Source organism: Ramlibacter sp. (genome assembly GCF_050250995.1).
In the GTDB taxonomy this organism is placed as follows: Bacteria; Pseudomonadota; Gammaproteobacteria; order Burkholderiales; family Burkholderiaceae_C; genus Ramlibacter.
Genome location: NZ_JBFWNP010000001.1, coordinates 110,478 through 165,719, shown reverse-complemented (window position 1 = coordinate 165,719; position 55,242 = coordinate 110,478). Strand labels below are relative to the sequence as shown.

The 55,242-nt window shown below is 69.2% G+C and carries 54 protein-coding genes (2 of these 54 running past the window's edge); 36 read left to right on the top strand and 18 right to left on the bottom strand.

Going from position 1 to position 55,242, the window contains the following annotated elements:
- The 7 genes in view from AB7E83_RS00825 to AB7E83_RS00795 are tightly spaced (at most 25 nt apart) and all read left to right on the top strand, a layout consistent with a single transcriptional unit that may run on beyond the window.
- Positions 1–467, top strand: the final stretch of a protein-coding gene (locus AB7E83_RS00825; RefSeq protein WP_428564121.1) for a sugar ABC transporter ATP-binding protein. Its footprint begins 1,048 nt before the window's first position; 467 of the gene's 1,515 nt are visible here — the last part of the coding sequence; its start codon lies off the left edge, out of view; the stop codon is at positions 465–467.
- The gene (locus AB7E83_RS00820; RefSeq protein WP_428564118.1) at positions 464–1,444 is read left to right on the top strand and encodes an ABC transporter permease; all 981 of its coding nucleotides are present in this window, start codon (positions 464–466) and stop codon (positions 1,442–1,444) included. The genes AB7E83_RS00825 and AB7E83_RS00820 overlap by 4 nt, the downstream gene beginning before the upstream one ends.
- On the top strand, positions 1,441–2,445 hold the full coding sequence (locus tag AB7E83_RS00815; RefSeq protein ID WP_428564115.1) for an ABC transporter permease subunit: 1,005 nt from the start codon (positions 1,441–1,443) through the stop codon (positions 2,443–2,445). Before AB7E83_RS00820 ends, AB7E83_RS00815 begins: the two co-directional genes overlap by 4 nt.
- A gap of 13 nt (positions 2,446–2,458) precedes the next feature.
- Positions 2,459–3,775 (top strand): histidinol dehydrogenase, encoded by a 1,317-nt coding sequence (gene hisD, locus AB7E83_RS00810; RefSeq protein WP_428564112.1) that lies wholly within the window; start codon positions 2,459–2,461, stop codon positions 3,773–3,775.
- 2 nt (positions 3,776–3,777) lie between these two features.
- Positions 3,778–4,563, top strand: a complete 786-nt coding sequence (locus tag AB7E83_RS00805; RefSeq protein ID WP_428564109.1) for an SDR family NAD(P)-dependent oxidoreductase — start codon at positions 3,778–3,780, stop codon at positions 4,561–4,563.
- Positions 4,564–4,578: 15 nt separating this feature from the next.
- Positions 4,579–5,484: a VOC family protein gene (locus tag AB7E83_RS00800; RefSeq protein WP_428564106.1), complete on the top strand. Its 906-nt coding sequence runs from the start codon at positions 4,579–4,581 to the stop codon at positions 5,482–5,484.
- A gap of 25 nt (positions 5,485–5,509) precedes the next feature.
- Complete coding sequence (locus AB7E83_RS00795; RefSeq protein ID WP_428564103.1) at positions 5,510–7,075, top strand: bifunctional 3-(3-hydroxy-phenyl)propionate/3-hydroxycinnamic acid hydroxylase; 1,566 nt, start codon at positions 5,510–5,512, stop codon at positions 7,073–7,075.
- A gap of 120 nt (positions 7,076–7,195) precedes the next feature.
- Here the strand turns inward: AB7E83_RS00795 and AB7E83_RS00790 are convergent, their stop codons facing one another.
- The 5 genes from AB7E83_RS00790 to AB7E83_RS00770 all read right to left on the bottom strand — a co-directional run bounded on the left by AB7E83_RS00790 (position 7,196) and on the right by AB7E83_RS00770 (position 11,285).
- Positions 7,196–7,489, bottom strand: a complete 294-nt coding sequence (locus AB7E83_RS00790; protein ID WP_428564100.1) for a type II toxin-antitoxin system RelE/ParE family toxin — start codon at positions 7,487–7,489, stop codon at positions 7,196–7,198.
- Complete coding sequence (gene relB, locus AB7E83_RS00785) at positions 7,486–7,944, bottom strand: type II toxin-antitoxin system RelB family antitoxin (RefSeq protein ID WP_428564097.1); 459 nt, start codon at positions 7,942–7,944, stop codon at positions 7,486–7,488. The genes AB7E83_RS00790 and relB overlap by 4 nt, the downstream gene beginning before the upstream one ends.
- A gap of 68 nt (positions 7,945–8,012) precedes the next feature.
- The gene (locus tag AB7E83_RS00780) at positions 8,013–9,179 is read right to left on the bottom strand and encodes an acyl-CoA dehydrogenase family protein (RefSeq protein WP_428564094.1); all 1,167 of its coding nucleotides are present in this window, start codon (positions 9,177–9,179) and stop codon (positions 8,013–8,015) included.
- A gap of 13 nt (positions 9,180–9,192) precedes the next feature.
- Entirely contained in the window at positions 9,193–9,987 is a 795-nt protein-coding gene (locus tag AB7E83_RS00775) for an SDR family NAD(P)-dependent oxidoreductase (RefSeq protein ID WP_428564091.1), read from the bottom strand.
- Between the two features lie 26 nt (positions 9,988–10,013).
- On the bottom strand, positions 10,014–11,285 hold the full coding sequence (locus AB7E83_RS00770) for a CaiB/BaiF CoA transferase family protein (RefSeq protein WP_428564088.1): 1,272 nt from the start codon (positions 11,283–11,285) through the stop codon (positions 10,014–10,016).
- Positions 11,286–11,401: 116 nt separating this feature from the next.
- Here AB7E83_RS00770 and AB7E83_RS00765 point away from each other — a divergent pair, with 116 nt between their 5' ends.
- From AB7E83_RS00765 to AB7E83_RS00755, 3 genes are all read left to right on the top strand, one after another.
- On the top strand, positions 11,402–12,334 hold the full coding sequence (locus tag AB7E83_RS00765) for a LysR family transcriptional regulator (protein ID WP_428564085.1): 933 nt from the start codon (positions 11,402–11,404) through the stop codon (positions 12,332–12,334).
- Positions 12,335–12,431: 97 nt separating this feature from the next.
- Positions 12,432–13,340, top strand: coding sequence for an HpcH/HpaI aldolase/citrate lyase family protein (locus AB7E83_RS00760; protein WP_428564082.1), 909 nt, complete (start codon positions 12,432–12,434; stop codon positions 13,338–13,340).
- A gap of 2 nt (positions 13,341–13,342) precedes the next feature.
- The gene (locus tag AB7E83_RS00755; RefSeq protein ID WP_428564079.1) at positions 13,343–14,746 is read left to right on the top strand and encodes an MmgE/PrpD family protein; all 1,404 of its coding nucleotides are present in this window, start codon (positions 13,343–13,345) and stop codon (positions 14,744–14,746) included.
- Positions 14,747–14,760: 14 nt separating this feature from the next.
- Here the strand turns inward: AB7E83_RS00755 and AB7E83_RS00750 are convergent, their stop codons facing one another.
- Positions 14,761–15,309 carry a DUF2889 domain-containing protein gene (locus AB7E83_RS00750; RefSeq protein WP_428564076.1) on the bottom strand — a complete coding sequence of 183 codons (549 nt, stop codon included), beginning with the start codon at positions 15,307–15,309 and terminating at the stop codon, positions 14,761–14,763.
- A 50-nt stretch (positions 15,310–15,359) separates the two neighbouring features.
- The gene (locus tag AB7E83_RS00745; protein WP_428564073.1) at positions 15,360–16,139 is read right to left on the bottom strand and encodes an enoyl-CoA hydratase/isomerase family protein; all 780 of its coding nucleotides are present in this window, start codon (positions 16,137–16,139) and stop codon (positions 15,360–15,362) included.
- 168 nt (positions 16,140–16,307) lie between these two features.
- Here AB7E83_RS00745 and AB7E83_RS00740 point away from each other — a divergent pair, with 168 nt between their 5' ends.
- The 8 genes from AB7E83_RS00740 (at position 16,308) to AB7E83_RS00705 (ending at position 23,502) form a co-directional block, all read left to right on the top strand.
- Positions 16,308–17,309 (top strand): Bug family tripartite tricarboxylate transporter substrate binding protein, encoded by a 1,002-nt coding sequence (locus AB7E83_RS00740; protein ID WP_428564070.1) that lies wholly within the window; start codon positions 16,308–16,310, stop codon positions 17,307–17,309.
- A 21-nt stretch (positions 17,310–17,330) separates the two neighbouring features.
- Positions 17,331–18,305: a Bug family tripartite tricarboxylate transporter substrate binding protein gene (locus AB7E83_RS00735; RefSeq protein WP_428564067.1), complete on the top strand. Its 975-nt coding sequence runs from the start codon at positions 17,331–17,333 to the stop codon at positions 18,303–18,305.
- 7 nt (positions 18,306–18,312) lie between these two features.
- Entirely contained in the window at positions 18,313–19,479 is a 1,167-nt protein-coding gene (locus tag AB7E83_RS00730; protein WP_428564064.1) for an iron-containing alcohol dehydrogenase family protein, read from the top strand.
- A 39-nt stretch (positions 19,480–19,518) separates the two neighbouring features.
- On the top strand, positions 19,519–19,809 hold the full coding sequence (locus AB7E83_RS00725) for a DUF1330 domain-containing protein (protein WP_428564061.1): 291 nt from the start codon (positions 19,519–19,521) through the stop codon (positions 19,807–19,809).
- Complete coding sequence (locus AB7E83_RS00720; RefSeq protein WP_428564058.1) at positions 19,806–20,567, top strand: enoyl-CoA hydratase/isomerase family protein; 762 nt, start codon at positions 19,806–19,808, stop codon at positions 20,565–20,567. The genes AB7E83_RS00725 and AB7E83_RS00720 overlap by 4 nt, the downstream gene beginning before the upstream one ends.
- Before the next feature lie 134 nt (positions 20,568–20,701).
- The gene (locus AB7E83_RS00715; protein WP_428564055.1) at positions 20,702–21,283 is read left to right on the top strand and encodes a helix-turn-helix domain-containing protein; all 582 of its coding nucleotides are present in this window, start codon (positions 20,702–20,704) and stop codon (positions 21,281–21,283) included.
- 10 nt (positions 21,284–21,293) lie between these two features.
- Complete coding sequence (locus tag AB7E83_RS00710; RefSeq protein WP_428564052.1) at positions 21,294–22,226, top strand: IclR family transcriptional regulator; 933 nt, start codon at positions 21,294–21,296, stop codon at positions 22,224–22,226.
- Positions 22,227–22,317: 91 nt separating this feature from the next.
- Positions 22,318–23,502, top strand: coding sequence for an alpha/beta hydrolase family protein (locus tag AB7E83_RS00705; RefSeq protein WP_428564049.1), 1,185 nt, complete (start codon positions 22,318–22,320; stop codon positions 23,500–23,502).
- 4 nt (positions 23,503–23,506) lie between these two features.
- Here the strand turns inward: AB7E83_RS00705 and AB7E83_RS00700 are convergent, their stop codons facing one another.
- The 5 genes from AB7E83_RS00700 to AB7E83_RS00680 form a co-directional block, all read right to left on the bottom strand.
- Positions 23,507–23,857, bottom strand: a complete 351-nt coding sequence (locus tag AB7E83_RS00700) for a type II toxin-antitoxin system RelE/ParE family toxin (RefSeq protein WP_428564046.1) — start codon at positions 23,855–23,857, stop codon at positions 23,507–23,509.
- A complete protein-coding gene (locus AB7E83_RS00695) occupies positions 23,854–24,123 on the bottom strand; it encodes a ribbon-helix-helix domain-containing protein (protein ID WP_428564722.1) in 270 nt (89 codons plus the stop codon). The genes AB7E83_RS00700 and AB7E83_RS00695 overlap by 4 nt, the downstream gene beginning before the upstream one ends.
- Before the next feature lie 82 nt (positions 24,124–24,205).
- Positions 24,206–25,021 (bottom strand): extracellular solute-binding protein, encoded by an 816-nt coding sequence (locus AB7E83_RS00690; protein ID WP_428564043.1) that lies wholly within the window; start codon positions 25,019–25,021, stop codon positions 24,206–24,208.
- A gap of 72 nt (positions 25,022–25,093) precedes the next feature.
- Positions 25,094–26,122 (bottom strand): cyclase family protein, encoded by a 1,029-nt coding sequence (locus tag AB7E83_RS00685; RefSeq protein ID WP_428564040.1) that lies wholly within the window; start codon positions 26,120–26,122, stop codon positions 25,094–25,096.
- 86 nt (positions 26,123–26,208) lie between these two features.
- Positions 26,209–27,432 carry a citrate synthase family protein gene (locus AB7E83_RS00680; RefSeq protein ID WP_428564038.1) on the bottom strand — a complete coding sequence of 408 codons (1,224 nt, stop codon included), beginning with the start codon at positions 27,430–27,432 and terminating at the stop codon, positions 26,209–26,211.
- A gap of 110 nt (positions 27,433–27,542) precedes the next feature.
- On the opposite strand from AB7E83_RS00680, the gene AB7E83_RS00675 reads away from it, so the two are divergent.
- Genes AB7E83_RS00675 through AB7E83_RS00665 form a run of 3 tightly spaced genes read left to right on the top strand, consistent with a single transcriptional unit; the run spans position 27,543 to position 30,228 of the window.
- Entirely contained in the window at positions 27,543–28,937 is a 1,395-nt protein-coding gene (locus tag AB7E83_RS00675; protein WP_428564036.1) for an acyclic terpene utilization AtuA family protein, read from the top strand.
- On the top strand, positions 28,924–29,229 hold the full coding sequence (locus tag AB7E83_RS00670; RefSeq protein WP_428564033.1) for a DUF4387 domain-containing protein: 306 nt from the start codon (positions 28,924–28,926) through the stop codon (positions 29,227–29,229). The genes AB7E83_RS00675 and AB7E83_RS00670 overlap by 14 nt, the downstream gene beginning before the upstream one ends.
- A 21-nt stretch (positions 29,230–29,250) precedes the next feature.
- Positions 29,251–30,228, top strand: a complete 978-nt coding sequence (locus AB7E83_RS00665) for a Bug family tripartite tricarboxylate transporter substrate binding protein (protein ID WP_428564030.1) — start codon at positions 29,251–29,253, stop codon at positions 30,226–30,228.
- A gap of 76 nt (positions 30,229–30,304) precedes the next feature.
- On the opposite strand, the gene AB7E83_RS00660 is transcribed toward AB7E83_RS00665, so the two are convergent.
- Positions 30,305–31,480, bottom strand: a complete 1,176-nt coding sequence (locus AB7E83_RS00660) for a CaiB/BaiF CoA transferase family protein (RefSeq protein WP_428564027.1) — start codon at positions 31,478–31,480, stop codon at positions 30,305–30,307.
- Entirely contained in the window at positions 31,473–32,429 is a 957-nt protein-coding gene (locus tag AB7E83_RS00655; RefSeq protein ID WP_428564024.1) for a Bug family tripartite tricarboxylate transporter substrate binding protein, read from the bottom strand. The genes AB7E83_RS00660 and AB7E83_RS00655 overlap by 8 nt, the downstream gene beginning before the upstream one ends.
- Positions 32,430–32,667: 238 nt before the next feature.
- On the opposite strand from AB7E83_RS00655, the gene AB7E83_RS00650 reads away from it, so the two are divergent.
- The 8 genes from AB7E83_RS00650 (at position 32,668) to AB7E83_RS00615 (ending at position 41,465) form a co-directional block, all read left to right on the top strand.
- A complete protein-coding gene (locus AB7E83_RS00650; RefSeq protein ID WP_428564021.1) occupies positions 32,668–34,389 on the top strand; it encodes an N-acyl-D-amino-acid deacylase family protein in 1,722 nt (573 codons plus the stop codon).
- 103 nt (positions 34,390–34,492) lie between these two features.
- Complete coding sequence (locus tag AB7E83_RS00645; protein ID WP_428564018.1) at positions 34,493–35,161, top strand: GntR family transcriptional regulator; 669 nt, start codon at positions 34,493–34,495, stop codon at positions 35,159–35,161.
- Positions 35,158–36,372, top strand: a complete 1,215-nt coding sequence (locus AB7E83_RS00640; protein WP_428564015.1) for a CaiB/BaiF CoA transferase family protein — start codon at positions 35,158–35,160, stop codon at positions 36,370–36,372. Before AB7E83_RS00645 ends, AB7E83_RS00640 begins: the two co-directional genes overlap by 4 nt.
- A gap of 1 nt (position 36,373) precedes the next feature.
- Positions 36,374–37,159 carry a citryl-CoA lyase gene (locus tag AB7E83_RS00635; protein ID WP_428564012.1) on the top strand — a complete coding sequence of 262 codons (786 nt, stop codon included), beginning with the start codon at positions 36,374–36,376 and terminating at the stop codon, positions 37,157–37,159.
- A 13-nt stretch (positions 37,160–37,172) separates the two neighbouring features.
- Positions 37,173–38,174 carry a Bug family tripartite tricarboxylate transporter substrate binding protein gene (locus AB7E83_RS00630; RefSeq protein WP_428564009.1) on the top strand — a complete coding sequence of 334 codons (1,002 nt, stop codon included), beginning with the start codon at positions 37,173–37,175 and terminating at the stop codon, positions 38,172–38,174.
- Between the two features lie 28 nt (positions 38,175–38,202).
- Positions 38,203–39,045, top strand: a complete 843-nt coding sequence (locus tag AB7E83_RS00625; RefSeq protein ID WP_428564006.1) for an alpha/beta fold hydrolase — start codon at positions 38,203–38,205, stop codon at positions 39,043–39,045.
- Between the two features lie 11 nt (positions 39,046–39,056).
- The gene (locus AB7E83_RS00620; protein ID WP_428564003.1) at positions 39,057–40,034 is read left to right on the top strand and encodes a Bug family tripartite tricarboxylate transporter substrate binding protein; all 978 of its coding nucleotides are present in this window, start codon (positions 39,057–39,059) and stop codon (positions 40,032–40,034) included.
- A gap of 3 nt (positions 40,035–40,037) precedes the next feature.
- Positions 40,038–41,465, top strand: coding sequence for a CoA transferase (locus tag AB7E83_RS00615; RefSeq protein WP_428564000.1), 1,428 nt, complete (start codon positions 40,038–40,040; stop codon positions 41,463–41,465).
- An 84-nt stretch (positions 41,466–41,549) separates the two neighbouring features.
- On the opposite strand, the gene AB7E83_RS00610 is transcribed toward AB7E83_RS00615, so the two are convergent.
- On the bottom strand, positions 41,550–42,131 hold the full coding sequence (locus AB7E83_RS00610; RefSeq protein ID WP_428563997.1) for an ORF6N domain-containing protein: 582 nt from the start codon (positions 42,129–42,131) through the stop codon (positions 41,550–41,552).
- Positions 42,132–42,471: 340 nt separating this feature from the next.
- Here AB7E83_RS00610 and AB7E83_RS00605 point away from each other — a divergent pair, with 340 nt between their 5' ends.
- The 3 genes from AB7E83_RS00605 to AB7E83_RS00595 are packed head-to-tail and all read left to right on the top strand — an operon-like array spanning position 42,472 to position 45,755.
- Positions 42,472–43,446: a Bug family tripartite tricarboxylate transporter substrate binding protein gene (locus AB7E83_RS00605; protein WP_428563994.1), complete on the top strand. Its 975-nt coding sequence runs from the start codon at positions 42,472–42,474 to the stop codon at positions 43,444–43,446.
- Positions 43,447–43,464: 18 nt separating this feature from the next.
- Positions 43,465–44,604: a CaiB/BaiF CoA transferase family protein gene (locus AB7E83_RS00600; RefSeq protein WP_428563991.1), complete on the top strand. Its 1,140-nt coding sequence runs from the start codon at positions 43,465–43,467 to the stop codon at positions 44,602–44,604.
- A gap of 11 nt (positions 44,605–44,615) precedes the next feature.
- Positions 44,616–45,755 carry an NAD-dependent epimerase/dehydratase family protein gene (locus AB7E83_RS00595; RefSeq protein ID WP_428563988.1) on the top strand — a complete coding sequence of 380 codons (1,140 nt, stop codon included), beginning with the start codon at positions 44,616–44,618 and terminating at the stop codon, positions 45,753–45,755.
- Positions 45,756–45,816: 61 nt separating this feature from the next.
- Here AB7E83_RS00595 and AB7E83_RS00590 read toward each other — a convergent pair whose 3' ends face one another.
- On the bottom strand, positions 45,817–46,764 hold the full coding sequence (locus tag AB7E83_RS00590) for an EamA/RhaT family transporter (RefSeq protein ID WP_428563985.1): 948 nt from the start codon (positions 46,762–46,764) through the stop codon (positions 45,817–45,819).
- Positions 46,761–48,707 (bottom strand): aconitase family protein, encoded by a 1,947-nt coding sequence (locus tag AB7E83_RS00585; protein WP_428563982.1) that lies wholly within the window; start codon positions 48,705–48,707, stop codon positions 46,761–46,763. Before AB7E83_RS00585 ends, AB7E83_RS00590 begins: the two co-directional genes overlap by 4 nt.
- 158 nt (positions 48,708–48,865) lie before the next feature.
- On the opposite strand from AB7E83_RS00585, the gene leuC reads away from it, so the two are divergent.
- The 4 genes from leuC (at position 48,866) to AB7E83_RS00565 (ending at position 54,948) form a co-directional block, all read left to right on the top strand.
- Positions 48,866–50,278 carry a 3-isopropylmalate dehydratase large subunit gene (gene leuC, locus AB7E83_RS00580; RefSeq protein WP_428563979.1) on the top strand — a complete coding sequence of 471 codons (1,413 nt, stop codon included), beginning with the start codon at positions 48,866–48,868 and terminating at the stop codon, positions 50,276–50,278.
- 16 nt (positions 50,279–50,294) lie between these two features.
- Positions 50,295–50,942 (top strand): 3-isopropylmalate dehydratase small subunit, encoded by a 648-nt coding sequence (gene leuD, locus AB7E83_RS00575; protein ID WP_428563976.1) that lies wholly within the window; start codon positions 50,295–50,297, stop codon positions 50,940–50,942.
- A 102-nt stretch (positions 50,943–51,044) separates the two neighbouring features.
- The gene (locus AB7E83_RS00570; RefSeq protein WP_428563973.1) at positions 51,045–51,941 is read left to right on the top strand and encodes an HpcH/HpaI aldolase/citrate lyase family protein; all 897 of its coding nucleotides are present in this window, start codon (positions 51,045–51,047) and stop codon (positions 51,939–51,941) included.
- 16 nt (positions 51,942–51,957) lie between these two features.
- Positions 51,958–54,948, top strand: a complete 2,991-nt coding sequence (locus AB7E83_RS00565; RefSeq protein WP_428564719.1) for a helix-turn-helix transcriptional regulator — start codon at positions 51,958–51,960, stop codon at positions 54,946–54,948.
- A 9-nt stretch (positions 54,949–54,957) separates the two neighbouring features.
- On the opposite strand, the gene AB7E83_RS00560 is transcribed toward AB7E83_RS00565, so the two are convergent.
- Positions 54,958–55,242, bottom strand: partial view of an acetolactate synthase large subunit gene (locus tag AB7E83_RS00560; protein WP_428563970.1) — the final stretch only. It continues 1,350 nt past the right edge of the window; 285 of the gene's 1,635 nt are visible here — the last part of the coding sequence; the start codon falls outside the window, past its right edge — the gene reads right to left on this strand; the stop codon is at positions 54,958–54,960.

Here is a 55,242-nt window from a genome sequence, read left to right as displayed (position 1 = left end):
TCAGCGTGGAAGAGAACATGGTGGCCACTCGCCTGCGGCGCTACGCGCGCGGAGGCGTGCTGCAGCGGCAGGCGCTTCGCCGCAAGGCGCTCGAACTCGCGGAGCGAGTTCGCGTCGATGCACGGCGCCTTCGTTCGCGCACTGGCGATCTCAGCGGCGGCAACCAGCAGAAGATCGCCTTCGGGCGCTGCATCGATCGGGGCGAACCCGGCGCCATCGTGATGGTGGAGCCGACCCGCGGCATCGACGTCGGCGCGCGCGAGGACATCTACGCGCTGATGCAGCGGCTCGCGGGCGCAGGCCACGCGCTGCTCGTGGCGTCCACCGACCTGGAGGAAGTGCTGGCGATCGGCGACTCCGTGGTCACGATGTTCCGCGGGCGCGTGGTGGGTCGATACGCGCGCGGCGAGATCGACTTGGCCGGATTGGTGGCCGACATCACCCACCCGGCAGGAGCGGCCGCATGAAATCGACCACCGGCGCGCTCTCGATGCCGCGCGAATCGCGCCCGTCCCTCGGCGCATTGGCGAAGCGCCTCGCCTGGCCCGTGCTCGTGCGCGGCATCGCCCTGCTGGCGCTGTTCGCATGGGCCCTGGCCACGCCGGGCTTCTTCTCGAAGACGAGCCTGCTCGCGCTGCTCACCACCGTCGCCTTCATCGGCTGCGTGGCCGTGGGCATGACGTTCATCACCCTGACCGGGAACATCATGTCGTTCAGCCTCGGCGTCACGCTGTCGGCCGCGACCATGGTGTTCGTCGCCGCCCTGCCGTCCGGCGTGCTGCCGGCCATCGCGCTGACGCTCCTGTTCGGCGGCGCGGTGAGCGGCCTGCAAGGCTGGATCGTCGGCTACTTCCGCGCCAACCCCATCATCGTCAGCATGGCGGCGATGGCGCTGATCACCGGCGCGGCGACGTGGCTGTCCGAAGGCCGCGGGCTGTATCTGGAGGGCGGCGCGTCGGACTGGCTGAAGGGCTCGGTCGGTCCGGTGCCGGGGCCGCTGGCGGCGCTGCTGGCACTGACCGCCGCCGGCCAGTTTGTTCTCTCGTTCACCCGCCTCGGCCGCCAGATCTACCTGATCGGCTCGAACCCGCGCGCCGCGCGTGCCGCGGGCATCGAGCCCTGGCCGACGATCGTGTTCGCGTACGTCACCGCGGGCGTGTTCACGGCTATCGCCGCGGTGCTGATTGCCGCGCGCTACGGTTCGGGCGACATGCAGCACGGCATCGGCTACGACTACCACGCCATCAGCGCCATCGTGCTGGGCGGCACGGCGATCCAGGGCGGCCGCGGCTCCGTCGTGCATACGCTCGTCGGCGCCCTGCTGCTGGCGAGCGTGCAGGGCCTGCTGCTGCTGCACGGCTTCAGCACCGCGATGCAGCATCTGCTGACCGGTCTGCTGGTGCTGTTCGCCATCTTGCTGCAGTACCGGGGAGGCACGCGATGACGAGGATGTCGACATGGCTCGCACGGCCGGCCGTGCGCCCCCTGCTGCTGTTGCTGGTGGTCGTGGCGGGACTGCTGCTGGCCGACGGCGCACAGGGCCGCGTCTGGAGCGCCGCGACGGCGTACAGCGTGCTCCAGCAGTTCGCGACGCTCGGTCCGCTCGCGCTCGCGCTCGGCCTGACGATGATGGCGCGCGAGTTCGACCTGTCGATCGGCGGAACGCTCAGCCTCGCCGGTTGCGTCGCCGTGCTGGCGGGCACGACGAGCCCGCTCCTCGGGTTGATGCTGGCGGTGGCGCTCGGCGCGACGGCGGGTCTCGTCCAATCGGGCCTGATGTTGCGCGTGGGCCTGGGCTCGATCAGCGTCACGCTCGGCGGCCTGCTCGTGCTCTCCGGCCTCGCCTACGTCGTCACCAACAACGAAACGATCTCCTATGCGCGCAGCGACGTCGTCGCCGCCGTCAACGACCGCGTCGGCGGTGTGTTCTCCTGGCGCAGCCTGCTCGCGCTCGCGGTGTTTGCCCTCGCCGAGTTCGTCGTGTCGTGGACACGCATCGGCCGCGACCTGCTCGCGGTGGGCAGCGACCGCCGTGCCTCGGCGACCGCGGGCGTGCCGGTGACCGCGATCCTGTGCGGCACTTTCGCCGTGGCCGGCATGCTCGCCGCAGGCAGCGGCGCCCTGCTGAGTTTCAGCCTCGCCGCGGCGTCGCCGCTCGCCCTGGCCGACACGCTTGCGCCCGCAGCCGCCGCTGCAATCGTGGGCGGCGTGTCGCTGCAAGGCGGCCGCGGCCGCCCGCTGGGTATCGCCGCCGGTGCGCTCGTGCTTTGCGTCCTGCGCTCGGGCCTGACCGCGATGGGCGTCGCGCCTTGCGTGCACGACATTGCCACCGGCGCCGTGCTGCTGGCCGTCGCGTTCGCCGACAGCGACGACCTCCGCATGCGCTGGCACCTGCTGTGGCGCCGCGCGCAGCCGCGCCGCCCGATCACTCCCTCGAACACCTAAGGAAAACCTCTCCATGATCCGATACCTGAAGAAGGGCCGCGACGTCGAAGCCCTGGCCGCCGCGGACGCGAAGGTGCGCAGCACCGTCGAAGACATCCTGCGGGCCGTCGGCGAGCGCGGCGACGACGCCGTGCGCGAGTACTCCTCCCGCTTCGACAACTGGTCGCCCGCGGACTTCCGCCTGACGGACGAGCAGATCCAGGCCGCCATCGCGACCCTGAGCCCGCAGGAACTCGCGGACATCCGTTTCGCGCAGGCGCAGATCCGGGGCTTCGCGCAGAAGCAGCGCGACACGATGGTCGAGCTCGAGGTCGAGACGCTGCCGGGTGTGGTCCTCGGCCACAAGCACATCCCGGTGAATGCCGTGGGCTGCTACATCCCCGGCGGCAAGTACCCCCTGATCGCCTCCGCGCACATGAGCGTGCTCACGGCGAAGGTCGCGGGCGTGAAGCGCGTGGTCGCAACGGCGCCTCCGTTCCTGGGCGCACCGCATCCGGCGATCGTCGCCGCCATGCATCTCGCGGGAGCGGACGAGATCCTGGTCCTGGGCGGCGTGCAGGCCGTGGCTGCGATGGCGCTGGGCACCGGCACCATCGCGCCGGTGGACATGATCGTCGGCCCCGGCAACATGTACGTGGCCGAAGCCAAGCGGCAGCTGTTCGGCCGCGTTGGCATCGACCTCCTCGCCGGTCCGACGGAAACGCTGGTCATCGCCGACGATTCGGTGGATGCCGAGCTGTGCGCGGTGGACCTCCTGGGCCAGGCCGAGCACGGCCCGACGACACCCGCCGTGCTCCTCACGAATTCGGAAGCGCTCGCGCGCGCGACGCTCGCCGAAGTCGAACGCCAGCTGTCCATCCTGCCCACGGCCGACATCGCGCGCGTCGCGTGGGCCGAGAACGGCGAGGTCATCGTCTGCGACACGCCCGACGAGATGGTTGCGAAGGCGGACGAGCTGGCTTCCGAGCACGTGCAGGTCATGACGCGCGATCCGGATCTCTTTCTTCGGCGCATGACCAACTACGGCGCCTTGTTCCTCGGGCCGCGCACTAACGTGTCCTTCGGCGACAAGGTGATCGGCACCAACCACACGCTGCCGACGAACAAGGCGGCGCGCTACACGGGCGGTCTCTGGGTGGGCAAGTTCATCAAGACCTGCACCTACCAGCGCGTGCTGACCGACGAGGCATCGGCCACGATCGGCGCATATTGCTCGCGCCTGTGCCACATGGAGAACTTCGCCGGACACGGCGAGCAGGCCAACATCCGCGTGCGCCGCTACGGCAAGCGCCCCGAAGTGGCCTGGTACGAGCCGGTGGCCGCGGGCTGACGATGCGCGAGACGAAACTCGGCGCCGACATGCCCCGCACGCCGTCCTGGCGCCTCGATGGCCGTCGTGCGCTCGTGACCGGCGCGGGCCGCGGCATCGGCATGGCGGCCGCGGTGGCGCTCGCGGAAGCGGGCGCCGACGTCACGCTGGTGGCGAGGTCCGCGCCCGAAGTGCAGGGGGTCGCCACCGCGCTGCGCGCGGCCGGTCATCGCGCGTCGGCGGCCACGCTCGACGTCACCGATGCCGAGTCCGTTGCGCGCTTCGTGCGCGAGACCGGACCGTATCCGATACTCGTCAACAACGCGGGGACGAACCGGCCCGCGCCGCTCACGGACACGCCGGACGGCGACATCGACGTGATGCTCGACCTCAACGTGCGCGCGGCGCTGGTCGTCGCGCGCGAGGTGGTGCGCGGACTCGTCGCGGCGGGGCAGGGCGGATCGATCATCCAGATCTCGTCGCAGATGGGGCACGTCGGCGCGGCGCGGCGCACGGTGTACTGTGCGAGCAAGCACGCGCTGGAAGGCATGACCAAGGCCCTCGCCTGCGAGGTGGGCCCGCATGGCATTCGGGTCAACAGCGTGTGCCCGACGTTCATCGCGACCGACATGACGCGGGCGCAGCTGGAGCGGCAGGATTTCCGCGCGGAGGTGCTCGCGAAGATTCCGCTCGGCCGGCTGGGCGAGTTGTGCGACATCATGGGGCCGGTGGTGTTTCTCGCGAGCGACGCGGCGGCCCTGATGACCGGCGCGTCGCTGCTGGTGGATGGCGGCTGGACGGCCGCCTGAGGACGAGGAGATTCCATGGATTCCGATCTGCTGGCGGTGCACTCGGTCGACCGGTTCGAGCTTGCCGTTCCCGATCTCGCGCAGGCCGAGCGCTTCTATGCCGCTTTCGGCCTCGAGGTCGCACGACAACCGGATGCGCTGGTGATCGGCGCGGCAGGCGCCGACCACGCGGTGATGCGCGTGACGCGGGGTGAACGCAAGAAGCTGCTCGCGGTGCGCTTCGGTGTCCACCCGGGGCAACTCGCCCGTTTCGCGGAGCATCTGCGGGCGCGTGGCATCGCTTCCGCGACGAATTCTCCGCGCACGCTGAGCTTTCGCGATCCGGACGGTCTCGCGATCGAGTTGGTCGAGACGCGCAAGACCTCTCCCGACGCCCCGATGTCGCCGCAGCCGCGCGGTCCGGCGCCCAAGCGCAGCGCCGCCGCGGCGGTGCGGCCGGCGGGGCTGTCGCATCTGCTGCTGTTCACCGCGGACGTCGGGCGTGCCATCGATTTCTACCGCGACGCGCTGGGCCTGCGGTTGTCCGACCGCGCGGGCAGCAACATCGCTTTTCTCCACACGCCGCATGGCAGCGATCACCATCTCGTCGCCTTCGTGACGTCCGACGGTCCGGGGCTGCATCACAGCAGCTGGCGCGTGCGCTCGCTCGACGAGGTGGGCCACGGTGCGATGCAGATGGCGGCCCAAGGCTTCGATCAGGGCTGGGGCGTGGGCCGCCACGTCCTCGGCTCGAACTATTTCTACTATGTCCGCGACCCGTGGGGTGGCTGGGCCGAGTACTCGTGGGACATGGATTTCATCGCGGCCGGCGCCGAGTGGCCAGCGGGGGATCACGAGGACGAGGACGCGTTCTACATCTGGGGCCCGCCCCCGCCGGCGGGCTTCGCCGACAACACGGAACTGACGGCACCGGCGGTCTGAGACCGCAAGACGAAGGAGACGAGCAATGCAAGGGGAAGAAATGCACGACGTGATCCAGCTGGGGCGCGGCCCCGTCGGCATGGTGTCGGCGGCGCTGCTGGCGCAGGCGGGGCACCGCGTCGCGATGGTCGAGAAGCACGAGGGGCTGTACGGCCATCCGCGCGCGGGCCACATCGACCACGAAATCGCGCGCGTGCTCGCGTCGATCGACAGCGCCGAGGACGTGCTCGCCGACGCCGAGGCGCCGATGGACTACGTCTGGAAGAACGCGCAGGGTGAGAAACTGATCGAATTCGCGTGGGGCGCGCAGGGCGTGAGCGGCTACAACGCCGACTACATGATGTTCATGCCGCTGATCGATGCGGCCCTGGCGCGGCGGCTCGAGAACGATCCCAGGGTCGAACGGCTGTACGGATGGCAGGCCATGGAGGTGATCCAGCACGCGGACCACGTCGAAGTGGTGCTGCGGCGTACGCGCCCCGCGGGCGGGCCGGCGGGCCTCGAACTCACCGGCGAAGAGCGGCGCATCTTCGGGCGCTACGTCATCGCCTCCGACGGCGCCAACAGTCCGGTGCGCCGCCAGCTCGGCATCGAACAGGACGACCTCGGCTTCAACGAGCGCTGGCTGGTGGTCGACGCGCGGCGCAAGCGCGAGCTGCGCCGCTTCGATCCCGATTGCGGGCAGATCTGCGACCCGCGGCGACCGGTGACCATCCTGCCCCTGGGCAAGCGCCATCGCCGCTGGGAGTGGTACATGTTCGAGAACGAGCGTCCCGAGGATTTCTCGCGTCCCGAGAAGGCGTGGGAACTGCTGGCGGAGCAGGGCGTGACGCCCGACGACGTGGAGATCGTGCGCCAGTTGCCGTATGTCTTCAGCGCCCATCACGCGCGCCGCTGGAGCGACGGCCGCATCTTCCTCATGGGCGATGCGGCGCATACCATGCCGCCCTTCATGGGCCAGGGGATGTGTTCGGGCATTCGTGATGCGGCCAACCTCGGCTGGAAGCTCGACCTCGTGCTTCGCGGCATTGCCGCCCCGTCGCTGCTCGATGCCTACCAGCAGGAGCGTTCGCCGCATGTGCGCGACTGGACGCTGATCTCGATCGAGTCGGGCAAGTTGCCGTGCACGGTCGACCCGGTGGCCGCGCAAGAGCGCGACCAGCGCTTCCGCGACGGCTGGCTGCCGCCGATGCCCGACTTTCCGAAGCTGACCGAAGGCGTTCTTCACCGCGGCGCCGACGGGAGCCTGCGCTCCCCGGTCGGCGACCTCGGCGTGCAGGGCCGCGTGCAGTGGCGGGGGCGCTTCGACCGGCTCGACACCTTCCTGCCACGCGGCAGATTCACGATGATCTCCATGGCGGCCGATCCCGCCACATCGATCCCCGCGCACGCGCGTGTAGCGGTGGATCGCCTCGGCGTGCTCTTCGTGCAGATCACGCCGGAGATGGACGTCGACTGCACGTACCGCCGCTTCTTCGACGCACATGGCATCGAGGCGATGCTGGTGCGGCCAGACTTCTATGTGTTCGGTGCGGGGACGATGGCGGAAATGCCGGCGATTGTGGACGATCTGCTGTCGCAGCTGAAGTAGCGGGATGCCGAGCTGCTGGCGATGCAGTTGGATGAAGACATTGAATTCGATCGGCCGTGTATCTCGCTGACGCTTCGCCCGGCCGAGTTCGGTTGAGTGGATGGTGCTCGCCGAATCGGCTCAGCGACGCTTGGCTTTCGGCCATTGCTGCGCAGCATGCAGCACCCGCAGAATGGCGAGGACATCGTCGGGCTCGTGCCGGTACACCATGACGTAGTTCGGCCTGACGACGACTTCGCGCGTGCCCTTGACGCGCCCCGGCCGATAGAGCGCAGGGTTTTGCCGGGCCAACTCTGCCTTCGCCTCGAAGGCGTCATCCAGTTCGATCGCTGCCGCGGGATTGTCCCGGGCGATGTAGTCCATGATGGCTGCGCGGTCGTCAACGGCCATCGGCTTCCATTCCAGCCGCGTCAACTCTTGCCTTGAGCCTGAATTCCCCGACGAAGCGCAGCCTTCCTCGCGGCCATTTCGGCGGAGACGTGTTCATGCGGAATTCCAGGTCGGGCATCGTCGATGCTGGCTTGCACTTCCTCTCGAAACCAAGCATCGTAGGCAACTGCTTCGTGAGCGCGCTTCATCGCTTCGGCACGATCTGGCCTGCTATAGGTGTTGGACGCAGTGGGGTCGAAAGCCGAGGCATCGACATCGAATCGCGCGATGCCCATCTCTTTCAGATACGAGACGAGCGTTTCCAGCCGACGCCACATTCTCGCTTGACGACTGCGGTGAGCGGCCAGGACACTTTCCACCGCGCCATAACGAATCCGCAAGATCCAGCCGCCGTCTTGACCCACGACGCGCGCGCCTCGAACGGTACCCGCTTGGACGAGCTGGGTCAGAGTGGAGTGATCGATGGTTTGCGTCGTCATGCTTTTTGATGTGTCGGCACCGGCAGCCAATAGATCTGATTATGCGCGAACAATAGAAGTTCGCGAGCTCAGCGCTTCAACCCCAGCAACTCCCGCGCAATCACCCAGCGGTGGATCTCGTTCGGCCCTTCGTAGATCCGCCCCAGCCGCGCCAGGTCCGCCATCGCCTGCAGCGGCATCTCCATCGTCACGCCCATCGCGCCGTACAGCTGGATCGCGTGGTCGATCACGTCCCATGCCATCTCGGTCGCGGCGACCTTGATCATCGACACCTGCGCACGCGCTTCCTCGCCGCGATCCACGCGGGCCGCCGCTTCGTAGATCATGAGGCGGCAGGCGTGGATGCGCATCGCCGCGTCGGCGATCCAGTTCTGCACGGTCTGGCGCTCCGACAAGGGCACGCCGAACGTGCGGCGCTGCGGTGCATACTCGATCATCATGTCGAGCGCGCGCTGCGCCCGGCCGACGTTCCACGCGGCGATCTGCACGCGCCGGGACGACAGGCGCGACTGCATCGGGCCGAATCCGTAGCCTTCCTTGCCCAGCACCTGCGCCGACGGCACGCGGCAGTTCTCGAAGATCAGCTCGAAGGTGGAGGCGCCCGCCACCATCGGAATGCGCCGCTCGACGATCAGGCCCGGCGTTCCCTTGTCCACGATGAAGGCGGAGATGCCGCCCTTCACGCCGCGCTCCTTGTCCGTCACGGCCATGACGATGAACCAGTCGGCCTTGTCGGCGCGGCTGATCCAGATCTTGCGGCCGTCGATCACCCAGTGGTCGCCGTCGCGCGTCGCGCGCGTGGTGAGGCCTGCGGGGTCGGTGCCCGCGCCGGGCTCGGAGATCGCCATCGCCGATTGCGTCTCGCCGCGCGCGTACGGGGCGAGGTACTTCTCGCGCTGCGCGTCGCTGGCCGAGCGCAGCAGCATGATCAGGTTGGGCGAGTCGGGCGCGAGTTCGTAGGGCACGATCGTCCTGCCGAATTCCTCGTTCACGCCGACCATCGCCGTCACCGGCAGGTCATGGCCGCCCAACTCCGTGGGCGCATCGAGCCCCCACAGGCCCAGCTCGCGCGAGAGGTCGTCGAGGCGCTTGCGCTCTTCGGGCAGCAGCTCGAGCTTTCCCGTCGTCAGCTCGCGCTTCTGCAGCGCGGGCTCCAGCGGGATCAGCTGCTCGCGCACGAAACGCGCGACCAGCTCCTTGAGCATGCGGTGCTCTTCGTCCAGTTCGAAATTCATCGCGCGCGATCCGTCAGCTGAGCGTGAGGCCGCCGGTGGAGCTCACCGTGGCGCCCGTGATGTACTTCGAATCGTCGGTGGCGAGGAACGCGATCACCGAGCCGATGTCCTCCGAACCGGCCACGCCCAGCGGGCTGCGCGATTCGATCTTCTCGTACTGCTTCTGGTTCTGCTCGTTCAGGCCGCCCGCGGACATGAGGTCCCACGACGGCGTGTCGCGCACGATCGTGACGCACACGCAGTTGACGCGGATGCGGTCCTTCGCCAGTTCCTTCGCCAACACCTTCGTCGACATGATCAGGCCGCCGGCCCAGGTGGACGTGCCGGTCTGTCCGGGCGTCGGCACGCGGCCGCCCTCGGACGCGACGAAGACGACGCTGCCGCCGCCGCGGTCCGCCATGTAGGGGAGCGCGGATTGAACGGGCTGGAGCTTGCCGAGGGTGGTGTCCGCGATGGCCTTCGTCACCTTGAGGAGGTCGATCTTGCGGAAGGGTCCGCGCACGTCGGGCTGGCGCAGGTCGTTGTCGCGCGCGCCCGCGTTGGAGACGACCATGTCGATGCCGCCGAACACGCGCGCCGCTTCGGCGCACACGCGGTCCATGTCCTCCTTCGACAGCGCATCGCCCGGGGCGAAGATCGCTTTCGCGCCGAGCTTCTCGATTTCCGCGACGACGGCGGCGCCCTTGGCGGGGTCGCGGCCGTTCACCACGATGTTCGCGCCGCGCGCAGCCAGCCGCAATGCGGCGCCGCGTCCGATGCCGCCGGTCGATCCGGTGATGAAGGCCACCTTGCCTTGAAGTCCTGCCATGTCGAAGTCCTTTCCGTGTTCGTGAGTCAGATGACGCCCGCGGCCTTCCACGCCGCGAGCGTTGCGGCGTCGATGCCCAGCCAGTCGGCGTAGACCGCTTCGTTGTGTTCGCCCAGCCGGGGCGCGGCCGCGCCATGCCCGTATTCCGCGCGATGGAACTTCAGCGGGATGCCGACGGTCTTGAGTCCCTTCACCGCGCCGATGTCCGGGTGGATGGTGTCGACGACCTCCCGCCGCTCGTTCACCACGGGCTCGTTCAGCGCATCGGCCGGCGTGCGTACCTTCGACACGGGAATGTCCGCCGCGACCAGCAGGCGCTCGATCTCGTCGGCGGTCTTGTCGGCGCACCAGGCGTCGACGATTGCGTTGATCTCGGGCTGGCGCTTGCAGCGTTCGGCGAGTGTGGCGTAGCGCGGGTCCTCGATCATCTCGGGCCGGCCCATCACGCGATAGAACGAATGCGCGAAGGGCTCGCGGGCGCCGGCGCCGATCGCGACGTAGCCGTCCTTGCAGGGGAATATGCCGAACGGCGTGGCCCGCGCATGGTGGTTGCCGGTGCGCGTGGGCATGCCCAGGCGCTCCATCGCCTGCCATTCCTCGACGGCGAGCAGGCCCGTCATGCTGCCCAGCATCGACACGTCGACGTACTCGCCGTCGCCCGTCGCGTTGCGGCGATGCAGCGCCGCGTTGATCCCCATCACCGCGAAGAGCGGCGCGATCAGGTCGCCGAGCGTGAAGCCCACGCGGATCGGCGGATCGCCTTCGCTGCCGTTGGCCATGGTGAAGCCGCTCATGGCCTGGACCACGATGTCGAGCGCCTTGCGCTCGCCCATCGCGCTGTCGGCCCCGAACCCGCTCAGCGAGCAGTAGATGACCTTCGGATTGATCGCGCGCGTGGTCTCGTAGCCGATGCCGATGCGGTCGGCGGTGCCGCTGGCGAAGTTCTCGACGACCACGTCGGCGCGCGAGGCGAGCTGGCGGTAGATCTCCTTCGCCTCGGGCTTCTTCAGGTCGAGGGTGATGCTGTGCTTGCCGCGGGCGCGATTGAGCATCGGCAGCGACATCGCATCCGGGTGCTCCTTCCACATGCTCAGTTCGCCGTCGGGCCCGACGAAGGGCGAATAGCCGCGCACGGTGTCGCCCTTCTTCTCCTCGATCTTGATCACCGTGGCGCCCATGCCCGCGAGCAGGTAGGTGATGAAGGGGCCCGCGAGCTGCGTGGTGAAGTCGAGCACGACCACGCCTTCGAGCGGGCCGCGGTTGTGGACGGGAAGATTGCTGGCCGATTCCGTTGTCATGTGTCTCCTGGGGCGGAATGCGCGCGTCTTGCGCGACCATGGATCCTCGCATTGGATCGCGCGGCGCGACACGGGTGAAGCCCTCGCCGCCTATGTCTGGTATAAGCAGCGCCTATATGAGCAGGGCTTCCGACCGCGGCCGCCTCGCGCGCGTCGACCTCACGATGGTCGCGACGCTGAAGGCGATCTTCGACACCGGCAAGGTGTCGAAGGCGGCCGACGCGCTCGGCGTCACGCAGCCGTCCGTCAGCCAGAACCTCAAGCGCCTGCGCGCCTACTTCAACGACGAACTCTTCGTGCGCAGCGGCAACTCGCTGCAGCCGACCGCGCGCGCGCTGGCGCTGCAGCCGCTGGTCGCGCGGCTCATGCGCGACATCGACCTCATCTCGCAGCCGCCGGACGATTTCGACCCGGCCGCGGCGAACCGCGAATTCATCATCTGCATGTCCGAGGCCGCGGAGTACGTCGTGCTGCCGCGCCTCGCGGCGCTGTTCGCCGAGCAGGCGCCGGGCTGCAGCATCCGCGGCACGCGCCTGCCGCAGCCGCAGCTGATGCAGGCGCTGGAGAAGGGCGAGGTGGATCTCGCGGCCGGCATCCTGCTGGGCGCGGACCGCTCGCTGCGGCAGACGCGCCTCATCGACTTCGGCTTCGTCTGCCTGGTGTCGGCGAACGGCCGCTGGGCCAAGACGCCGCTCACGCGGCAGGCCTACACCGAGAGCCGGCACGTGCTCGTGCAGCGCATCACCGACGCGGACGACCCCATCGGCGAGCGGCTGCGCGTGAAGGGCATCCACCGCAGCATCGCGCTGACGGTGGCGAACGACTTCGTGGCGGCGCGCGTGGTGGCGGACACCGACCTGATCTGCACCGTGACGGTCCCCGTGGGCCGGCAGCTCGCCGCCTTGTTCCCGGTCGGGCTGCAGCCGCCGCCGGTCGAACTCGGCCGCATGTCGAGCCGCCTGATCTGGCACGAGCGCTTCCAGCGCGATGCGAGCCACATGTGGTTGCGCAAGATCGTGGAGAACGTGTACCGCGACGCGCTGGCCTGAGGCCGCGCGCGCCTGCCTTCGACATTAGCGAACCTTATGCGCCGCATAGGCCTTGCCCCCTTCCGCCGCGCGCGCGAACCCGGTTGAATACGGCCTCATGTGGCCTCTTACCTCCATGCTCTTCCTCCCCGCTCACAAGCTCGAGTGGGTCCGCAAGGTCGACCGGTACAAGCCGGACGCCGTCATCCTGGACCTCGAGGACGCGGTGCCGCCCGCGCTCAAGGTCGAAGCACGCGATCTCGCGCGTGAAGGCATCGCGCTGCTGAAGGGCATGGGCATCGCGCCCTTCGTGCGCATCAACGGCTGGGGCGAGGGCGGCGCGGAGGACGTCGCGCGCGCCGTGGTCCCGGGCATCGCCGGCATCGTGCTGCCCAAGGCGAACGACGCGGGCCAGATCCGCGAACTCGACCTCGCCATCGCGCATGCCGAAGGCGCGAACGGCATCGCGCTCGGCACGGTGGACATCGTGCCGATTCCCGAGACGACGCAAGGCGTGTACCACGCGCATGCGCTCGCGTCGGCCAGCAGGCGCTGCAAGGGGCTGATGGGCATGTGCGGCCCCGTCAACGGCGACGTCGCGCGCGCGATGGGCTTCATTCCGACGATGGAAGGCCACGAGCAGATGTACCTCGCCTCGAAGACGATCCTCGACAGCCGCGCGGGCGGCGCGCCTTACCCGATGGGCAGCATCATCGGCACGCGGCTCGACGACCTGGACTCGGTGCGCACGCTGTGCGTGCGCGCCAAGCAGTTCGGTTTCTCCGGCGCGGTGCTCATCCACCCGAGCCACGTGGCGGTCGCGAACGAAGTCTTCGCGCCGTCGGCCGACGAAGTGGAATACGCCGTGGGGCTGCTCGAAGCGATGCGAGCGGCGGAGAAGACCGGTTCGGCGGCCGTGGCCTACCGGGGCGCGATGGTCGATTACGCGATGGAGCCGCAGGCGCGCGCCGTGATCGCGCAGGCCAGGCGCCGCGGCATGGCCGTGCGCGCCGTGGAAGGAGAATGACGATGGCCGACACCCGAATCGATGCCGGCCAGGTGCTGGCGGAATACGTGACGCGTGCGCGCTTCGAGGACTTTCCCGCGACGGCCATCGCCGCGACCAAGCGCTCGATCTTCGACACCGTCGGCGTCATGCTCGCGGGCGGCGGCCCGGCCGCGAACGCGAAGGGCATCGTGAAGATGCTCGCCGCCTGGGGCGGCACGCCCTCGTCCACGGTCATCGGCCACGAAGTGAAGCTGCCGCCGCCGCACGCCGCGTTCGCGAACGCGGCGATGGCGCACCAGTACGACTTCGACGATGCGCACGATGCGGGCGCGACGCACCCCTCGGGCAACTCGTTCGCGGCGGCGCTCGCGCTCGCCGAGGAACGCGGCGCGAACGGCCGCGACCTGCTCACGGCCACGCTGCTGGGCAACGAGATCGTCTGCCGCGCCGGCATCGCGGGCGAGGGCGCGCTCTACGACATCGAATTCCTCTGGCCCGCCATCACCGCGATCTGGGGTTCGACGACGGCGGCCGGCCGCCTGATGGGGCTGGACGCCGACACGCTGCGCGCCGCCTACGGCCACACGCTGCACCAGGCGGGCACGACGCTCGAATGCCTGTACCGCCCCGGCTCCGACATGCGCGGCTTCCGCGACGGCCTCGCGGCGCGCAACGGCGTGACGGCGGCGTTCCTCGCCGAGGCGGGCCTGCGCGGCGACGCCGAGCCCTTCGAGGGCAAGTACGGCTTCTTCGGCGCGTTCTTCAAGGGCCGCTACAACCGCGAGCGCCTCGTCGGCGAACTCGGAAAGCGATACGAGGTCGAGCGCATCACGATCAAGCCCTGGCCGTCGGCGCGCGAGACGCACGCGACCCTGCAGGCGCTGCTCGAACTGCGCGACAGGCATCGCATCGAGCCCGATGCCATCGAGAAGGTCGTCATGCGCGTCGGCGCGACCAACCTCGGCTGCTGCGAGCCCGCCGAGCTGCGCCGCCGGCCGACGGTGCGCATGGATGCGCTCTTCAGCCTGCCCTACGGCGGCGCCGTCGCGCTCACGCACGGCCACGTGCGGCTGTCCGCCTTCCAGCCCGAGGGCATGAAGGACGAGCGCGTGCTGGCGCTCGCGCAGCGCATGACCTGGGAGGTGAACGAAGCGCAGTCGCACGATGGCACCATCGAGCGCGGCGACGTGGCGATCCACCTGCGCAACGGCGACGTGCTGCGCCACGAGGTGCGCCACGCGATGGGCCATCCGGACCATCCGGTGTCCGACGACGTGCTCATGCGCAAGTTTCTCGACTGCGCGGCGCTGGCGCCGCGGCCGCCGACCGAGGCGCAGGCGCGCGAGTTCTGGAACGTGGTGCAGGACCTCGAGAGCCTGCCGGCGAAGGCCTTCGGCGACGCGTTGCGTTCGCTGTCTTCCTAGCCTTCAGGTCGACTTCAGGTCGTCGACGACTTCGGCGGCCGCGCCAGGTGCGGCCACACCCGCATCACCACCTCGCGCTCCGCCGAGAACGACCAGCAGGTGTCGAGCAGGTAGCCGGGGTCGCCCGACTTGCCCAGGCGCGGGCGCATGCCCTGGAAGGCGACCGTGGCCATCGGGATCAGCATCTCCATGAGGTGCGTGCAACTCGCCGTGCCCCGCAGCTTCTCCTTGATGAACGCGGACCAGCCGCGGCCGACCGTGCGGCCAACGAGCACCTGCAGCGTCGCTTCCGCTTCCTTGCACAGCGCCCAGGGCGTCGTGTCGGAGGCGGCGGCGACCTCGCGGACCACGAACTCGCGGTCGATGGTCAGGCGGATCCACATGTCGTGGATGAATTCGCCGGTGGGCACGGTGCCGGGACCGTTGGGGCGGATGAAGTCGAAGGGCTTGGTGTCGCTGACGCGGCCTTCGACGTCGAAGAGGCCGTCCTCGCGTTCGTAGGTGCGCATCGCGATGACGCGGTCGTGGACGTTCTTGCGCGGCGCCGGTGGGGGCAGGGGCATTTGGCCGGATTCCTTTCAGGTGGGAATCAGAACACAGATCGGAAAACGCTTCAGCGCCCCTGCCAGACGGGCGCGCGCTTCTCGGTGAACGCACGCACGCCTTCGGCCGCATCCGCGCTCGACGCGACGGCCAGGTGCATCTCCCGCGACGCCGCGTAACCCGCTTCGAGTCCGAGCTCGCCCACCTTGCGCAGGCCCGCCTTGCCGATCGACAGCGACATCGGCGCGTTGCGCGCGATGGACCGCGCGAGCGCCATGGCGCGCTCGTTCACGGCCTGCGGCGTCGCCTCGACGTAGTTGAGGAAGCCGACCTCGCGCAGCCGCTCCACCGGCATCATCTCCGCCGACAGCAGCAGCTCGAGCACGAGCGCCTTCGGAACCATGTCGAGCATCAGCGCCGTCCAGGCCGCGCCGCGTCCCACGCGCGCTTCGGTGATGCCGGCCTTGCTCCCCGCCAGGCCCACGCGCAGGTCCGAATGCACCGCGAGCAGCATGCCCAACGCGGTGAAGTGGCCATTCAGCGCCGCGACCACTGGCTTGCCCAGGTTGCGCAGGCGGTCGTAGTAGCCGTCGGGCAGCAGCTCGTGGATCTCCAGCCCCCGCTCGCTGCGAACGCGCGACACCTCGGCCAGGTCCATGCCCGCGCAGAACACGCCGCACTCCGCCGCCGCGATCACGAGCACCTTGATGTCGGCGCGTTCTTCGACGGTGGCCCACAGCTCGTGCAGCTTCTGCGCCGCCGCGATCGAGACCGCGTTCTTGCGCGCGGGATTGTTGAGGGTGACCACGGCGACGCCGTCCGTCCCCACGTCGAACAGGACTTCACTCATCGCGGCAGCGTAGCGCGGGAAGCCGGCCCGGCGAAGCGAGGCCGCGGCCGTTCCGCTGCGCAAAACGCGCCGTCGGTCGGCCCATGTTTTGCACAACGGAACGCAGGCTCCGTCCATCGCGTCCGGCGCCCGGAAGCCGGATCATCCGTGCATCCCAAGGAGACTGGCATGAGCCATTGCATTTCGCGCGCCTTCGCGGCGTCCCTCGTTCGACTGACCCTCGCCGGCGTCGCCGCCGTCGGCCTGTCGACGCCCGCCGTCGCCGCCGACTGGGCGCCGACGCGCCCCGTGAAGCTGATCGTTCCGTACACGCCGGGGGCGGGCGCCGACATCACCGCGCGCCTCATCGCGCAGCCGCTGTCCGTGGCGCTGGGCCAGCCCGTGATCGTGGAGAACCGCGGCGGCGCGGGCGGCATCATCGGCACCGACGTGGCCGCCAAGAGCCCGCCGGACGGCCACACGCTGGTGTGGGGCTCGGACGTCGCGTTCACGATCCATCCGCAGCTGACGAAGACACCCTACGACCCGATCAAGGACTTCGAGCCGGTGAGCCTGGTCGTGAACCTGCCGATGGTGCTCGTGACCAATCCGCAGCGCGTCGCCGCCAACAATGTGCGCGAGCTGATCGCGCTGGCCAAGGCCAGCCCCGGCAAATACACCGTCGCGTCGGCGGGCAACGGCACGTCGCACCACTTCGCCGCGGAGTTCTTCAAGCAGCAGGCCGGCGTCGACCTGCTGCACGTCCCGTTCAAGGGCGCGGCGGAAGGCATGAACTCGGTGCTGGCCGGCCAGACCGACATGATGTTCATTTCTCCGGCCACCGTGCTGCCGCACATCAAGGCGAACAAGGTCAGGCCGCTCGCGATGTCGGTCGGCCGCCGCCTGCCCGCGATCCCCGACACGCCGACCATGCAGGAGGCGGGCGTGGCCAACTTCGACGTGGGCATCTGGATGGGCGTGCTGTACCCCGCGAAGACGCCGCGCGCGGCCATCGAGCGCGTGAGCGCGGAGCTCGCGAAGATCGTCGAGCTGCCCGAGGTGAAGGCGCGCATCGGCGACCTGGGCTACACGGCCGGCGGCGGCAAGCCCGAGCAGCTCGGGCAGCGCATCCAGCGCGACATGGACAACTACCGCAAGCTGATCCGCGACGCCAACATCAAGCTCGACTGAACGCACAGGAGTATCACCGCCATGACCACCATCCTCGACATCACCCGGCGCGCCTTGCTGGCCGCAGCACTCTCGGCAGCCGCGGCCGGCGCTTCTGCGCAGGCCTTCCCGTCGAAGCCGATCAAGTTCGTCGTGCCGTTCGCGGCCGGCAGCACGACCGATCTCACCGCGCGCTTCCTCGCGCAGCACGTCAGCGAGCGCTTGAAGCAGCCCGTGGTCATCGAGAACCGCGCGGGCGCCAACGGCTTCATCGGCATCCAGTACGCGCTCACCCAGCCGGCGGACGGCTACACGGTCATCATCTCCACCAGCACGACGCACGCGGCGAATGCGGCCCTGTTCAAGAAGCTGCCCTACGACCCCGTGTCGGACTTCATTCCGCTCACCGGCGTGTCGGTCGGCGGCCTCGTGCTGGCGGTGGCGCCGGGCTTTCCGGCGCAGAACGTGAAGGACGTCCTCGAACTCGCGAAGAACCGCCCGGGCAAGCTCACCTTCGGCAGCGGCAACTCGTCCTCGCGCGCCGGCGGCGAGCTGTTCAAGGAGATCGGCAAGGTCGAGCTTCTGCATGTTCCCTACAAGGCGCTGCCCGCGGCGATCACCGACGTGATCGGGGGCCAGGTCGACATGGTCTTCGGCGACGGGCCTGCCGTGCTGCCGCTCGTGCGCAGCGGCCGGCTCAAGGCGCTCGGCGTGTCCACGCGCGCACGCATGCCCGGCCTGGACAACGTGCCGACCATCGCGGAGCAGGGCCTCGCCGGCTACGAGCTGACGGGCTGGATCGCCGCGTTCGCGCCCAAGGGCACGCCCACCGACATCGCCGACCGGCTCAACGAAGTGCTGGTATCCGTGCTGAGGATGCCCGAGGCCGTGCGCTTCTTCGGCGAGACGGCGTGGAGCCCGATGCCCATGTCGCGCCAGGAGATGGCCGCGTTCCAGAAGACCGAACTCGCCCGCTGGGCCCGCGTCATCAAGTCCGCCGGCATCGAACCGGAATAATGCGCGGATGAAATCCTTTCGCCATCTCGTTCCCGCCCTGCGCATCTTCCACGGCGCGGACTGCTTCAAGACCCTGGCCGCCGAGCTCGAACGCGAGGGCGCGAGCCGGGCGGTGATCTTCACCGGCAACACCTTGTCGAAGCCGGGCTCGCCGGTCGACCTGATCCGCGCGGCGCTCGGCGAGCGTTGCGCGGGCGTGTATGCCGGCGTGAAATCCGACAGCCCCGTGCCCGCGGTCGAGGACGCCGCGCGCGAGCTCGAGCGCCTGGGCGCCGATGCCATCATCGCGGTTGGCGGCGGCTCCGCCATCGTGACGGCGCGCGCCGCCGCGATCCTGCTCGCGGAAAAGGACGAGGTGAAGAACCTCTGCACGCGCCAGGTCGGCGACAAGCAGGTGAGCCCGAAGCTGCTGAAGCCGAAGATTCCGCAGTTCGTCGTGCCGACCACGCCGACCACCGCATCGATCAAGGCGGGCAGCGCGGTGCTCGATCCGGTCGAGGGCACGCGCCTGCCGCTCTTCGATCCGAAGACGCGCGCCCGCGCCCTGTTCATCCACCCGGACTTCATGGCGACGGCCTCGCGCGAGCTGGTCGTGAGCGCGAGCCTGAACACGATGGCGCTGGCGCTCGAAGGGCTCCTGTCGCCGACGGGCGACCCGATGTCCGACGCGATGCTGATCCACGCGGTGCGGCTGATGTCGCGGCAGATCGTGGCGGCGTCGACGAGCGACGACATGCAGGTGCGGTCCGACCTGATGATGGCCTCGCTGATGGCGGGGCACGGCACCGACTACACCGGCGCCGGCATGGCGATCCCCGTGGGCCACGCGATCGGCACGCGCTGCGGCATCGACATGGGCGTGTCCGATGCCATCATGCTGCCGCACGTGTTGCGCTTCAACGCCGAAGCGGCGGCGGCGGGAATCACGAAGCTGGTCGATGCGCTCGGCCTGCGGCTTGCCGTTGGCGAGTCCGAAGTCGAGGCGGTGATCGCGAAGCTCGAAGCGATCTTCGGCGCGCTCGGCGTGCCGAAGCGGCTGCGCGATGCGGGCATTGGGCGCGAGGTGCTGCACGAGCTCGCTACCATCGCGTTCGGCGACTGGTACCTGCAGAACAATCCGCGCAAGATCCGCGACGTCGCCGAACTCGAGGGCGTGCTCGAGCAGGCCTGGTGACTTCACCGAACCGAACAGAACAGAACCGAAGGAAGAACGATGCCGAAAGCCTACTGGGTCTCCACCTACCAGGGGATCGACGACAACGACAAGATGGCCGCGTACGGCAAGCTCGCCCTGCCGGCCATCGAGGCCGCGGGCGGCCGCTTCATCGCGCGCGCCGTGCCCGCCGCGGCGTTCGAGCTCGGCGTGAAGCAGCGCACGGTGCTGATCGAGTTCGACAGCCTCGAAGCCGCCCTGGCCGCGCACGAAACGCCCGCCTACAAGGCCGCGCTGGCCGCGCTCGAAGGCGGTGTCCGGCGCGACCTGCGGATCGTCGAAGGCCTATGAGCGATCTGCTGTACGAGGTGAGCGACGGCGTCGCCGTCATCACCATCAACCGGCCGGAGCGCATGAACACCATGAACACGCCCGTGCGCGACGGGCTGTTCGATGCGTTCGCCTGCTTCGAGGCCGACCCGAATGCGCGCGTCGCGATCCTCACCGCCGTCGGCGACAAGGCGTTTTGCGCCGGCCGCGACCTGAAGGACAAGACGCAGGCCGAGATGACCGAGGTGAAGCGCGGCTACCTGCCCATCCTCGGGGACGCCATCCCCGTGAGCAAGCCCGTCATCGCCGCCGTGAACGGCCCCGCGCACGCGCTCGGTTTCATCTTCGTGCAGATGTGCGACCTGTGCGTCGCGAGTTCGCATGCCAACTTCAGCATCAGCGAAGTGAAGCTCGGCCGCGGCGTCGCCTGGGCGGTGCCGCTCGCGACGATGATTCCCCGCAAGGCGATGATGGAGCTGCTGCTCACCGGCGTCTCCATCACGGCGCAGCGCGCGTACGAGATCGGGCTCGTCAACCACGTGGTCGAGCGCGACCAGGTGATGCCGAAGGCGATGGAACTCGCGCGGCAGATCGTCGCCTCCGCGCCCCTGTCCGTGGCGGGCGCCCGGCGCATCGCGCAGTTCGCCGACGAATACGGCCAGTCCGAGGCGCTGGACCGCGCGTACGAAATCTTCCGCACCATCTACGCCAGCGAAGACGCGGCCGAAGGCATCCGCGCCTTCGTCGAGAAGCGTCCTCCCCGGTGGCAGGGGCGATAGGACGCAGCTCGTCATTCCCGCGAAGGCGGGAGTTCAGGGCTTCCGGAAGTCCGAAGTACGGAACAGCATTCGGCGCCCCCGGCACGACGCCGCGAGGCGAACCTATGCTCCGACGTACTCGAATCCGCCCATCCGTGTCCGTCGTCGCCACTTCCTCCGAACCCCGCTACAAGGTCACCTCGCTCGAACGCGGCCTGGCGGTGCTGCGCGCGATGCGCGATGCCGACGGGCCGCTGCGCAACCACGACGTGGTGTCGCGCACCGGCTTGCCGAAGGCGACCGTGTCGCGCCTCATGAGCACGCTGAGCACGCTCGGCTACCTGCGCCGCACCGACCAGGGCAGCTACGTGCTGCGCGACCAGAGCGCGCGCCCCGGCCGCGCGATGCTCGAAGGCCTGCGCCTGGAGCGCCATGCGCCCGCGCTCAAGTCCGTGCTCTCGGCCACCGGCGGCGCGGCGTACCTCGAAGCGCAGATCGGCGCCGCGCGCGTGGCGGTGTTCCGCTGGCTGCACGATGGCTGCACCCTCCTGTCCGCGGGGTACGGTGAATCCACGGAACTCGCCGCCTGCGAATCGGTGGACCTTGGCAGCGTCGGCGAATTCGTGCTCACGTTCCGCGTGCCGCCGGGCGTCGAGCTGACGGATGCGCAGCTCGACCGGGCGAAAGCCGCGTTGCTCAAAGTCTCCGGCGCGCTGCGCAGCGACGCTTCCGCCTGAGGGCCGGCCCATGGGACTCGACCTCCTCGACACCGTCTGGCGCACCGCCGCGCCGCGCCCCGGTGCACCCGACCTCACGGGCGTGGTATCGCGCCGGCATCGCCTGGCGGACGCCGCGAGGGTGGCCGACGCGGCGACGGTGGCCGACGCCGCGCGTCGCAAGACGCCGCCGCGCAAGGCGCCCGGCGCCGATTTCGTCGAGGCGCTGGCGCACGGCCTCGCGCTGCTCGAATGCTGGAAGGGCCACGAGGTGTGGCTCTCCAATTCCGAACTCTCCGACCGCTGCGGCCTCACGCGCACGACCGTGTCGCGCCTGACCTCGGTGCTGGTGGACCAGGGCTATCTGGCACGCGAAGGCCGGCGCGGCCGCGTGCGGCTCACGGCGTCGACGCTTGCGCTCGGCTTCGGCAGCGCGTTCTCGGTGCTGCCGGCCGATGCCGCGCAGGCCGAGCTGGAATCGCTCGCGCGCGAACTCGACGTGTATGCCGCGCTCAGCATCCGCCGCGTCGATCGCGTGCAGATCCTCGAGAACGTCGCGAGCCCGTTCCACCCGGACGCGGTGCGCATGGACGTGGGCGGCCTGCTGCCGCTGTGCCGCTCGGCCTCGGGCCTCGCGGCGCTGTCCGCCATGCCCGAGCGCGAGGCCGTGCCGCTCGTGACGCAATTGAAGATGCGCTACGGCGAGCGCTGGGACCCGCTGCACCGGCAGCTCGTGCGCACGCGGCAGGAATACATGCGCAAGGGCTACTGCACGTCGGTCGCGGCGCTGTCGCCGGTGGTCGGCGCGGTCGCCATGCCCATGATCCCGATCGGCGGGCACGACATGTTCGTGCTGGCCTGCGGCATGTCGGCGCGCGAGTTCTTTCCCGAGCGCGTCGAGCGCGACATCGCGCCGCTCATGGCGCTCGCGGCGCAGAAGCTCACGGCCGCGATGGCCGCGTAGCTCGGCAGCGCGCATTTACTTTCGCGACAAACTCGACGGGGCCGGTCGCCCGTACACTGGCCGCGCTCGCGCGTGGAGGGTCGAGCTTTCCATGCAGTACCCAAAAATCATTCTTGCCCTTTTCGTGTCGGTCCTTCTCGGGGCCTGCGGCGGCGGCGGCTCATCGTCCAGCGGCACCGCGACTCCGCCTTCGACGGCGGCCAGCGCACCGGTGGCCGGCCAGCTGCTCGACGCGACGCTCCTCAAGACGATCGGCACGGCGGAAGTCGCATCCGCGCTCTCGGCCGACGGCGATGCCGCCTTCCTCGCCACGCCGCGCTACCCGGTACAGGCGTGGCGGCTGAGCTACTACACGGTCGACGGGCAGGGCCGGCAGGTCATCGCGTCGGGCCTCGTCGCCTTGCCGCAGAAGCCGGCCGGCGCGACGAGCCCCGTGCTGAGCTACCAGCACGCGACGATCAAGCGCCAGGCCGATGCGCCCAGCCGCCTGACCGACGTCGGTGAGCCGCCGGTCGTGCTGGCGTCGCTCGGCTACATCGTCGTCGCGGCGGATTACGTCGGCTACGGCGTGTCGCTCGGCTCGCCGCATCCCTACCTGCTCTCTGCGCCTTCGGCCGCGGCCGTCGTCGACTTCCTCACCGCGGCGAAGACCTGGCGCCAGTCGCAGAAGATCGCGGACAACGGCCAGCTGTTCATGACGGGCTATTCCGAAGGCGGTTACGTGACCGTGGCCGCGCAGCGCGCGCTGCAGGCCGGGGCGACGCCGCATCGCGACGAGATCGTTCACGTCGTTGCCGGCGCCGGGCCGTACGACGTACGCACGACGCTCGACCTGCAGCTCGCGAAGGTGCGCGACGACAACCCGCTGCTCGCGGAAATTCTCAGTCCGAACGTGCTCAAGCGCCTGGGCGACTCGGATCGACGCAAGGTCACGGCGCTGCTGCTCGCGCAGACGCTGGGCACCGATGCGGAGGTCACGTTCATGACCACGGCGATCGACAACTACCTTTCCGACGACCGCGCGGCCATCGAGGCGGCGAGCAACGTGTTCGACTGGTCGCCGCAGGCGCCCCTGAGCCTGTTCCACGGCCGCGACGACCGAACGGTGACGTACCTGAACTCGAGCCTCACGCTGCAGGTGATGCGCGGCCGCGGCGCCGGCGACCGCGTCACCTTGACCGACTGCGTCGCGCAGCCGGCGGGGCATTCGGAGTGCGTGCTGCCGTACTGGCGGCTGGTGCTGGATCGGTTCGGGCGGCTGGCGAAGGATCTTTGAACGGCTATTGCTTTGCTGCCGGAGCAACGAGGAGAGACGGCTGCAAGTCGGAGTCCTCCCGAAGCTTCGCTTCGTAGTTCTGCCCGCCGTAGAAGACCCCGATGATGGAGACCGTGTCGGCCTCTACGTCGAATGCGATGACGGCTCGCTTTCTGTAGTTGGTGATCCTCAGCCCGGGGCGCACATCGTCTCGGCGTGTGCCTCGATGGGGAAACGTGCGCAGGCTTTCGCAGTAGCTCACGATGGCGTTGGCGTATCGGGCTGCAATGTCCGGCGATGCGGCTTCCGCGATGTACCTTTGAAGTTCGAGAAGCTGGTCCTCTGCCTTGCGCGCGAAAGCGACGCGGTAGCTCATCTCGACCTGGACCGCTCCGCAGCCAGACGCGCGCGAACATGATCGGCTGTGACAGCGCTTCCTGGATCGGCCTTCAGGGCATCGTAGGCCGGACCGACCTCGTCGTGCAGCCAATTCTCGATCGCCCGATCACGTGCCATCAGCGCACGCAGGCCATCGCGAATCACTTCACTCTCGCTGGCGTACTCGCCTGCTCGTACCTTCGCCTTCACGATATCGATCATTTCGTTCGGGAGCGTGATGCTCATCTGTTGGGTGCTTCGCATCAGGTACTCCATGCGGCCGATAGGATTCAATCCTACTCGATCGTGCTGCGAGCGCCACTGGATGGGCGGACCCGCCGGACGCTCATTTCCCCGCGTTCGGAAAGAACAGCTGCTCGCCGCCGATCTTGTACGCGGCGATGGCCTGCTGGCCTGCGGGCGAAACGACCCAGTCGACGAAGCGTTGCGCCTCCGCGGCCTTGAGATGGGGGAATTTCGCGGGGCTCACGGCCATCACGCCGTACTGGTTGAAGAGGCGCTGGTCACCCTCGACGAGGACAACGAGATCGGCCCGGTTCTTGAAGTTGAGCCAGGTGCCCCGGTCGGTGATCGCATAGCCGTTGGCCTGCGCGGCGATGTTGAGCGCCGGACCCATGCCGCAGCCGCATTCCTTGTAGCCGCTGCCCCTGGGGCCTTCGGCCAGTGTCCAGTAGCGGTTCTCTGCCGCGTGCGTGCCGCTCTTGTCGCCGCGCGATACGAAGGGCGCGTTGGCGGCGCCGACCTTGCGCATCGCGGCGACGATGTCGTTGCCCTTCGTGCCCACGGGATCGGTCTTCGGCCCGACGAGCACGAAGTCGTTGTACATGACCGGGAAGCGGCGGGCCGCGAAACCGTCGGCGACAAACTTCTCCTCGGCCGGCTGATCATGGACGAACAGCACGTCGGCATCGCCGCGGCGCGCCATGTCGATGGCCTGGCCGGTTCCGACCGCGACGACCTTCACGTCGATGCCGGTGGCCCGCTTGAACGCGGGCAGGAGGTTCGTGAAGAGGCCGGATTGTTCCGTGGAGGTGGTCGACGCCATCGTGATGGCGGGGGCCTGCTGGGCATGCGCGCCGGCGGCGGCGAGGAGTGCGGCAAAAAGGGCGACGAGAGCCGTGCGGCGATTGAATCGGGTCATGCGCACATCCTAGGAATGCCGCCGCGTCCACGCATCGGACGCAGTCCTTATGAATCGCCATGCATACCCCGCTCAGACTGTCGCCACGGGGGTGACCGGCGACCCTGCCGCGCCGGGCAGCCGCAGCGGTGGCGCGGTCAGCAGGAAGCGCGAACGCCCGTGCTCGCGCAACCAGCGATTCAGCGGGGACAGGAGCCACTGTTCGCCGAGCGGTATGCCGAGCTTGAACAGGCAGTGTTCGTGGATCGTGCTGCTCGCGCCGGCTCGTGGCGGCAGGATCTCGACCGCGCGGTTGTCCGAGATGAGCGCGGCGACGCCGGAATCGGTGATCCACCGCAGCAGACGCTCGTCGCCGCCGTCGAGGCCGGCGCAGCTGCCGTGCAGGCGCTCGGCATCCGGCTCGCGGTTCATCTCCAGCAGCAGTTCGTCGAAGCCGGTCCAAAGGCACAGCATGTCGCCGGGCTCGACCTCGACGCGGTCCGCTTCCATGATGCGCATCAAGGCGTCGTAGCCCACGAGTTCCCGGTCGCGCCCGTAGCGCCGGTGCAGGTCCAGCATGACGCCGCGGCCCTGCACGCAGGACGCCGCCATGGTGTCGACGCCGAGCGGCCCGCAGCTCACGCCTTCGTAGCGCGCCCAATCCTCGACGTCCTCGAGCGGCGCGGGCGTCACGATGTGATCGCCGCCGCGCCAGCCGTTGTAGTAAACGCGCTCGGGCAGCCCGTCGCCATCGGCATCGAATTCCGCGCCCACGTGCGCGAGGCTGTCCCACTGCGTCGAATACTGCGTGGAGAGCAACACCGCGTCGTCGCACACCACCGAGCGCATGCGGTTTCCCGGCACGTCGCGTACGTGGTTGTGGAAACACTGGCCGTCGAGCACGGCGCCAAAGAGTCGCGGCGGGCGACGGCGCGGATTCGCGACGGTGCCGCCGGGAAAGTCGAGCGGCAGGCTGAGGCAGAAGGTCAACCCCTCGCGCGCTTCGGCCAGTCCTTCCTTCACCTTCCGTGGCGTGAGCAGGTTCAGCCGGCCGAGCCGGTCGTCCTCGCCGAACTCGCCCCAGTTCGATCCTTCCGGTCGCTTGACCCAACGCTGGCCCACGGTCGTCTCCTCGGTTCGTGAAGGTGCGCAGCTTACTGGGGACGGGTCTTTTCAGTCAATGTCGATTGATAGAGTCGATATAACGCTCAAGGTGGCAGCACGCCCGTGTAGTTGACCTTCCACCGCACGAGGGGCATGTCGGATTGTTGCTCCCAGGCATGCGCGACCCATCCCGCGATGCGGCCGAGGCGGATCAGATTCGCATCCGGCTCCACGCCGATGCGGCGGTTGACGAAGGTCGCGAGCAGGGCGAACTCGGGCGCCTTGCCCGTCAGCTCTCGCGCCGTCTCGATGGCGCGCTCGAAACGCGAGAAGGCGCGGTCGCTCGCGAGCTGTTGGCGAAAGGCGTCCCACAAGGCGGCGGCGCGTGGATCCGGCGTGTCGAAGGGCGAAAAGCCGAAGCCGGGAATGTCCTCGTTCTCGCGCAGGCGCACGCGCACCGGCTCCGTGGGGTCGCGCGCCGCCTCGATCTCCGCCATGAAGCGCGCGAACGCGCCGACGCGCACGGCCGGCAGCCGCCGCCCCATCGAAGCCGACAGGCCGGCGAGAACGCAGCGGTAGGGCGTCGCGCCGGTGCTGGCCGCGGCACGCACGACGTAGGTGGCCGGATGAAGCGCCTGGTCCGCCGCCAGCACCAGCACACGGCGGACCGCGTCTTCGAGCTTCGCGCCGCATCGCGTGGCGATGGCGATCTGGCGGTGCAGCGGGCCCTTGCCCGGCATCGCCTGCTGCAGCATGACAGTGGCGAACCAGCGCAACACGTCGGCGCCCGAACGCAGAAAGCCGGGCTTCGACAAATCGTGCGCGCGCGGATTCGCGGCTTCGATCGCAGGCAGAAGCATGCTTGCGCGATCGAGCGAGCCGTAGGGCGCGCTCGCCTTCAGCAGAGCCTCCCAGTTCGCAGGCGGCGTCGCCGCGCCGCCTGCGAAGGGGTCGAAGTCGCCGCTGTCCCAGAGCAGGCGGCACACGTCCTCCAGGGAAGCGCTCTGCGCAAGGTGAACCGCGCTCACGCCGCGGTAGAACGACCCGGCTTCGGTGAGCAGCGTGATCGCGGATGAGCCGGTGAGCCCCGGCGTCGCATCGCGAGCGGACGCGGGCGTCACGCCCGATCGGATCTGTTCAATGTCCGAGCGCAGGTAACGGCTCACCCGGCTGCCGCGCGTCTTGTGCGCGCGGATGTTCTTGCGGCTCACGTAGGTGTAGAGCGTCGGGACGCTGACGTTCAGCGCGCGGGCGGCCTCCTCGGCGGTGAGGTAGAGGCCGTCGCTCGAGCCGAGCGCGGCCGGGGCCGCCTGCGAAGTGGAAGACATGACGAGACTCCAGTCAATATATCGACGATTATGATCGAGATTGACGGACACAGCGCCTTCATCGACATTTCATCCCCATCGGGCCGGTCCGGCCCCCTGCTGGAGAGTCCATGAAGGAATGCAGATTCATCGCCGCCCACGGCATGCTGGGCATCGGCGTCGCGGAAGAGAGCCTGGTCCAGGCGCTCGCCGTCGACCCCCACTTCGTCGCGTGCGATGCCGGCACGACCGACGCCGGCCCCTTCGCGCTCGGAATGGGCATTTCCGCCTTTCCGCGTGCGGCCATCGTGCGCGACCTGTCGGTGCTGTTGCGCCACACGGTCCCGCGCAAGATCCCGCTCCTCATCGGCTCGGTGGGCACCGGTGGCGCGGACGTCCACGTCGACCAGTTCATGGACATCGTGCGGGAGGTCGCGGCCACGGAGGGCCTGAAGCTGAAGGTGGCCGAGATCCGATCGGAGCAGTCGAAGGAATTCCTGCGCTCGCAATTGCGCGGTGGCCGCATCCGCGCCCTCGACGCCGCGCCGCCGCTGGACGAAGAAACGATCGAACGCAGCGTTCGCATCGTCGGCATGATGGGCGTGGAGCCCTTGCAGGCCGCGCTCGACGAGGGCGTGGACCTCGTGGTCGCGGGCCGCTGCAGCGACCCCGCCCTCTTCGCGGCCGTGCCGATCCGCATGGGTCTGCCGCACGGCCTGGCCTGGCATGCGGGCAAGGTGGTCGAGTGCGGGGCGTCCGTGTGCGAGAAGCCGGGCCACGGCGTCGTCGTCGGCTACGTGCGGCAGGACGAAGTGATCATCCGCCCGGTCGGCGCGGGCCTGCGCTGCACCCCGCAGTCGGTCGCCGCGCACAGCCTCTACGAGAACGCCGATCCCTTCCGCTTCACCGAATCGTCGGGCGTGCTCGACCTCACCGACGCCACCTACGAGCAGGTCGACGACACCAGCGTCCGCATCCGCGGCAGCGCGTTCGAGCATGCCTCGCAGCACACGGTGAAGCTCGAGGGTGCGGAGCGCGCGGGCTTCCAGAGCATCCTCATCGGCGGGGTTCGCGACCCGTTCATCCTCGCGGAGTTCGACGCCTGGATGGAAAAGGTCGAGTTGCGCGTCGACAAGTCGGTGAAGGAGGTCTTCGGCCGCGACCTGCGGGCGCTGGGGGCGCGGATCGACTATCACGTGTACGGCCGGGACGGCGTGATGGGCGCGCTCGAGCCGGACCGGGAGCGCGTGCCGCACGAAGTCGGCATCGTAGTCGAGGCGACCGCGCCGAACCAGGCCACGGCTACCGCGCTCGTGCAGCTCACGCGCCAGCCGCTGCTGCACCAGCCCACCACCAAGTGGAAGGGCTCGATCACCGGCTTCGCCTGTCTGCACAACCCCTCGCATATCGAACGCGGGCCGGTCTTCCAGTTCAACCTCAATCACGTCGTGCTGGCCGATGCGCCGCTCGACCTGTTCCGCACCACCATCACACGCATCGAAGGAGCCGCGCATGCGCCTCGCTGATCTCGCCGCCATGATCCGCAGCAAGAATGCGGGCCCGTTCACGCTCACCTTCGACATCCTGTTCACCGACGATGCGAGCTACGAGCGCGTGAAGCGCTCCGGCGCGCTCAACGCTCAGATGTTCGCGCGCTTGTACAAGACGGACCCCGCGAAGGTTCGCTTCTTCGAATGCGACAAGGCGCGCGCCTTCAAGTTCAGCATTCCGCACCCCACGACGCAGGCCGCGCTCGGCAGCGCCGACCTGCACGGCGGCCAGCAGTTCATTCCGCTGCTGGACGTCCGCATTCCCTGAACCTTCCCCCAGGAGAGACACATGAATTCCCCGATCCGATATTGCGCCGCTGCGTTGTTCGCGCTCGGCTGCCTGGCAGCGACGCCCGCGAAGGCGCAGGACGCATGGCCCGTCAAACCCGTTCGCATCGTCGTGCCCACCGCGCCGGGCCTCGCGTCCGACCAGCTCGCGCGCATGCTCGCCGAACACTTCACCAAGGCCTTCGGCCAGCCCTTCATCGTCGAGAACAAGGTCGGGGCGGGCGGCTTCATCGCCTTCACCGACGTCGCGAAGTCGCCGGCGGACGGCTACAAGCTGGTGATCGCGTCGAGCGGCCCCGTGACGATCTCGCCCGCGGTGCTGAGCAAGGTCGCGATCGATCCGGTGAAGGACCTCGCGCCCATCGCCAACATCGCGATCACGCCTCAGGTGATCCTGGTGGGCGCGAACAGCCCTTACCGGCGGCTTGCGGACCTCACGGCCGCGGCGAAGCAGAAGGACCTGGCGTTCGCGATTCCCCCGCTCGGATCGACGAGCCACCTCGCTTATGTCGCCTTTACCCGGGCCGCCAACGTGAAGTTCAACCTCGTCCCGTTCAAGGGCAACCTCGATGGCGCGACGCAGGTGATGGCCGGCGACGTGGCCGCGATGTACGACACGGTGCCGGGTGCCCTGGCGCTGGTGCGGGGCGGCAAGCTGCGTCCGCTGGCGGTGGCCGCGCCGCAGCGTTCGCCCTTCATGCCCGATACGCCGACGCTTGCCGAACTTGGCCTGCCGAACGCGACCGCCGTGGGCTGGATCGGCCTTGCAGCGACGGCGAAGACGCCCGCGCCCATCCTCGACAAGCTCAACGCGGAAGTGCGCCGTTTCCTCGAAGCGCCGGCCACGCGCGATGCGCTGAAGCTGCAGGCGTTCGCACCCGCCGACGATACGAGCCGCCAGGGCTTCGAGCGCCTGATCGCTACGGAGTCCGCGCGCTGGGCGAGAATCGCGAAGGAGGCGAACATCCGAACCGAGTGAGGGCTCGCGGGATGCCGCCTCCGGCCGAATTTCGATAGGCCGTGCCGAGGAATCGCAGGCTGAAGCGCCGCGCGGATCAGTCCGGCCCCGAGTCGCTCCAGCTCCTCAGCACGCTCGCGCGGTCCGCGTCGATGTCGCGCGCCGCATGGCGCACCGCGCCCGGCGTGCGCGACAGGCGCGGGATCACGCCCGGCAGCGTCACCTTGCCGAGCTTCGCGTCGTCGACCTGCGCGAGATTGCCCCGCGCCGCGTACTGCGGATCCTTGAAGATCGCGTCCATCGACATGACCGGCGCGGCCGCGACGCCGCGTTCGCTCAGGGCCTTCAGCGACTCCGCCGCGGGCCGCGATGCGAGCCACTCGGCCACCATCGTTTCGAGCGCCGCGCGGTTCAGCACGCGGGAGCGGTTGGTCGCGTAGCGCGGGTCCTCGATCAGGTCCGGCTGCCCGATGGCCGCGAAGAAGCTCTTCGCCATCGCATCCGTGCCGACCGCAAGCTGGATCGGCATGCCGTCCTGCGAGGGCCAGATCCCGACGGGCGCGGCCACTTCGTTCGTGCCGCCGTTGCGCTCGGCGAGGAAGCCGAGCTGGTCGTAGGAGATGCAGCCCAGCTCCATCATCCGGAACAGGCCGTCGTGCAGCGCGAGGTCGATCACCTGGCCCCTGCCGCTGTGCGCATCGCGCTCGCGCAGCGCCGACACGATGGCAAACGCGCCGAAAAGGCCGGTGATGTAGTCCGCGACAGGGAACGCCGTGACGTTGACGGGCGGGCGGTCGGCGAAACCGGTGAGGTGCGTGAGGCCGCTGAACGCTTCGCTCGTGCGCGCGAAGCCGGGCCAGCGAGAGTACGGGCCTTCCTGCCCGTAGCCGCTCACGCGCAGCAGCACGAGGCCGGGGTTGATCTCGGCGAGCCGGTCGTAGCCGAAGCCCAGCTTCTCCAGCGTGCCGGGGACATAGTTCTCGACCATCGCGTCCGCATGCGCGATCAGCGTGCGCAGCGTCGCGCGATCGTCGTCGTTCGCGAGGTCGAGCGCGATCGTGCGCTTGTTGCGGTTGCACGCATGCCACCAGAGCGACACGCCGTCCTTCTGCTTGCCGAGCGCGCGCAGGGGGTCGCCCTTGCCGGGCCGCTCGACCTTCACCACGTCCGCGCCGTAGTCGGCGAGCAGGCTCGCGGCGAAGGGGCCGGCGACGATCTGGCCGAGGTCCAGGACGCGAATGCCGCGCAGCGGACCGGCGCGGCCTTCAGTCAAGCTTGGCTCCGCCCAGGGCGACGATGCGCCTCCACTTCGCGAACTCGCCGGCCGTCGCGGCTTGCGTCTGCGCCTGCGATTGCAGATGCACGTCGAGGCCGATGGTGCTGCAGAGCTGCTTGTACTCGGGCGTGGATGCGGCCGCGAGCGTCGCGTCGCCGAGCGCCTTCACGAATGCCGGCGGATTGCCCGCGCGCGTGACCATGACGATGGGCGACACGAGTTCGTAGCCCTTCACGCCGCTCTCGTCGAGCGTGGGAATCTCGGGCATGAGCGACGAGCGCTGCAGACCCGTCACGGCGAGGATGCGCACCTTGCCGGCCTTCAGCAGCGGCAGCACGCCGGCAGGACCCTGGAAGCCCACACCGACGACGCCGCTCGCGACGTCGACCACGCTCTGCGACGCGACCTTGTACGGGATGTGCGTGAGGTTCACGCCGGCCATCTGGTTGAAGAGCGCGCCCGCCAGGTGCGAAGCGGTGCCCGCGCCGGCCGACGCGAACGAGAGCGGCGTGCCCCGCTTCGCATCCGCGACCAGCTCCTGCACGGTTCTGTAGGGCGACTGCGTCGGCACGAGCAGAAGCAGTTGCGACAGGCCGACGTTCACGACCGGCGCGAGGTCGTTCACGCCGTCGTAGGGCAGCTTGTTGTAGAGCCAGGGGAAGGTGTAGATCGAGCCGCTCGTGAGCATGCAGGCGCCGCCGTCGGCGGGCGCCTTGGCGAGCACGTCGCAGGCGAGCATGCCGCCCGCGCCGGCGCGGTTGTCGACGATGACCTTGGCATCGAGCGGCTTGGCGATCTGCTGCGCGAAGTAGCGCGACAGGATGTCGACGCCGGTGCCGGGCGCGCTGGGCACGATGAGGCGCAGCGTGCCGTCGGCTGCCGCGGCCTGCGACGTGGCCGGCAAGGTGGCGGCGAGGCCGGCGAGGGTGAAGGTGCGGCGCAGCATGGTGTCTCCATCGGGATGTCGATCCGGAAATTCTGGGGCCGGCCGCTGCCCGGGGCGCGCGGTGAGACAGGGGGTTCCGGGAAACGGAATTGCGACGGTCGATCGGGGGGCCTGGATTCCCGCCTTCGCGGGAGTGACGAGGCAAGTCTGTTTCGCAGCGCGAAACGATTGCTCGCGCTTCTGGAGTTCCCCCCGCGAAAAGCGCACGATGATGGGTCCCACAAGGAGTACCCGGCCCATGAGCAGCGAATTCGATCTCGTCATCCGCGGCGGCAAAGTCGTCGACGGCAGCGGCAGCCCGGCACGCATGGCGGACGTCGCCATCCGCGGCGGCGTGATCGCCCGCGTGGGCGACGTGCCGGAGAAAGGACGCGAAGAAATCGACGCGCGCGGCCGGATCGTCACGCCCGGCTTCGTCGACCTGCACACGCACTACGACGGGCAGGTGACCTGGGAACATCGGTTGCAGCCCTCGTCCACGCATGGCGTGACGACAGTGGTCACCGGCAACTGCGGCGTCGGCTTCGCGCCGTGCAAGCCGCACCAGCGCGAGATCCTCGTGCGCGTCATGGAGGGCGTCGAGGACGTGCCCGAGGTCGTGATGACCGAAGGCGTGCCCTGGGAATGGGAGACCTTCCCCGAGTACCTGCAGTTCCTCGAGCCGCGCCGCTACGACATCGACTTTGCGGTGCAGGTGCCGCACAGCGCCGTGCGCGTGTACGTGATGGGCGAGCGCGGCGAGCAGAAGGTCGCGGCCACCGAGCAGGAACTGCGGCAGATGACCGACATCGTGCGCGAGGCCGTGCAGGCCGGCGCCATCGGCGTGAGCACCTCGCAGCATCTCGGCCACCGCGCGAACGACGGCACGCCCGCGCCCTCGGTCGTCGCGCCGCCGGACGAAGTGCTGGCGCTCGCGCGCGGATTGCGCGAGGCGGATGCCGGCGTGTTCCAGATCGTCACCGACGGCTTCTACGGGGGCTCCGACGCGAGCACGCAGATGGCGCTGCTGCGCAACATCGCGCAGACGTCGGGACGGCCGCTCAGCTTCACCTGCGCGCAGAAAGCGCCGTACGTGAAACTGCACGACGAGCTGCTCCAGCTCACGCAGCAGGCGCAGGCCGACGGTCTGCCGATCAAGGCGCAGGTGTTTCCGCGGCCCGTGGGATTTCTCTTCGGCCTCGCGCTGTCTTTCCATCCCTTCCGCTTCCATCCCAGCTACCTCGAGATCCATCACCTGCCCGTGGCCGAACGCGCGGCGGCGATGCGCGATCCGGCGCGCAAGAAGGCGATCCTGTCCGAGACCTCGGTGAACACGAATCCGGCGGTGGTGTACCTCGTGTCGCAGTACGACAAGGCCTTCGCGCTCTCGGACCCGGTCAACTACGAGCCCTCGCCCGACGAGTTCCTGCAGGCGGTCGCGAAGCGGCGCGGCGTGTCCGTGGCCGAGGTCGCGTACGACGCGCTGCTGGAGCACGACGGGCAAGGCCTGTTGCTCAATCCCGCGACGAACTTCGCCGAGGGCAACCTCGAAGCCGTACACCGCATGCTTACCGACGAGAACACGCTCGTGGGCCTGGGCGACGGCGGTGCGCACTACGGCATGGTGTGCGATTCGAGCTATCCGACGACCGTGCTCGCGTTCTGGACGCGCGACCGCGCGCACGGCCGCGTGCCGCTCGAATGGGCCGTGAACCGCCTCACGCGCAACAACGCGCTGGCGGTGGGCCTCACCGACCGCGGGCTGCTTGCCGAAGGCATGAAGGCCGACGTGAACGTGATCGACTACGACCGGCTGCAATTGCATCCGCCGCGGCCGGTGTTCGATCTGCCGGCCGGCGGCTGCCGTCTCACGCAGGCCGCGGACGGCTACACGGCGACTATCGTGAACGGCGAGGTGACGTACCGCGACGGACAGTTCACCGGGGCGTATCCGGGGCGGCTGGTGCGTCGCAAGGATTAGGGAAAACACCGCCCGCGCCCGGCCGTCTCCGACCGGGAATACCCTGTGACCCCCGCGCGGACCCGCGCCCAAAATTGAATTCAATTTTCAAGAAATTGAATTCATGAGCGATCTGTCGCCCGAAGAAGACGCGCAAGCGCGCGCCTACCGGTTCCTGAAGCACAAGCTCTCGCGCTGCGAATACCGTCCGCGCGAGCGCATCTACGCGCACAAGATCGCCGACGAGATCGAGGTGAGCCGCACGCCCGTGCGCGAGGCGCTCGGCCGCCTCGTGCATGAAGGACTCGTCCAGAAGGAGGGCGGCTGGGGCTACTCCGTCCGCGCGCTGAGCGCCCAGGAGATCCGTGACCTCTATTCGGTGCGCATGGCGCTCGAAGTGGAGGCGGCGCGCGCGGCGCTCGACAGGATCGGCACGGCCGAACTCGCGCGCATCGACAAGCTGCTCGCCCTGTCGGCGAAACACCTGGAGAAATCGCGCACCGCCGATTTCGTGGAGACCTCGCGCAGCATCCACCGCGCCATCGCCGAGGCTTCGGGCAACCGCGTGCTCATCGACCTGCTCGCGGGCCTGCACGAACGCATCCAGGTGCTGGGCTTCATGCTCAACTCGCGCAACCGGCGGCGCTCGCCGCAGGTGCTGCAGGAGAACACCGAGATGGTGGCCGCGCTGCACGCGAAGGACCTCGAGCGGCTCGAGCAGGCGATCCGCACCCACCTGCACAACGGCTGCGCCTCGACCATCGAGGCGGTGCGGGAGTACGTCACGCCATGACGGAGTCGAAAGCTCCCGCGACGCTCCCGCTGCAGGGCATCCGCGTGCTCGATTTCAGCCGCATCATTGCCGGCCCCTTCTGCACGCAGTACCTCGCGGACCTCGGCGCGGATGTCATCAAGGTCGAGCGGCCCGAGACCGGCGACGATGCGCGCGCCTACAACTTCCCCGCGCTGTGGCAAGGCACGGGGACGATGTACCTGTCGTTCAACCGGGGCAAGCGCAGCATCGCGCTCGACCTCGACCGGGAGGAGGACCGCGACGTCGCGCGCCGCCTCGTCGCGCAGGCCGACGTGCTGGTCGAGAACTTCCGCCCCGGCGTGATGGACAAGAGCGGCCTGGGCTGCGAGGAAATGCGCGCGCTCCATCCGCGGCTGGTCTACTGCAGCATCTCGGGTTTCGGCGAGGTCGGCCCGCTCGCGATGGCGGGCGCGAATGATCTCGTCGCGCAGGCATCGTGCGGCGTGATGAGCCTCAATCCGCAGGCGGACGGCCGGCCGCAGAAGGTCGTGCCCGCCATGGTCGACATGTTCACCGGGCTCAACGCGGCGCTCGCCATCGTCGCGGCGCTGCATGAACGGACGCGCACGGGAGTGGGCACGCAGGTGAACACGTCGCTCTACGAGAGCGGCATCGGCATGCTCAGCTACTTCGCGACGACGCAGCTCGCCGCCGCGAGCCAGCCGCCGGTGAAGGAAGACGAGGACCTCGGCGCGAGCATCACGGTGCCCAACCAGACCTTTCGCGCGAGCGATGGCTGGATGGCCATCGCCTGCAGCAACGAGCCGATGTGGCGGCGCCTGTGCGATGCGCTCCAGACGCCGCAGCTGCGCGACGACCCGCGCTACGCGACCAACCTCGCGCGCACGCGCCACCAGGCCACGCTGATTCCGGCGCTGGAAGCGGTGTTCGCCACGCGCACGCGCGACGAGTGGGCACAGCGACTCGGCGACGCCAAGGTCTCGCACTCCAGCGTGCTTTCGGTCGACGAAGTGCTCGCGCATCCACAGACCGAAACGCTCGGCATGGTCGTGGACATCCCGCACCCGGAGATCGAAGGTTTCCGCATGGTGCGTGCCCCGTTTCGCATCGGCTCGCGCGCGCTGGCCGCGACGCTGCCGCCGCCGCGCCTGGACGAACACCGCGCCGAGATCCTGGCGCTGGCCGCGCGCGGCCCCGACCCCACGAAACATGCCACCGAAGGAGCCTGAATTGCCGCAAAAGAAGCCCTGGCGCACCGCCATCTCCCGTTTCGACGACGCGAGCGTCGAGATCGCGGGCTACAAGCACGAGGACCTGATCAGCAAGCTCGACTTCACGAGCATGCTGTTCGTGCTCTTCCAGCAGCGAATTCCGAGCCCGGCGGAAGTGCGCGTGCTCAACGCGATGATGATCTCGGTGATCGACCACTCGATCGTCGCGTCGTCCGCCGTCACGCGCATCGTGTCGGCCTCGGGCGTGCCGCTGCAGGCGAGCGTGGCCGCGGGCATCCTCACCATCGGCGACATCCACGGCGGCGCGGGGCAGGAGCTGTCGCGCCGGCTGGAGGAGTGGGTGGCGGAAGCGAAAGCCGAAGGACTCGCGCTCGACAAGAAGGCCACGCAGATCGTGAAGTCGTTGCGCGAGAAGGGCGAGCGCGTCGAGGGCTACGGGCACCCGCTGCATCCGAAGGGCGATGCGCGCGTCGATGCGGTGATTGCCGTCGCGCGCGAAGTCGACCTCGTCGGGCCGCACCTGCAACTCGCGCTGCACATCTCCGAAGCCATCGAGGCCGCGAGCGGCAAGTCGCTGCCGCTCAACATCGACGGCGTCGTGGCCGCGCTCGCGTCCGACCTCGGCTTCAACTGGCGGCTGGGCCGCGCGTTCATCTTCATCCCGCGCGCCGCCGGCCTCGCCGCGCACGCGATGGAAGAGGCGACGCGCGAGCGCGGCTGGCGCAAGGTCGCCACCGCCGACGACATCGAGTACGACGGCCCCGCTTCACGTTCCATGGATTGACCGGAGACACCTCATGCACCCGACCCTCGGCAGACTCGTTCGCGCTTCGTGCGCAGGCATCGTGGCATTCGCATCGCTCGTCGCCGCGGGGAGCGCGGCGGCGCAGGCCGGCGCCGCGGGCTTTCCGACCAAACCCCTGCGCCTGATCGTTCCTTTCGCCAGCGGCGGACCGGCCGACGCCATCGGCCGCATCGCCGCGCAGGGTCTTTCCAATGCGCTCGGCCAGCCCGTGATCGTGGACAACCGCGCGGGCGCGGGCGGGCGCGTGGGCGCGGAGGCCGTTGCCAAGGCCGCGCCCGACGGCTACACGCTGCTGCTGTGCAACGTGGGCGACGCGATGGCGGTGTCGCTCTACAAGTCGATGCCCTACGACTTCGGGAAGGACTTCGCGCCGGTCTCGCTCCTCGCGTCGTCGCCCTTCCTGATCGCGGTGCATCCTTCGCTGCCTGCGCAGGACTTCAAGCAGTTCCTGGCACTGGCGAAGGCGCAGCCGGGCAAGCTCACCTACGGCTCGGCCGGTACGGGAGTGTCTTCGCACCTGTCGGGCGAGGCGCTCAAGGTCGCCGCCGGTATCGACATCGTTCACGTCCCGTACAAGGGCCAGGCGCCGGCCATGAACGACCTGCTGGGCGGCCAGATCGCCTTCATGTTCGCCAACCCCGTGACCACGCTGCAGCAGGTGCGCGCCGGCAAGCTGCGCGCGCTCGCCGTGACCGGCACCTCGCGTTTCGCGGGCGCCCCGGACATTCCGACGGTCGCGGAGTCCGGCGTGCCCGGCTACGAGGCGGCGACCTGGTTCGGCATCGCCGCGCCGGCCGGCACGCCCGAGGCGATCGTCAATCGCCTGTCCGCCGAACTGCAGAAGGTGATGAACAGCACCGAAGTGCGCACCGCGCTCGAATCGCAGGGCGCCGCGGTGGTCGCGAGCAACGCGCCCGATTTCGCGCGTCGCATCCGCGCGGACATCGATGCATGGCGGACGATCATCCGCACCGCGCGCATCTCGCTCGACTGATATTTCCGACAACACAAGAGACCATCCGATGCCCCAGATCCAACGTGCCGGCCAGGCGACGCTGAACTACAAGATCGACGACTTCACCGACCCGTGGAAGAACGCGCCGGTGATCGTGCTGCAGCACGGCTTCGGCCGCACCTCCAACCTCTGGTATCGATGGGTGCCGTACCTCTCGCGCTTCTTCAAGGTGGTGCGCCCGGACCTGCGCGGCCACGGCGACGCGCCGCGCGACTTCGACACCGAGCACGGCTACACGCCCGAGAACATGCTGGGCGACATCCTCGCCATCGTCGACGAAGTGAGCCCCGGCGTGCCGGTGCATTACTGCGGCGAATCGATCGGCGGCATCGTCGGCATCATGCTTGCCGCCGAGCGGCCCGACCGCTTGCGCACGCTGAGCCTCGTCTCGACGCCGTTCACGATCCCGAAGCACACGCAGGACGTGTTCGCGCTCGGCTATCCGAGCTGGCAGGAGGCCATGCGTGCGCTGGGCACCGAGAAGTGGACGGCGGCCACCAATGGCTCCACCCGTTTCCCGGCGGGCACCGAGGAAGGCCTGCTCGACTGGTATTCGAAGGACATGGGCCGCAACCACGTCGATGCGATGGTGGGCCTGTCACTCGGCGCGATCCAGTTCGACGTGTCGGCGCAGGCCGCGCGCATCAGGACGCCCACGCTCGGCCTGTACCCCGGCAACGGAACCATCACGCGCTTCGACCAGGAGCGCGTGAGAACCACGATCCCCGGCGTGAAGATGACGCTGCTGCCTACCGAGGCGCATTCCATCCAGTTCTATCGCGCCGCGCAATGCGCGCGGCAGGTGCTGCATTTCGCATCGCTGCACGACGGCACGGTGTGCGAAGAATAAGGAGACCGACCATGCAACGCAGACTTCTCATCCTCGCCTCCGCGCTGTTCGCGGCGGCCACGGTTCACATGCCCGCCGCCGCGCAGGGCGGCTACCCCACGAAGCCGGTCACGCTGCTCGTCGGCTATCCGGCAGGCGGCCCCGTCGACACGCTCGCGCGCGCCATCGGCGAGAAGCTGTCCGCGTCGATGGGGCAGACGGTCGTCGTGGAGAACGTGCCCGGCGCCACCGGGATGATCGCCAACCAGCGTCTGGCGAAGTCCGCGCCGGACGGCTACACGCTGATGCTCGGCGCGAATCCGATGGCGATCCAGGCCTCGATCAAGAAGTCGCTGCCGTACAACTCGCTGCGCGACTTCACGCCGATCGCGTATGTCGGCGACGCGCCCTACCTGCTCGTCGTGCCCGCGAATTCGCCTGCGAAGACCGTGCAGGAACTCGTGTCGCTCGTGCGTGCCTCGCCCGGCAAGATGAGCTACGGCTCGGCCGGCGCGGGCAGCGCCAACCACCTGTCCGGCGAGATCATGAAGAAGGCGGCGGGCCTGAACATCAACCACATCCCCTACAAGGGCGGCGCGCCCGCGCAGGTGGACGTGATGGGCGGCCACGTCGCCTACATCTTCGATGCGTTCATCACCGGCGTGAAGCTCGCGCAGGGCGGGAAGCTGCGCGCGCTGGCCGTGACCACCGACACGCGTTCGCCGGCCGCCCCCGACGTTCCGACGATGGCGGAGTCGGGCTTTCCCGGCTTTTCCGTGCAGGCCTGGTACGGGCTCATGGGACCCGGCAACATGCCCGCGCCGCTCGTGCGTCGGCTGAACGAGGAAGTGAACAAGGCGATCGCGCTGCCCGACATGCAGACGCGCCTGGCGTCGATGGGGCTGCAGGCGCGGCCGGGCACGGCGGGGGACTTCGCGGCGTTCTTCGCAAAGGACATCGCGACGTATGCAACCGTCATCAAGGATGCGGGTGTGCCGCTGGAGGATTGAAGCTTGAACGCCGCTGCGCCTGCCGATTCCGGCGCATCGCAGGTCGATGCGCGCGATGCGCTCGCCGGCCTCGTCGCGCAGTCGGGCGTGGACGTGCCCATCGCGAACGTGACGCTGACGGGCGACGATTCGCCGCTCGCCAGCCCGCATCGCCTCGCCACGGCCAGCGGTGTCGCGCTCGCAGCGCAGGCCGCCGCCGTCGCGGAAATCTGGCGGCTGCGCACCGGCCGGTCGCAAGACGTGCGCGTGGACTTCGCGGATGCGGCGCATGCGCTGAACCCGGCCGAACACCTGTTGCAGAACGGCTATCCGCTCACGGTGCGCTTCGTGTTCCAGGAACCGGGCAACGGATTCTTCCGCGCGAAGGACGCGTGGATCTACATGGCGCACGGCAGTCCGCGCTTGCGAAACGGCATCCTCGACGTCCTGCGATGCGCGAACACGAAGCCCGCGCTCATGGAGACGGTTGGTCGGTGGAACGCGGAGGAACTCGAGTCGATCTGCCAGGAGCGCGGTCTGCCGCTCGTCAAGGTGCGCGATGCGGCCCAGTGGCGCGCGAGTCCGCACGGCCGCTTTCTCGCGGGCCGGCCCGTGATCGACATCGAACGCATCGCGGACGGCGCGCCGCTTCCTTTTGGCGAGGCGGCGCGTCCGCTTTCGGGCATTCGCGTGCTGGAGAACACGCACATCCTGGCCGGGCCCGGCATCGGCCGCTGCCTCGCGGAGCAGGGCGCGGATGCACTGCGCATCGCGCCGCCGCGCACGAGCGACCCGATCAATTTCATGATCGACACCGGCTTCGGCAAGCGCTCGGCGTTCCTGGACCTCGATGCGGATGCGGATGTCGCCCGGTACAAGGCGCTCGCGAACGACGCCGACATCGTGGTGCAGTCGCTGCGCCCGGACGCGCTCGAACGACGCGGCCTCGGACCGCGCGAACTCGCGGCGTCGTCGAGGAAGGGGCTCGTGTATGTCTCGGTGAGCTGCTACGGCGGCGTCGACGGACCGTGGTCGCGCTACGTCGGCTACGACCCGATCGCGCAGGCCGCGACCGGCATCGCCGTCGAAGAAGGCGGCGCGGATGCGCCCCGTGTCGTGCCCTCGCACCTGCTCGCGGACTACCTCACGGCGTACCTCGGCACGTTCGGCGCGCTCGCGGGACTGATCCGGCGCGCGCGCGACGGCGGCAGCTACCACGTGCGCATCTCGCTCGCGCAGACCTGCCTGTGGGTGCAGGACCTCGGCCTGCGCCTTCCCCGACCTTCGCCGGAGGAGGCGCGTAGGGGCAGGCCGCGCATCGCCACGATGGACTCGCCTTTCGGCGAGCTCCACTACCTCGCGCCCGTCGCGCAGTATTCGCGGACGCCGGCGTACTGGGACAGTCCGCCGGTGCCGCTGGGGGCGTCGCGGGCGGAGTGGGGGGCGCGCTGACTGATGCGACCTGATGGACGATTCGTCGAAAGCGAGCCGCGCGCCTTATGCGACACGCGTGCACGTGTGGCGGGAGATGTCGCTTCAAGCCTTCCTGCGAACAGCCTTCTTGACGGTCGCCTTGCTGGCTGGCTTGCCCTTGTTTTCTTCTAGCGGCAAGAACCCGATCGGCCGCTTGGGCGGCGGTGCCGGCGTCGCCAGCAGTTGACCCATCGAGTCAGCCAGCTCGGCGATGTTGCGATCGTGGATGGAGACCTTGCGCTCGAGTTGATGCACTTTAGCGGCCAATTCGCGGTTGCTCACCAAGATGCCGCGCAGTTCCACGAAGGCGCGCACCACATGCACGCTCAATTCGGTGGCGCGCGCGCTGTTCAACAGCGTGGCCGCCATGATCGCACCATGTTCGGTGAAGGCCAGCGGAAGGTATTTGGTGTGCTGGCCGCGACCGCGCTTCAAGGTTGCAGATTGCAACCTTAAAGTCGCCAGATCCTGGGCATCGAGCTGGAACATGAAGTCCGACGGAAAGCGCGCAAGGTTGCGCCGCACCTGCTGATTGAAACGCTTGGTCGTCTCGCCGTAGAACGCCGCCAGGTCCGCGTCGAGGACCACCCGCTGACCGCGCACGAGGTGAATCCGCTGCGCCACCTCACCGATGGAGAGCGGCATGCCGGCAGCCGTGGTCATCGGACCGCGTGCGCCGCGCGCCTGGCACGGCCGGGCATTCCGGGACGCGCGCGCTCGGTCTGCGGCCGCTGAAACGGTCCCTTGACCTTGCACAGCTGAATGAGCCGCGTGGCGAGTTCCATGGTGAGAAACAATGACCGGTGGGGTCGGGCATTCTATCGCCAGGCTCCCCCTGGGGCCTGTTTCGGCGGCAGCCTCGTGCGGCCTCCCCCACCTCCCCGAAAGCAGGTAATTCGCATCCGCCTAGGGTCAAACCCGGAGGCCGCGGCAGGGCATCTCTCGACAATCGGCGCATCTGCCACCCGCAAGAGAGAGAGACACCATGAGACACCTCCGGCACGCATTCACCGTCGCCGCGGCCCTCGTCGCCGCGCTCGTCGCCGTCCCCGCGGCGGCCGACTATCCCGACCGGCCCGTCAAGATCATCATTCCGCACGCCCCCGGCGGCGGCACCGACGTCGTGGGCCGCTTGATGGCCGAGCGCCTGACGAACGTGCTGAAGCAGTCCTTCGTCGCCGAGAACAAGCCCGGCGCGGGCGCGATGATCGGCGCGCAGTTCGTCGCCTCCGCGCCGCCGGACGGCTACACGCTGCTCATGGGCACTTCGGCCGAACTCACCATCGGCCCCAACATGGTCAAGTCGCAGCGCTACGACCCGGTGAAGGATTTCCAGCCGGTCGCGCTCGTCGGCTATTCGCCCAACGTCATCCTGGCCGCATCCAGCTTCGCGCCGAAGAACGTCAAGGAACTCGGCGAGTTCGCCCGCGCGAATCCGGACAAGCTGTTCTATTCCAGCGGCGGCGCGGGCACCAGCCCGCACGTCTCGGGCGAGCTGCTCAAGACGCTCGGCATCCCGATGACGCACGTGCCCTTCAACGGCACGGGTCCCGCGATGTCCGCGTTCCTCTCGGGCCAGATGCCGCTCATCTTCTCGACGATGGCGCCGGCCGTGCCGCTCATCAAGGACGGCCGCGCCCGTGCGCTCGCCGTGACCTCGGCCAAGCGCTCGCCGCTGCTGCCCGACGTGCCCACCGTCGCGGAGCAGGGCCTCACGGGCTATGAGGCCGTGACCTGGTACGCTTTCATGGCTCCGGCGGGCACGCCGCGCGACGTGGTGGAGAAACTGCGCGGCGCCGTGGCGCAGATTCTCGCGACCAAGGAGATGGGCGACCGGCTGGAGCGCATGGGCATCGTCGGCGACGACGGCACGGCCAGCGAAGCGATCCGCGCGCGCATCGGCAAGGAACTCGCGATGTGGGGCAACGTGATCAAGCAGAACAACATCAAGTTCGAATAAGCGAAGGCAGGCAGGGGCATGCTCGACAAGGCACTCGAAGGCATCCGCGTCATCGACTTCTCGCAGATCGGCTCGGGTCCGACCTGCACCGTGATGCTCGCGGACCTGGGCGCGGACGTGATCAAGGTGGAGGCGGCCTCGGGCGACATCGCGCGGCCGCTCGGTCCGCCCTACGTCGACGGCGACGGCATGCTCTTCCTCGCACTCAACCGCAACAAGCGCGGCGTCTCGGTCAACCTCAAGGACCCGGCCGACCGCGACCGCATGCTCAAGCTCTGCGAGGACGCCGACGTCGTGGCGGAGAACTTCCGCCCCGGCGTGATGGAGCGGCTCGGTTTCGGCTACGAGGCCCTGTCGAAGCGCAATCCGCGCCTCGTGTACTGCTCGATCTCCGGCTATGGCCAGAAGGGCGCGTGGCGCGAACGCGGCGGCATGGACGGCGTGGTGCAGGCACTGTCGGGCCTCATGGCGATCACCGGAGAAGACGGCGGCGTGCCGATCAAGGTGCAGGTGCCCATCGTCGACATCGTGACCGGCTTCCTTGCGGCGAATGCGGTGCAGGCCGCGCTGCACGACAGGAATCGCACCGGCAAGGGCCAGCACATCGACACGTCGATGATGGCCTGCGCCCTGATGCTGCAGCAGACCGCCTTCGCGGGCTATGTCACGAATGGCGAAGTGCCGGTGCGCAGCGGAAGCGCCGCGCCCTATGCCGCGCCCAACGAAGCCTTCCCGACGGGCGACGGCTGGATCATGATCATCGCGTACCAGGACGAGCGTTGGCGCGCGCTGGTCGAACTGCTCGACGCGCCGCAGCTCGCCGAGGATCCGCGTTTCGCGACGATGGACCAGCGCATCGCGAACCGGCCGGCGATGGTCGAAGCGGTCGCGCAGCGCCTGCGCAGGAACACCACCGCGCACTGGCTCGAAGTGCTCGGCGCGGGCGATGTGCTGTGCGCGCCCATCGCGACGTACGCGGAGACGGCGAAGATGCCGCCCGTGGCCGACAGCGGCATGATCATCGACGTGCCGCATCCGACGCGCGGCACCATCCGCCAGGTGGGCTGCGCGCTCACGCTGCCGGCGGCGCCCGCGCGGCGCGGCGCGCCCGGCATCGGCGAGCACAACGACGAAGTGTTCGGTTCGTTGCGCCGCTGAGGGGACTGCACGTGCGCGTCCTCGTCATCGGCGGCACGGGCCCGAGCGGTCCGCACCTGGTCAACGGCCTGCTCGCGCGCGGCCATGAGGTCATCATCCTGCACGGCGGCTTCCATGAAGTCGAGTTCGACCGGGAGATCGAGCACATCCACACCGATCCGCATTTCGCGGAAACGCTGGAGCCCGCGCTCGCGGGGCGCACCTTCGACACCGTGATCGCGACCTACGGACGCGTGCGCGTGATCGCCGAAACGCTTCGCGGGCGCACGGGGCGCTTCATTTCGGTCAGCGGCGCCGGCGGATACGCGCCGCGCAGCGACGAACGCTGGGGCGCGCTCGGACGCCCGCCCGCCATCCGCGAAGACGGCCCGAAGCGCGACGAGCGCTGGGCCGAAGACAAGCTGTGGCACAAGATCTGGCTCACCGAGCAGGCGGTGATGGCGATGCATGCCGCGGGCGATTTCCGCGCGACGATCTTCCGCTATCCGCTCGTGTACGGCCCGCATGCGCCGGCGCCGCTGGACTGGTCCATCGTGCGCCGCATCCTCGACGGCCGCCGGCAGTTCATCCTCGGTGACAACGGTTTGCTGATTCAACGCTGGGGCTATGCCGCGAACGTCGCGCACGCGCTGCTGCTCGCGGTCGACCAGCCCGAGGCGTGTTCAGGCCAGATCTACCACGTGGCCGACGACGTGCAGCATTCGCTGCGCCAGCGCATCGAACTCATCGCGCGCACGCTCGGCCACGAGTGGGAGCTGGTGAACCTGCCGCAGAACCTCGCCGCGCGCGCGTGTCCGCTGTGGGGCGACCACAAGCACATGACCTACGACTCGACGCACATGGCGTTCGACACGACGAAAGTCCGCACGCAGCTGGGGTACAGCGACAAGGTCCCGACGGCGGAGGCGATTGCGCTGTCGGCGAAGTGGCTGGCGGCGCATGGACGCGAGCGTGCCGCGGAGATGGAAAAGCAGCTGGGCGATCCGTTCGCTTACGAGGCGGAGGACGAGCTGATCCGCCGCGCGCGCACGCAGGGCCTGGATGCCGCGGCCATGGTGGAGTTCCCGGTGATCGAGCGCGGTCACACTTACCGGCATCCCAAGAAGGCGGGGGAGGATTGGTCGGCGGGGAGTGCGGGTACTCGCGCGTGAGCGATGGAACAGATGTTGCCTCCGAAGCCGCGTCGCTGAACGACCCTTGGCGAATCGGCGCTCAAGCCGCCCCGATGCAAGTCCCGACCGCCCCCGCCACCACCAGCAGCAAGCCCGCCTTCTCCATCTGCGTGACTCCTTCGCTCAGCAGGCGCCGCGACACGACGTAGCTGAACACCACCTCCACCATGCCCACGGCCCGCACGTTCGCGGGCGTCTGCAGCGCGTAAGCGAGAAACCATCCGAGCGACGCCAGCGCTCCCGCGCAGCCGGCGGTCAGCGACACGCGCCAGCCGCTGAACACCGCCACGATCGCCGCGCGGTTGCGCACGAGCAGCCACGCCATCACGCCGGCCGACTGCATGATCTGCGCGAGCAGCACGCTCCAGGTGCTGACGTGCCACGCAGGCGCGCCGCTCACCGCCATGAGTTCGAGCGCCGCGGCGCGGTAGCCGATGGCCGCGATCGCGAAGCAAGCGCCCGCGCCGAGGCCGAACCACGCGCTGGGGCTGAAGCCGCCCCAGGTCCGGGTCTGGCCTGCAGCCGCGGCCGGCGACATCTTCGCGCGCATCAGCAGGATCACGCCCGCCAGCGCCACCACCATGCCCGCCAGCGACAGCACGGAAGGCAATTCGTGCAGGAACACCGCGCCGAAGAATGCGACCTGCAGGACCTCGGTCTTGGAATACGTCACCGACACGACGAAGTTGCCGTGCTTCATGGCCGCGAGCAGCATCGCCGTGGCGATGGCCTGCGTGGCCGCGCCGAGGAACAGCCAGGCGATATAGGCCACGGTGAAAGGCGGCAGGCGCCAGGGCTCGCCCCAGAGGTTCTGCACCAGCAGCATGCCCGCGAACGCGAACGGTATGCCGTAGAGGAAGCGCGCGAGCGTCGCGCCGAGCATGCCGGCCTGGCCGCTCAGCGACCGCTGCGCCATGTTGCGGATGGTCTGCGTGAACGCCGCGAAGAGAACGACGGCGAACCAGAGCCAGGGGTTCGCGACGCTCACGCGGCCTGCGCCTGCAACTCCTCGAAGGTCGCGATGTGTCCGGCCAGCGCCGTGGCGGCGACCGTGGTCGGACTCGCGAGGTAGACGCCGCCCGGGCCCGAGCGGCCAGGGAAGTTGCGGTTGATCGCGCTGATCGTCACGTCGCTGGTGGACGCCGACTGGCCGGGGCCGCAGTTCGCGCACGCGCCGCAGCCCGGCATGATCATCTCGGCGCCGACCTCTTCGAAGGTCTTCAGGTAGCCCTTCTCGATGCAGTAGTCGCGCACGTCGGACGTTCCGAACTGCAGGTACAGGCGCATGCCTTCCGGCAGCTTGCGGCCGTTGTCGACGGCCCAGCGCAACACCTCGTGATAGCGGTCGAAGTCCTCGCGCTTGCCGCCCGTGCAGGAGCCGCCATACGCGATGTTGACCTTCACGGGCGCCTCGAACGAGGAGATCGCCGCGCCGTTGCCCGGGTCCCCGGGCCGCGCCACCATGGCCTCGATCTTCGATGCGTCGATGCGGATCGTGTCGCGGTACTTCGCGCCGGGGTCGCTCTGCATCCAGGGCTCGAGCGCGATGTCCTGCCCGCGGCGCTCCTTCACGAAGGCCACGGTCTTCTCGTCCGGCGCGACGATGCCGGTGAAGCCGCCGAGCTCCGCGACCATGTTGGTGAGCGTCGCGCGCTCGTCGATCGACAGCGCCGCGATCGTCGAGCCCGCGTACTCGAACACCGCGCCGATGGCCTTGCCGGCCTTGATCTCGGGCATGGCGAGCAGGTACAGCACGAGGTCCTTGGCCATCACGCCCGCGGGCATGTCGCCATCGATCTGCACGCGCACGGTGTCGGGCACCTTGCAGCGGATGTAGCCGGTGGCCCAGCTGTTGGCGATGTCGGTCGAGCCCGCGCCGAACGCGAGGCAGCCGAGCGCGCCCGAGTGCGGCGTGTGCGAATCGGTGCCCACCACCACCTGCCCCGGCAGCGCATAGCGCTCGGCCATGATCGCGTGGCAGATGCCCTCGGCGCCCGAGCCGTCGGGCAGTTCCTCGTGGACGCGCACCGGGTAGTCGCGCGTGAAGGCGGTGTGGCCCTGGAACAGGTTCGCCACGCCGGGGAGCAGCCCGCCATCCTTGTGCGGAATGCTCTGCGGCGCGAGCACGAGGTGGTCCTGGAACGCGACGATGGTGCTCGGGTCGTGCAGCGGCGCGGGCTTGCCGAAGTTGCGGTGCATGAAGTGCGCGCTCATGCCCGTGAAGTAGTCGTGGCTGAAGCGCCAGTGCGCCGCGAGGAACACGCCGTCGCCCGTCTTCGGGTTCGGTGTGTCGGGGTGGACGTTGCGGCGGATGATCTTCTCGACGAGCGTCAGCGGCCCGGCCGTGTCACCGTTCGCAGAACCCGCGGCCCCCGGCGTGGGCCACTTCACGCTCTTGCTGTACGCCATCAGGCCGCCGGCGCGGATGATCTGCTGCGTGAGTTCGTCGCGGCCCACGAGGAACTCCTCGATGGGAATGCCCTCGCCCGCGCGGATGCGGTCGAGCACGCCGAAGTTCGTCGTGGTGAGGATGCCGATGTTGTCGCAGTTCTGCTGGTAGATGCGCTCGAAGCTCTCCGCGACCACGAGCCGGATGCCCGCGGACAGCTCGGCCAGCGGGCTGTGCTCGCGCGACGAGCCCTTGCCGTAGCGCTTGCCGGCGACGGTGATCTCGAAGCCGCCGTTCTTGATCGCATCCATGCCGATGGGCTTCTGCCCGCCGGTCTGGAAGCCGACGTAGGGGTAGCGGCCCAGGCGCTCGTCGTACACCAGCATCACCGTCACCGGCGTGATCTCGTCGGTGGAGATGTCGTCGCGCAGCGGCGACGCGGTCGCGAGCGTGAGGTTCTCGCCCGCGAGCTGCGCGGCGACCTTGGCGGGGTCTTGCGAGAGATAGAGGGCGCGGCCGGTGAAACGCTGTACGGTGTCCATGGAGGGCTCGGAAGAATGGAAAAGTTCTGCTCCGATCTTAGCCACCGGGGCGCGCGCCGTCCTCGCGATTCGCGAGCCCGGCGGTCGCCAATCGCGGCTGCGGCGGGGCAGGACGCGACGTAATATCGAAGCATTCATTCCCGACCACTGGCCGATCCATGCCCAAAAACCTCTACGACAAGCTCTGGGACACGCACGCCTTCGCCACCGAGGCGGACGGCACCAGCCTGCTCTACATCGACCGGCACATGATCAACGAGGTCTCGAGCCCGCAGGCCTTCGAGGCCGTGCGCCTCGCCGGCCGCAAGGCCTGGCGGCCCGAGTCCGCGCTGGCCGTCGTCGACCACAACATTCCCACCACCGACCGCAGCAAGGGCAACACCGACCCGCTGTCGCGCAAGATGGTCGAGGCGATGGACGCCAACACCGCCGAATTCAAGCTCATGTATTTCGGCATGATGGACCCGCGCCAGGGCATCGAGCACGTCGTCGGCCCGGAGCAGGGCGCCACGCTGCCCGGCATGACGGTGGTGTGCGGCGACTCGCACACCTCCACGCACGGCGCGTTCGCCTGCCTCGCGCACGGCATCGGCACCTCGGAAGTCGAGCACGTGCTGGCGACGCAGACGCTCGTGACGCGCAAGATGAAGTCGATGCTGGTGAAGGTCGAGGGCGAGCTCGGTCCCGGCGCGACCGCCAAGGACATCATCCTCGCGCTCATCGGCAAGATCGGCGCGGCGGGCGCGACGGGCTACGCCATCGAGTACGGCGGCTCCACGATCCGCGCGCTGTCGATGGAAGGCCGCATGACGGTGTGCAACATGTCGATCGAGGCCGGCGCGCGCGCGGGCATGATCGCCGTGGACGACAAGACCATCGAGTACATGCGCGGCCGCCCGCTCGCGCCCAAGGGCGAGATGTGGGACCGCGCGGTCGAGTACTGGCGCACCCTGACGTCGGACGAGGGCGCGCACTTCGACACGGTGGTCGAGCTCGACGCATCGCAGATCGTGCCGCAAGTCACCTGGGGCACCTCGCCCGAGATGGTGACCTCGGTCGACGGCAAGGTGCCCGACCCCGACCAGGAGCAGGACCCGGTGCGCCGCGAAGGCTGGCGCCGCGCGCTCGACTACATGGGCCTGAAGGCCAACACGCCGATCACCGACATCGCCATCGACAAGGTGTTCATCGGCTCCTGCACGAACTCGCGCATCGAGGACCTGCGGGCCGCGGCCAGCGTCGTGAAAGGCCGCAAGGTCGCGTCGAACGTGAAGCTCGCGATGGTCGTGCCCGGCTCCGGTCCGGTGAAGAAACAGGCCGAGCAGGAAGGCCTCGACAAGGTGTTCCTGGATGCCGGCTTCGAATGGCGCGAGCCGGGCTGCTCGATGTGCATGGCGATGAACGCCGACCGCCTCGCGCCGGGCGAGCGCTGCGCGTCCACCTCCAACCGCAATTTCGAAGGCCGCCAGGGCACGGGCGGACGCACCCACCTCGTGAGCCCCGCGATGGCCGCCGCCGCCGCGGTGGCAGGGCATTTCGTCGACGTTCGCCGCCTGCCGGCGCAGGCCTGAGACCGCAGGAGACATCATGGAAAAATTCACCACGCACCGCGGCCTCGTCGCGCCGCTCGACCGGGCCAACGTCGACACCGACGCGATCATTCCCAAGCAGTTCCTCATCTCGATCAAGCGCACGGGCTTCGGCAAGAACCTGTTCGACGAGTGGCGCTACCTCGACCGTGGCGAGCCCGAGCAGGACGCGACGCACCGGCCGAAGAACAAGGACTTCGTGCTCAACCTGCCGAAGTACCAGGGCGCGTCGATCCTGCTCGCGCGCAAGAATTTCGCCTGCGGCTCCTCGCGCGAGCATGCGGCGTGGGCCATCGCGGAGTACGGCTTCCGCGCGGTCATCGCGCCGAGCTTCGGGGACATCTACTACCAGAACAGTTCCAAGAACGGCTTGTTGTCGATCGTGCTGTCGGAAGCCGAGATCGACCGCCTGTTCGAAGCCGCCCTGCGCGACGAGCCGCTGACGCTGGAGATCGACCTGCCCGCGCAGGAAGTGCGCACGACCGACGGCTCGATGACCTTCCATTTCGACATCGATCCGTCGCGCAAGCACAGCCTGCTCAACGGCCTCGACGAAGTGGGCGCGACGCTCGGCAAGGCGGAGCAGATCCGCGCGTTCCAGGAGCAGCACCTGAAGCGGTTTCCCTGGCTCGTGCCGACCGCGTAGGCGTCTCGAGCCTGGCTACCTGCTATCGGGGATAGTCCGCGCGCGCGTCCGCGCGGACACTGGCAGAGTCGACAACAGGCTCCGCCTCGAAAGGATTTCCCCATGACCCAGGAACAGATGCCCCGGCGCTGCATGCTGCTCGTGCCCGGCTCGAACCGCAAGATGATCGACAAGGCCGCGACGTCCGACGCCGACCTGCTGATGATCGACTTCGACGATGCGGTGGTCTACCTCGACGAGTCGAAGAAGGGCGCGCAGCGCAACCTGGTGCAGGCGATGTCCGAGGTCGACTTCAAGGGCAAGGAGGTCGTGGTCCGCATCAATGCCGTCGACATGCCCTGGTGGCAGGACGACATCCGCGCCTGCGTCGAGGCGGGCATCAGGACCATCATGCCGGTGAAGGCCGACACGCCGAAGCAGCTGCAGCAGGTCACGAACTTTCTCGACACGCTGCCCGGCGCGGACGACATCAAGCTCTGGCCGATGATGGAAACGGTGGGCGCCATCGTCAACTGCGAGCGCATCGCGCAGGAAGTGCCCCGCATGATGGGCATGTGCTTCGGCATCGGCGACTACACCGTCTCGGTGGGCGGCGTGTTCCTCGACGAGCCCGACCGCGTGGCGTATCCGCTGGGCAAGGTGGTGTGCGTGGCGCGCTACCACGGCCTGGTGCCCTTCGCGCCGGCCGTCGCCTTCACCGACATGGGCGACCACGCGATCATCGAGCGCTGGGGCCGCTACTTGAAGCGCGTGGGCTACGACGGCGCGCTGGTGATCCATCCGAAGCACGTGGCCGTGGTCAACGGCATCTTCTCACCCTCTCGCGCCGAGATCGATGCGGCGCTGGAAATGCGCGAGGCCATCGCGCAGGCCGCGGGCTCCAACATGGCGGCGCTCATCATCGGCGGCAAGCTGATCGAGAAGGTGAACATCGACATCGCCAAGCGCACGCTGGCCGTCGCGGCGAAGCTGGGCCTGATCGAGGGCCAGGGCGCCTGACCCGGCGATGGGCGTGATGCGTCCCGCCGAATCGCCGCCGCCCTTCCTCGAGCGACGCGAGGAGCTCGCGCGGCTCGACGCGCTGCTCGCCAACGCGTGCGAGGGCCGCTCGCACTGCGCCTTCATCGGCGCCGAGGCCGGCGCCGGCAAGAGCCGGCTGGTGGAGGAGTTCCGCCGCGCGCATGCGAACAAGGCGCTGTTCCTCTTCGGCCGCGCATTCCAGGCCACCAGCCGCATGTCGTACGCCGTGTGGGTCGATGCGCTCGACATGCACCTGCGTTCGCTGCACCGCCGCGAGCTGCTGCACGTGCTGCGCGACAGCCCCGATCTGCGCAGCCTCTTTCCCGCGGCATCGCAGCGGCTCGATCCGCCGGAGCACGGCGGCGAAGGGGCCGACGCTGGACCCGCGCCCGACCAGACGCGGCTCTACGGGCAGGTCGCGGCGCTGCTGAGAACGCTCGCCGCGGCGGCGCCCGTCGTGGTCGTGCTGGAAAACCTGCAGTGGGCCGACCCGAGTTCGCTCGAGCTGCTGCACGCGGTGCTGCACGCGACGCAGGACAGCCGGCTGCTCTTCCTCGCGCCGCTGCGCTCCGACGAAGTCGACGAGGGTGGACTGCTCGCGCGCCTGTCGAATTCGCTGGAGGCCTCGGGCCTCGCATCGGGGTTGGCGCTGCCGTCGCTCAGCGTGGCGGCCACCGGCGCGATCGCATCGCACGCCTCGGGCTCGCGCTGGCCCGACGATGCCGTGCTGCAGCTGCATCTCGTCACGCAGGGCAATCCCTTCTTCGCGTCGGAACTCGCGAAGCAGGCGCGCGCCGAACCGGGCGGTGGCCGTCCCGTGTTCCGGGAAATGGGCGCGCGCTCGCTGCCCGAATCCATCGAATCGCTGATCCACGAACGCCTGCGCGAACTGCCCGACGACGCGCGGCGCGTGCTCGCGCTGGCGGCCGTGTTCGAGGCGCCCATCGGCTATCCGCTGCTGCGCGCGGCGACCGCGTTCGACGAGGAACGCCTGCTCGATGCGCTCGACCTGCTCACCGCGCACCGCCTGCTCGACGAGCGCGTGGAGGGCGCGGAGATCGTCTACGAATTCCACCGGCCGCTGGTGCAGGCGACCGTGTACCGCCGCATGGGCCTCGCGCGCCAGCGCTTCCTGCACGGCGTGATCGCCGACGAGCTGATGAAGCAGCCGGCGACGAGCGATGCGGCGACCGTGGCACGCCACCTCGTGGCGGCGGAGCCGGGCGCGCGGCAGAAGGCCGCCTTGCCGTACCTGCTGCAGGCCGCGCGCGATGCGCTCAAGGTGTTCGGCAACCACGAGGTCATCTACCTGCTCGAGTCCGCGATGCGCGCCGCGAAGGCGTGCGGCGTCCATGACCTGCCGCTGGCGCCGCTGTACCTGCAGCTCGGCGAATCGCAGAAGCGCCTGGGCCTGTTCGACGATGCGATCGCCACCTGGACCACGGCTTTGCCCGCGGCGAACGAGGTCGAGCAGGCGAGCCTGCATCGCTGCATCGCGCGCGCCATGTGGCAGCAGGGCCGCGAGCAGGCCGCGGCGATGCAGCTGGAGGAGGGCCTGCGTGCGCTCGGCAGCGCGGACGCCACGGCGGAGGGCGCGCTGCTGCGGCAGGAACGCGCGCTCGCGCGCGTGCGCCAGGGCGATGTGCGCGGCGGCCTGGAGGAGTGCGCCCGCGTGCTCGCCATCGCCGGGGAGGACGGCGACCGTGAACTGCTCGGCCGCACCTGGACGGTGATGAGCATGGCGCACGGCCTGCGCGGCGACATGCGCTCGGCGCAGCAGGCGGGCGTGCGCGCGCTGCATTACTGCGGCGACCTGCCGTATCCGGGCGCCGCCTTCCTCACGCACTACACGCTCGCGTCGCTGAACCGCTACGAGGGCGATGCGCAGGCGTTCGAGTCGCATCGCGAGGCCTGCGCGCGCATCGCGCAGCGCATGCATGCGGTCGCGCTCGAGTCGTGGCCGATGTCGCTGCAGGTTGAGCGCCTGGCGCTCGAAGGCCGGCTGGAGGAGGCGGTGGCCATCGGCGAGAAGGCCATCGCGCTCGACGAAGGCATCGGCCAGGGGACGATGCTGCCGCGCACGCATTCCTTCACGGCGGTGGCCTGGCGGCTGCTCGGGCAGAACGCGAAGGCCGCGCGGCACCAGGCGCAGGCCGAGGAACTGCACGGCCGGCATCACAAGACCGAGCTGCGTTCGGTCGTGGTGGTGGAGGGCGCGCGCGCCTTCCTCGCCTTCCTCGAAGGCGATCTCGAGGGGGCGCTGCGCATTTCGCGGGCCCTGGCCGAACGCATTCGCGCGTTCGAGCCGCTCCCCTTCTTCGCGCTGCATCCGCACGTGCTGCCGCTCGCGGCCGAGTGCGCGGCGCGGCTGGGGCGGCGCGACGAAGTCGGCGCGGTGGTCGACGAGATCCGTGCGCTGCGCAAGGGCGCGGTGTCGGCCGAAGCCTGCCTTGCGCACGTGCGCGGGCTGCTGGCCCTGCAATCGGGCGATGCCGCCGTGGCCTGCGACGAATTCGCGCGCGCGGTGACCTTGCGCACGGAGTTGCGGCGCCGGCACGAGGCGGCGCGCACGCGCATCGATCTCGCGGACGCGCTGGAGCAACTGGGCGACGTGCAGGCGGCCGGCGTCGCGTTGAACCTCGCGGGCGGCGAGTTCGAAGCCATCGGCGCGACGCGCGACGCCGCGATGGTGGGCCAGCGGCTGCGGCGCATGAACGTGCGGCCGACCTTCACGAGCGTGCGCCGCACGGCGGGGCAGCCGGTGAGCGCGCGCGAGTCGGAGGTGATGGCGCTGGTCGCACGCGGCTGCACGAACAAGGAGATCGCATCGGAGCTGTTCCTGAGCGAGCTCACGGTGGAGACGCACGTGAAGAACATCCTGCGCAAGCTGGCGCTGAAGTCGCGTTCGCAGATCGCGAGCTATCTCACGGGGGCGGCGAACCTGGTGGAGTTGCCGGCGGGGCGGCGCAGGGGCGGTGCCCGCTGACCGCTTGAATCACGTCTTCTTCTTCGGCGCGCCCATCACCGCCTCGATCAGGCACGGCCCTTCGCTTCCCAGACCCTTCCCCAACGCCTCGACGAATTCCTCTGCGGTCCGTACCGTCACCGCCGGCACGCCCATTCCCCGTGCCACCGACACCCAGTCGAGCGTCGGCTCGGCCAGCGAAAACATCGCCGCGCCCTTCGGTCCGAGGGGCGGCAGGCCGTGCCGCTTCACTTCATGGTCGAGGATCGCGTAGCGGTCGTTGCGGAAGATCACGTTCACGACCTTCGCCTTTTC

What these genes read in the sequence shown, in the direction of transcription:
- AB7E83_RS00630 (WP_428564009.1), top strand. Translation starts at nt 37,173, where the DNA reads ATGCACCCGACCCTCGGCAGACTCGTTCGCGCTTCGTGCGCAGGCATC.
- AB7E83_RS00730 (WP_428564064.1), top strand. Translation starts at nt 18,313, where the DNA reads ATGAAATCCTTTCGCCATCTCGTTCCCGCCCTGCGCATCTTCCACGGC.
- hisD (WP_428564112.1), top strand. Translation starts at nt 2,459, where the DNA reads ATGATCCGATACCTGAAGAAGGGCCGCGACGTCGAAGCCCTGGCCGCC.
- leuD (WP_428563976.1), top strand. Translation starts at nt 50,295, where the DNA reads ATGGAAAAATTCACCACGCACCGCGGCCTCGTCGCGCCGCTCGACCGG.
- AB7E83_RS00750 (WP_428564076.1), bottom strand. Translation starts at nt 15,309, where the DNA reads ATGCCCCTGCCCCCACCGGCGCCGCGCAAGAACGTCCACGACCGCGTC.
- AB7E83_RS00625 (WP_428564006.1), top strand. Translation starts at nt 38,203, where the DNA reads ATGCCCCAGATCCAACGTGCCGGCCAGGCGACGCTGAACTACAAGATC.
- AB7E83_RS00760 (WP_428564082.1), top strand. Translation starts at nt 12,432, where the DNA reads ATGTGGCCTCTTACCTCCATGCTCTTCCTCCCCGCTCACAAGCTCGAG.
- AB7E83_RS00565 (WP_428564719.1), top strand. Translation starts at nt 51,958, where the DNA reads ATGCGTCCCGCCGAATCGCCGCCGCCCTTCCTCGAGCGACGCGAGGAG.
- AB7E83_RS00800 (WP_428564106.1), top strand. Translation starts at nt 4,579, where the DNA reads ATGGATTCCGATCTGCTGGCGGTGCACTCGGTCGACCGGTTCGAGCTT.
- AB7E83_RS00795 (WP_428564103.1), top strand. Translation starts at nt 5,510, where the DNA reads ATGCAAGGGGAAGAAATGCACGACGTGATCCAGCTGGGGCGCGGCCCC.
- AB7E83_RS00695 (WP_428564722.1), bottom strand. Translation starts at nt 24,123, where the DNA reads ATGCGAAGCACCCAACAGATGAGCATCACGCTCCCGAACGAAATGATC.
- AB7E83_RS00675 (WP_428564036.1), top strand. Translation starts at nt 27,543, where the DNA reads ATGAAGGAATGCAGATTCATCGCCGCCCACGGCATGCTGGGCATCGGC.
- AB7E83_RS00605 (WP_428563994.1), top strand. Translation starts at nt 42,472, where the DNA reads ATGAGACACCTCCGGCACGCATTCACCGTCGCCGCGGCCCTCGTCGCC.
- AB7E83_RS00765 (WP_428564085.1), top strand. Translation starts at nt 11,402, where the DNA reads ATGAGCAGGGCTTCCGACCGCGGCCGCCTCGCGCGCGTCGACCTCACG.
- AB7E83_RS00665 (WP_428564030.1), top strand. Translation starts at nt 29,251, where the DNA reads ATGAATTCCCCGATCCGATATTGCGCCGCTGCGTTGTTCGCGCTCGGC.
- AB7E83_RS00720 (WP_428564058.1), top strand. Translation starts at nt 19,806, where the DNA reads ATGAGCGATCTGCTGTACGAGGTGAGCGACGGCGTCGCCGTCATCACC.
- AB7E83_RS00745 (WP_428564073.1), bottom strand. Translation starts at nt 16,139, where the DNA reads ATGAGTGAAGTCCTGTTCGACGTGGGGACGGACGGCGTCGCCGTGGTC.
- AB7E83_RS00710 (WP_428564052.1), top strand. Translation starts at nt 21,294, where the DNA reads ATGGGACTCGACCTCCTCGACACCGTCTGGCGCACCGCCGCGCCGCGC.
- AB7E83_RS00655 (WP_428564024.1), bottom strand. Translation starts at nt 32,429, where the DNA reads ATGCTGCGCCGCACCTTCACCCTCGCCGGCCTCGCCGCCACCTTGCCG.
- AB7E83_RS00755 (WP_428564079.1), top strand. Translation starts at nt 13,343, where the DNA reads ATGGCCGACACCCGAATCGATGCCGGCCAGGTGCTGGCGGAATACGTG.
- AB7E83_RS00640 (WP_428564015.1), top strand. Translation starts at nt 35,158, where the DNA reads ATGACGGAGTCGAAAGCTCCCGCGACGCTCCCGCTGCAGGGCATCCGC.
- AB7E83_RS00690 (WP_428564043.1), bottom strand. Translation starts at nt 25,021, where the DNA reads ATGACCCGATTCAATCGCCGCACGGCTCTCGTCGCCCTTTTTGCCGCA.
- AB7E83_RS00705 (WP_428564049.1), top strand. Translation starts at nt 22,318, where the DNA reads ATGCAGTACCCAAAAATCATTCTTGCCCTTTTCGTGTCGGTCCTTCTC.
- AB7E83_RS00610 (WP_428563997.1), bottom strand. Translation starts at nt 42,131, where the DNA reads ATGCCGCTCTCCATCGGTGAGGTGGCGCAGCGGATTCACCTCGTGCGC.
- AB7E83_RS00585 (WP_428563982.1), bottom strand. Translation starts at nt 48,707, where the DNA reads ATGGACACCGTACAGCGTTTCACCGGCCGCGCCCTCTATCTCTCGCAA.
- AB7E83_RS00820 (WP_428564118.1), top strand. Translation starts at nt 464, where the DNA reads ATGAAATCGACCACCGGCGCGCTCTCGATGCCGCGCGAATCGCGCCCG.
- AB7E83_RS00725 (WP_428564061.1), top strand. Translation starts at nt 19,519, where the DNA reads ATGCCGAAAGCCTACTGGGTCTCCACCTACCAGGGGATCGACGACAAC.
- relB (WP_428564097.1), bottom strand. Translation starts at nt 7,944, where the DNA reads ATGACGACGCAAACCATCGATCACTCCACTCTGACCCAGCTCGTCCAA.
- AB7E83_RS00700 (WP_428564046.1), bottom strand. Translation starts at nt 23,857, where the DNA reads ATGAGCTACCGCGTCGCTTTCGCGCGCAAGGCAGAGGACCAGCTTCTC.
- AB7E83_RS00775 (WP_428564091.1), bottom strand. Translation starts at nt 9,987, where the DNA reads ATGGCAGGACTTCAAGGCAAGGTGGCCTTCATCACCGGATCGACCGGC.
- AB7E83_RS00680 (WP_428564038.1), bottom strand. Translation starts at nt 27,432, where the DNA reads ATGTCTTCCACTTCGCAGGCGGCCCCGGCCGCGCTCGGCTCGAGCGAC.
- AB7E83_RS00650 (WP_428564021.1), top strand. Translation starts at nt 32,668, where the DNA reads ATGAGCAGCGAATTCGATCTCGTCATCCGCGGCGGCAAAGTCGTCGAC.
- AB7E83_RS00570 (WP_428563973.1), top strand. Translation starts at nt 51,045, where the DNA reads ATGACCCAGGAACAGATGCCCCGGCGCTGCATGCTGCTCGTGCCCGGC.
- AB7E83_RS00815 (WP_428564115.1), top strand. Translation starts at nt 1,441, where the DNA reads ATGACGAGGATGTCGACATGGCTCGCACGGCCGGCCGTGCGCCCCCTG.
- AB7E83_RS00780 (WP_428564094.1), bottom strand. Translation starts at nt 9,179, where the DNA reads ATGAATTTCGAACTGGACGAAGAGCACCGCATGCTCAAGGAGCTGGTC.
- AB7E83_RS00770 (WP_428564088.1), bottom strand. Translation starts at nt 11,285, where the DNA reads ATGACAACGGAATCGGCCAGCAATCTTCCCGTCCACAACCGCGGCCCG.
- AB7E83_RS00740 (WP_428564070.1), top strand. Translation starts at nt 16,308, where the DNA reads ATGAGCCATTGCATTTCGCGCGCCTTCGCGGCGTCCCTCGTTCGACTG.
- leuC (WP_428563979.1), top strand. Translation starts at nt 48,866, where the DNA reads ATGCCCAAAAACCTCTACGACAAGCTCTGGGACACGCACGCCTTCGCC.
- AB7E83_RS00735 (WP_428564067.1), top strand. Translation starts at nt 17,331, where the DNA reads ATGACCACCATCCTCGACATCACCCGGCGCGCCTTGCTGGCCGCAGCA.
- AB7E83_RS00620 (WP_428564003.1), top strand. Translation starts at nt 39,057, where the DNA reads ATGCAACGCAGACTTCTCATCCTCGCCTCCGCGCTGTTCGCGGCGGCC.
- AB7E83_RS00600 (WP_428563991.1), top strand. Translation starts at nt 43,465, where the DNA reads ATGCTCGACAAGGCACTCGAAGGCATCCGCGTCATCGACTTCTCGCAG.
- AB7E83_RS00805 (WP_428564109.1), top strand. Translation starts at nt 3,778, where the DNA reads ATGCGCGAGACGAAACTCGGCGCCGACATGCCCCGCACGCCGTCCTGG.
- AB7E83_RS00670 (WP_428564033.1), top strand. Translation starts at nt 28,924, where the DNA reads ATGCGCCTCGCTGATCTCGCCGCCATGATCCGCAGCAAGAATGCGGGC.
- AB7E83_RS00645 (WP_428564018.1), top strand. Translation starts at nt 34,493, where the DNA reads ATGAGCGATCTGTCGCCCGAAGAAGACGCGCAAGCGCGCGCCTACCGG.